Here is a 57,671-nt window from a genome sequence, read left to right as displayed (position 1 = left end):
GCCCTCGACCGTCATCAGCGGGGTCGCCTCGTTCGCCAGGCGGCGGCCGATCATCGACATCATCCCGCCCTGGCCGCCCTGGATGTTCGGTGTGAACGCCACCTCGCCCCGGTACGCCAGCATCGCCCCGCGCTGGCTGAACATCTTCTGGCCGGGGACCACCGTCGCCTCGACCATCTTCGAGTTGATCTCACGGAACGGCATCAGACGTTCCCCCCGATCGTGTTCCGCTCGCTGGGCTGCACGTAGACCAGTCCGTCGCCCTCGAACCGGATCTGGAAGGACTCGCCGGAGCCCTCGCCGATCAGCGTCCGGAAGTTCACCCCGGACTGGAAGTTCTGCTGGAGGTTGCCCTGGTGGGCGATGTACGCGCCCGGGTCCACGAACAGCGGGTACTGGGGGGAGACCCGCAGCACCACGGCCGTGCCGTCCGACATGATCGCCGCCTGCCCGGTCCCCTCCACGGTGGTGGTGAACAGGCCGTTGCCCGTCGCCCCGCCGCGCAGGCCGGTGAACGTGGTGCCGGTGCGCAGCCCCGCGTCGGTGCAGAGCAGATTGCTCGCCTCGACGTACAGCTTGTCGCCGTGCAGCGTGACGAGGTTGATCTCGCTCGCCCGGTCCGCGAAGTAGCAGGTGCCCTGCCCGGTCACCTGCATGACCGCCATCGACTCACCGGTCAGCCTGCGGGTCACCATCCCGCGCAGTCCCTCACCGCCGCCCGTCATCTTCTTGAACGTCATCTGGCCCTCGTACGCGACCATCGAGCCGTTCTTCGCCTTGACGGCATCGCCTGCCAGATCGACGGCGAGCGTCTTGTTTCCCTCAAGCCGGAACATTGCCACCCGGCGAAAATAGCCGCAGCCGCCACCGCCGGAACAGGGGCAGTCGGGCCATCGGGCCCCCGTGACCGCCTCTGATACGCATCCGGTACGGGACCAGGACACGACGAGGACGTACGCCCCGCGGAACACCGGGCGGGGACGGCGGGACCCGCCGCCGGAGGCCCCCGCCCGCGATGTCACAATGGATGCCGCTTGTGCGTGCGTTCACAAGCCGTCACGCCCCTCCCACCGAAGGTGCCCCCGTGGACATCAAGACCGCTACCGCCCTGCACCGGCTGCGCCTCATCTCGATTCCCGAGGCGCTGTCCTTCCCGGCGCTGATCATCTTCGGCTCGGTGCTGAGCCGGGTCTCCGACATCGACTTCCTGATGATGCCGCTGGGCATGCTGCACGGGGTGCTCTTCGTGATCTACGTCGTGCTGCTGCTCGACGTGTGGGCGAAGACCAAGTGGCCGCTGAAGCGCGTCGCGTTCTTCTTCCTGCTGTGCGTGCTGCCGTTCGGCGGTCTGTACGGGGACAAGGTGCTCAAGCGCTACGAGGCGGACAGCGTCATCGCCGCCCGGGCCCGCCGCGAAGGCACGGTCAGCGCATGATCGTCGCCTTCTCCGTCAGCCCGCTCGGGGTCGGCGAGGACGTCGGCGAGTACGTCGCCGACGCCGTCCGGGTCGTCCGCGAGTCGGGGCTGCCGAACCGCACCGACGCGATGTTCACGTCCGTCGAAGGGGAGTGGGACGAGGTCATGGACGTGGTGAAGCGCGCCGTGGCCGCCGTCGAGGCACGGGCGGGCCGGGTCTCCCTGGTCCTGAAGGCGGACATCCGCCCCGGCGTCACCGACGGCCTGACCTCCAAGGTCGAGACGGTCGAGCGCTACCTCGCGGAGTGACCCCGCGCCTCCGACGAGCCCCTGCCGGTCCCGGCGGGGGCTTCCGTCATTCCGGCACGGCGAGGGCGATCCCCAGCGGCGTCCGCTCGTACAGCACCTGGTGCCCGTAGCGCCGCGAGGTCAGCAGCCCCGCCGCCCGCAGCACCGACAGGTGCTCCGACACCGAGGACGGCGCCAGGCCCAGCCGGTGGGCGAGCGCGCTCGTCCCCGCGGGCTCGTCCAGCGCGCACAGCACGTCCGCCCGCGCCCGCCCGAGCAGCCGCGCCAGCGCCTCGGGGGTGCTCGCGCCCGGCTCCGTCCACAGGCCCCCGATGCCGCGCGCCGGATAGACGACGGCCGGGAGCCAGGGGTCCTCGAAGCCGCCGACCGTGGCCGGCCAGACGAACACGGACGGCATCAGCACCAGCCCCTGGCCGCCCAGCACCCGGGAGTGCCGGCTCTTCGTGTCGGTGATGGTCAGCGTCGAACCCGACCAGCTCAGCCGGGGGCTCAGCTCACCGAGCAGCCGCTCGAAGCCGACCGCCGCCAGCCGTCGCGAGTGGTACGCCACATCCGCCTCCAGGAGCGCGCGCAGCCGGGGCCAGTGCGGCGCGACCAGCACCTCCCAGGCCCGCTCCAGCAGGTCCGCCAGCTCCCGCAGGGTCCGCGCCGGATCGGCCAGCAACGCCTGCCCGGCGGGCGAGCCCAGCGCCCCCGGCCGGCCCCGGAGCGAGGCCGTGATGTCCTGGCGGACCAGCTCCGGAGCGACCGCCCGCACCGCCGCGATCTCCTCCTCGAAGGAGGCCAGTGGCCCCACGGGCGGCGGCGAGAAGAAGTCCGGACAGTGCCCGCCGTCCGGCATCAGCAGCCACAGCCGCCCGAGTTCGAGCCCGGCCGCCGCGTCCCGGATCCGGCGCAGCCACGGCAGGTGGTAGCCCTGCTGCTCCGGCCGCGCCAGCACCCGTACGGCGGCCTGCGTCTCCCAGAGCGGGGAGACGGCGAAACGGCAGCGCAGCAGGTCGCTCCCGTCGAAATGCAGCTGCGAGGACATCGGCGCACCCCGGGAAGATTCGGCTGGGGCCGAAAGTCTACGGCCCGGGTGCCCCGGTCCCGCAGGCTGCGCCCATGCCGAGAGACACCACCGATCCCCGGGCGGACCACCACACCCCCGACAGTCCGGACCCCGCCACCGCCGGACCGGCCCCTCTCCCGGCCCCGGCCCCGGAGCGCGCCGGCCCCCCTGACCCGAGCGGGCCGGCCGCGCCCCGGGGCTACCGCGCGGTCTTCGCCGTACGCGAGTTCCGGGCGGTCTTCGCCGCACATCTGCTCTCGCTCCTCGGCGTCATCGTCAGCGAGCTGGCGCTCACCGTCCTCGTCTACGACCTCACCTCCTCGCCCCTGCTCAGCGCCCTGACCTTCGCGCTCGGCATGCTGCCGTACCTCGTCGGCGGCACCCTGCTCGGCGGGATCGCCGACCGGTTCCCCGCCCGCCGGGTCCTGGTCACCTGCGACCTGGTCTGCGCGGTCTGCGTCGCCGTGATGGTGCTGCCGGGCACCCCGGTCGCCGGGCTGCTGGCGCTGCGCTGCCTGGTCGCCGCCGTCTCGCCGGTCTTCACCGGGGCGCGGATGGCCGCGCTCACCGACATCCTCGGCGAGGGCGAGCTGTTCGTGCTGGGGCGCTCGCTGCTGCGGATCGTCTCGCAGGGGTCGCTGCTCGCCGGATTCGGCGTCGGCGGGGTCCTGCTGACCGTGGTCTCGCCGCGCGGTGCGATCACGATCACCGTCGGCACCTTCCTCTGCTCGGCGGCGCTGCTGCGCCTCGGCACCCGTGACCGGCCCGCCCGCGCCCGCGAAGGAGGCGGCTCCGGTCTGCTGGGGGAGTCCCTGTCCGGCGCCCGGCTGATCCTCGGCCACCGCCGCCTCCGGGCGCTGCTGCTGCTGTTCTGGCTGCCCCCGCTGTTCGTCGTCGCCCCCGAGGCGGTCGCCGCGCCGTACGCGGACGAGATCGGCGTCGGCCCGGCCGCGCTCGGGCTGCTGATGTGCGCCATGCCCGTCGGCCACATCGCCTCCGAGCTGTACGCGGGCACCGCGCTGCGCCCGCGCACCCGGGAGCGGATCGTGCTGCCGCTGGCCGCCGCCGGACTGCTGCCCCTCGCGGTGTACGCGCTGACGCCGGGCGTCGCCGCGGCGGCCGTCGCGCTGGTGGTCACCGGGGCCTCGTCCGCGTACGTCATCGGACTCGACCAGTGGTTCGTCGCGGAAGTCCCCGAGGAGCTGCGCGGACGGGCCATGACGCTGCTCACCGCCGGACTCATGACGCTCCAGGGCGTCGGGATGGCGCTCACCGGGCTGGCCGCCGAGTTCTTCCCGGTCCACCTGGTGGTCGCCGGGGCGGCCGTCCTCGGCACGCTCTGCCTGCTCGCGCTCGTCGCCGAGGTCCGCAGAACCGCACCCGGGACCGAAGTGCGAGACGGGGAGGACCGGCAAGTTCCCCATGGGTAAGGTCGTGGCCGTGCCGAAGCCGCTCAGCCTTCCCTTCGATCCCATCGCCCGCGCCGACGAGCTCTGGCAGCAGCGCTGGGGCCCGGTCCCGTCCATGGGGGCGATCACCTCGATCATGCGGGCGCAGCAGATCCTGCTCGCCGAGGTCGACGCCGTCGTCAAGCCGTACGGACTGACCTTCGCGCGGTACGAGGCGCTGGTGCTGCTCACCTTCTCCAAGGCGGGCGAGCTGCCGATGTCCAAGATCGGCGAGCGGCTGATGGTCCACCCGACGTCCGTGACGAACACGGTGGACCGGCTGGTGCGCTCCGGCCTGGTCGACAAGCGCCCCAACCCGAACGACGGGCGGGGCACGCTGGCCTCCATCACGGACAAGGGCCGCGAGGTCGTGGAATCGGCCACCCGGGACCTGGTCGCGATGGAGTTCGGGCTCGGGGTGTACGACGCCGAGGAGTGCGCCGAGATCTTCGCGCTGCTGCGGCCCCTGCGCATCGCCGCGCAGGACTTCGAGGAGATCTGAGAGGCGCGGTTCCGGTGCCCGGCCCGCTGCAAGATCGCCCCGGACGTCCGGTTACGCTCGTTGGCATGAAACGCAGTGTGCTGACCCGATACCGGGTGATGGCTTACGTCACCGCCGTCATGTTGCTGATCCTCTGCGTGTGCATGATCTTCAAATACGGCTTCGACAAGGGTGAGGGCCTGACGCTCGTCGTCTCCCAGATCCACGGCGTGCTGTACATCATCTACCTGATCTTCGCCTTCGACCTGGGCTCCAAGGCGAAGTGGCCCATGGGCAAGCTGCTCTGGGTGCTCATCTCGGGCACGATCCCGACGGCTGCGTTCTTCGTGGAGCGCAAGGTCGTCCGCGAGGTCGAGCCGCTGGTCGCCGACGCGGCGCCCGCGGCACCCGCGGGCGTCTGACCTCGCCGAACCGCCCCGCGCGAAGCGCCGGGCGGTTTGTCATCGACATTTACTAGGACGTCCTAGTAAATTGATACGCATGGACGCTGACGCGATCGAGGAAGGCCGCCGCCGCTGGCAGGCCCGTTACGACAAGGCCCGCAAGCGTGACGCGGACTTCACCACGCTGTCCGGGGACCAGGTGGAGCCGGTGTACGGCCCCCGCCCCGGAGACGCGTACGAGGGCTTCGAGCGGATCGGCTGGCCCGGCGAGTACCCCTTCACCCGGGGGCTCCACCCGACCGGCTACCGGGGCCGCACCTGGACCATCCGCCAGTTCGCCGGCTTCGGCAACGCCGAGCAGACGAACGAGCGCTACAAGATGATCCTGGCCGCGGGCGGCGGCGGGCTCAGCGTGGCCTTCGACATGCCGACGCTGATGGGCCGCGACTCCGACGACCCCCGCGCGCTCGGCGAGGTCGGCCACTGCGGCGTCGCCATCGACTCCGCCGCGGACATGGAGGTCCTGTTCAAGGACATCCCGCTCGGTGACGTCACGACGTCGATGACGATCAGCGGTCCGGCCGTCCCGGTCTTCTGCATGTACCTGGTCGCCGCCGAACGCCAGGGCGTCGACCCGGCCGTCCTCAACGGCACGCTCCAGACCGACATCTTCAAGGAGTACATCGCGCAGAAGGAGTGGCTCTTCCAGCCCGAGCCCCATCTGCGCCTCATCGGCGACCTGATGGAGCACTGCGCGAGCTCCATCCCCGCGTACAAGCCGCTCTCCGTCTCCGGCTACCACATCCGCGAGGCCGGGGCGACGGCCGCGCAGGAGCTGGCGTACACCCTCGCCGACGGCTTCGGCTACGTGGAGCTCGGCCTCTCCCGCGGCCTCGACGTCGACACCTTCGCGCCCGGCCTGTCCTTCTTCTTCGACGCGCACCTCGACTTCTTCGAGGAGATCGCCAAGTTCCGCGCCGCCCGCCGCATCTGGGCCCGCTGGATGAAGGAGACGTACGGCGCGAAGACCGACAAGGCCCAGTGGCTCCGCTTCCACACCCAGACCGCCGGGGTCTCGCTCACCGCGCAGCAGCCCTACAACAACGTCGTACGCACGGCCGTCGAGGCCCTGTCCGCCGTCCTCGGCGGCACCAACTCGCTGCACACCAACGCCCTCGACGAGACCCTGGCGCTCCCCTCCGAGCAGGCCGCCGAGATCGCGCTGCGCACCCAGCAGGTACTGATGGAGGAGACCGGCGTCGCCAACGTGGCCGACCCGCTGGGCGGTTCCTGGTACGTGGAGCAGCTCACCGACCGCATCGAGGCCGACGCCGAGAAGATCTTCGAGCAGATCAAGGAGCGCGGCACCCGCGCCCACCCCGACGGGCAGCACCCGGTCGGCCCGATGACCTCCGGCATCCTGCGCGGCATCGAGGACGGCTGGTTCACCGGCGAGATCGCGGAGTCCGCGTTCCGCTACCAGCAGGCCCTGGAGAAGGGCGACAAGAAGGTCGTCGGCGTCAACACGGCGCACGGCTCGGTCACCGGGGACCTGGAGATCCTGCGCGTCAGCCACGAGGTGGAGCGCGAGCAGGTGCGCGTCCTGGCGGACCGCAAGCAGGGCCGCGACGACGCCCGGGTCAGGAGCGCCCTCGACGCGATGCTGGCCGCCGCCCGCGACGGCTCCAACATGATCGCGCCGATGCTCGACGCGGTCCGAGCGGAGGCGACCCTCGGCGAGATCTGCGGCGTCCTGCGCGACGAGTGGGGCGTCTACACGGAGCCCGCGGGCTTCTGACGCACCGGCTGACCGGCGGCGGCGCCCAGGCCCGCCAGCAGCAGCAGCGTGAAGCGCCGGGCCCAGTCGGCATCGACGGGCTCGGCGCTCACCAGGGTCCGGTGCACCACCGCACCGGCGATCACATCGAAGATCAGGTCCGCCGTCAGGTCCGCCGTGGCCTCGTCCGGCTCGACGGGCAGCTCGCCGCGCTCCTGCGCCCGCCGCCGCCCCTGGAGCACGAGCCGCTTCTGCCGGTTCACGATCGAGTCGCGGATGCGGGCCCGCAGCGCCTCGTCCCGCGTCGACTCGGCGACCACCGCCATCAGCGCGGTCCGGGTCTCCGGCCGGTCGAGCAGCGCCGCGAACTGGAGCACGACCGCCTCCACATCGGCGGCGAGGCTGCCCAGGTCCGGCATCTCCAGCTCGTCGAAGAGCACCGCGACCGCGTCCACGACCAGCTCGTTCTTGCCCGCCCAGCGCCGGTACAGGGTCGTCTTGGCGACCCCTGCGCGCGTCGCCACATCACCCATGGTCAGCTTCGACCAGCCGAGGTCCACGAGCGAGGCTCTGGTCGCCTCCAGGATCGCCTCGTCGGCCTCGGTGCTGCGCGGGCGTCCCGATCGTGCGGGTTTGGGGTGGGGGCGGCTGAGCATGCCGAGACCATACCCGCCAGTAGGTAAATCCGACCGACCCCGGAAGCCGTGAGACAGATCACCGGACACTCTTGTGCGTGAGGGGGCGTGGCCAGTTACGCTACGGGTCGTAGCGTAAGGCGACGGTCCGGACCGTCGCGCCCGCCACGAACGAACGACAGCCACAGGCGCCGGGTGGGGACCGGGCGCCGAACCGGGTCCTTCAGGGGCCCCCGGGCCGTGTCTGTCCGTCCACCCCGCACACCGGCGGGGGGCCGCGGACGGGCGCGGTTCACGTATCGCTTTCCGGAACGGCGCACCGAAGGGGGAGGATGTACGCATGCAGCCCAGAAACATGTCCATGAGCGGCGTCGTCGACCTCGCCGCGGTGAAGGCGGCCGGAGAGGCCAAGGCGAAGGCGGAGCAGGCGCGCGCCGAGTCCGCGCGTCAGGGCGGCCCCGCGGCCGTCCCCGCGTCCTCCCTCGTGATCGACGTCAACGAGGCGGGCTTCGAGAACGACGTCCTCCAGCGCTCCGCCGAAGTGCCCGTCGTCATCGACTTCTGGGCCGAGTGGTGCGAGCCGTGCAAGCAGCTGGGCCCGCTCCTGGAGCGCCTGGCCCATGAGTACAACGGCCGCTTCCTGCTGGCCAAGGTCGACGTCGACGCCAACCAGATGCTGATGCAGCAGTTCGGCATCCAGGGCATTCCGGCGGTCTTCGCGGTCGTCGCCGGACAGGCGCTGCCCCTCTTCCAGGGCGCGGCCCCCGAGGCCCAGATCCGGCAGACCCTCGACCAGCTGATCCAGGTCGGCGAGGAGCGCTTCGGCCTGACCGGCATCGCGGTCGACCCGTCGGAGGCCGGTGAGCCGCAGGCGGCCGCCCCGGCGCCGCCCGGCCCGTACGACTCCCTGCTCGAGGCGGCCGCCCGGGCGCTGGACGCCAATGACTTCGCGGGCGCCGTCCAGGCGTACAAGAACGTGCTGGCCGACGACCCGGCCAACACCGAGGCGAAGCTGGGCCTCGCCCAGGCCGAGCTGCTGGGCCGGGTCCAGGCGACGGATCCGCAGAAGGTGCGCACCGAGGCGGCGGAGAAGCCGGCCGACGCGGACGCGCAGATGGCGGCGGCCGACCTCGACCTCGTCGGCGGCCATGTCGAGGACGCCTTCGGGCGGCTCGTGGAGACCGTGCGCCGCACGTTCGGCGAGGACCGCGACCGGGTCCGGCTGCGGCTGCTCGACCTCTTCGAGGTGATCGGCCCGGAGGACCCGAGGGTCGGTGCGGCGCGGACCGCGCTCGCGCGCGTCCTGTTCTGATCCGGTCTGTCCGATCCGATTGTTCTGAACTGACAACACGGCCGCGGCGGCCCTCGGGCGCCGCGGCCGTTTTCGCGATCAGGCGATAAGAGTGGGCCCCGCTTTACCAAATCTTGATAAAAGCACGGCCTGTTACTCGCAGTAAATCGATCTTTGGGATCTGTCCCGTTTCGCTCACCCTTCCTCCTTTTCGTCCGTCGGCTCGGGACAACCCTGTGTGGCCGCTTGGTGCCAGCAGGTCGTGGCCCGGTTATGGGGGCGTTACCAGCGAGTAACGAACCCCCTTGTGTCCAGGCCGGGAATGGACCACGATCGGCCACGCTCGGTCCAATAACGCCAGTCCGGCTGCCAGCCGGGAGCGGCGGCTCCGTTGGGTCCCCACCGGGCGGGCCGGCGGCAGTGGCGCCGGCTCCGGACAGGGGGGTTCCTGCCGGTCGGCAGGGCCTGTCCGATCAGGTCGCGCACACGCGCGGCCAGTGGTTGTCGCTCGGGGGTGATCGCCGGTGAAGCGGACGCGGTACAGCCTCCGTTCGCGGGCGCTCTCCTTTCCGAGGACGTAGCACTTCTCCCATCCCAGGTCGGGCAGGATGCCTGACCGGAGATGTACGTCCGAGAAGGAGGAAAAGTATGAGTTCCCAGGTTCGCGGTGGCACGAGATGGAAGCGTTTCGCTGTCGTCATGGTGCCCAGCGTCATAGCCACCGCCGCCGTCGGCGTCGGTCTGGCCCAGGGCGCGCTCGCCGCGTCCTTCAGCGTGTCGGGCCAGGAGTTCAAGGTCACGGCGCAGGAGCTGAACGGCGAGGGCTTCGTCCAGTACGGCAGCATCGCGACCGAGGACGGCGCCGACCCGACGAAGGACAACGGCAAGGCGCACGCCGTGGCCGTCTCCGGGTTCCGTCACGCCACCATCACCAACATGTGCCAGTCGGTTGTCACGCCCAACCTGCCGTTCGGGCTGGGCAGCATCACGCTCAGGCTCAAGGCGGGCGACCCGAAGGACACCGACAAGAAGGTCGACGCCACCGGGCTCTACCTCGATGTCTCGGAGCTCAAGGGTGACGCCGAGTTCGGCAACATCGACATCGGTGTGCGCACGGGCGACCTGAAGAACCCGGGCGTCCAGCCCGACGCCGGGAAGTACGTCAACCCGAATGGGTTCGCGCAGCGGGCGGACACCGCCAAGCTGACGGGTGTCCAGCAGCGGGCGTGGGCCACCACGGCAGGAACGTTCAAGCTGCCGGGTCTGCACCTGTCGCTGTCCAAGGGCGTCAACGAGTGCTACTAGGGCACTCGCCCGGGCGGCCGGGGCTGTGCGTTTCCCCGGCCGCCCACCCTTCTCCTTCTCACAGCAGTACCGGTTCCCAGGGAGCTGTTTTCCATGAGCCCCGAATCCCAAGGGCAGAACGAGCACTACCTCTCCGTCGCCCGGCGAGGCTTCCGCACCTGGCGGGGTGACCGGCCGTTCTGGGCCGGACTGTTCACCATGCTGGGCGGCGTGCCCATCATGTACTTCCCGTACGCGAACATGCACCTCGGCAACGTGACGCTGGCGATGTCCACCACGGCCGGTGCCGGTTCGCTGATCATCGGTGTCCTGCTCGTCACGCTGGGCCTGACGATGTGGTTCCACAGCATCGTCCGCGTGTTCGCCGGTGTCGCGGCGATTCTGCTGGCCCTCATCTCCATACCCGTCGCCAACATCGGCGGCTTCCTCATCGGCTTCATCCTCGCCCTGCTCGGCGGCGCGCTCTCCGTGTCCTGGGCCCCGGGCGTACCCGCGGCGGAGGCGGAACCCGCTCCCGCCGAGGAGGCCCCGGAGACCGTCTCGTTCGCGAAGGACGAGCCGCTTCCCGAGGGCGCGCTGCACGGCGCGGGCATCCCCGAGCAGCAGGCCCCGTACGACACCACGGCCGAGACCGAGGGCGGGAGGCACCGTGCGGGGTGACGAGGAGCAGATGAACGGCGCGGACGAGAACGGGACCCGGGAACGCAGGGGCCCCCGCCACGCCGCCCCCAGGAAGTCGCTGCTGACGAAGCTCCACATGCCCGCGGGCAAGAAGGCGTTCGCGCTCGCCGCGATGCCGACGGCGGTCTTCGTCGGGATGGGCCTCACGCCCCGGCTCGCGATGGCCGACGACTCGACGGACATTCCCTTCGCGCCCGGCCCCTGCGTCACGCGCTCGGACGAGCCGAGCGAGTCGGCGGAGCCGACGCCCTCCGCGTCGAAGACACCGTCCCCCTCCACGAGCGAGAGCGCGAAGCCGACGCCGGGGACGACCGGCGAGACGACCCCGAAGCCCACGGCCACGGGCTCGGCGGACGACTCCGCGAAGAGCACCGACACCGCGCAGAAGAGCACCGACGCCGCACCGGCCGAGACCCCGGCCGCCACGCCGTCGCCCACGAAGACGACCAACCCGCTCGACCCGCTGGGCCTCGGCGACGCGCTCAAGGACCTCTTCGACGGCGACAAGGACAAGGAGACGGCGAGCCCGTCCCCGAGCCCCACCACGGCGTCCCCGAAGCCGTCCGCGTCCGCTTCCGAGGACACGAAGGACGAGACCCCGGCGAAGCAGACCACCGACGCGGCCAAGGACACGGTCGACAAGACCACCGAGGCCATCCGGGACGCGGCCGGCAAGGCTGGCCGGACGGTCGAGGAGCTGGACGAGGACGTCAAGGGCACCGACGCCAAGAAGGACGAGGACATCCCGGACGGCGCCAAGGAGCCGTTCCCGTGCCCGACCGCGGACCCGGAGGCCCTGGCCAACGCGAAGCTGGAGCCGGGCATCCCCAACCTGCCCACCGACCCGTGGATCCTGGAGAGCTCGCTGCTCACCCTGAACGGGCTCGACTACAAGGGCATCGTGGAGGTGCGCACGGGCGACGGCGCCACCAAGAAGGTGCTGAAGTTCACCGCGTCCTCGATCGACATCAAGGACCTGCACCAGCTGACGACCGGCCCGATACCGGGCACCACGGGCCACGTGCAGGCGCGGAAGGGATCCACCTCCACCATCCGCAACGGCACGGTGACGATGTACACGGAGGAGCTGAAGGGCAACCTCTTCGGCCTCATCCCGATCACCTTCAGCCCGGAGACCCCGCCTCCGCTGAACGTCCCGTTCGCCTTCTTCACCAAGGTGAAGGTCACCCAGGCCGGCCAGTTCGGCGGCACCCTGACCGTCCCGGGACTGCACAACTACTTCACCAAGGACGGCGCCTGACGCCGCTCGGTAGCATGGCGTCGGCCCGCCGCCCCACGGGGCGCGGGCCGTCGCCATGCTCGTCGACGTCTGCGGGGGACACGTGAGTTCGTTGTACGCGACACAGCCGGGGGAAGCCTGGACCGAGGCCGGGGGCGTCGGGGTCTACCGGCCCCGGTTCTTCGATCCGGGGGAGGATCACTTCGGGCGCATCCGCGCCGAGCACGCGTTCCAGTCGCTGACGGAGTCCACCAAGGCCGGTACGGCGCACCGCACCGGGATCTACCTCACGCCCGTCACCCGCGAGGGGGACGCGCTGCACTTCCGGCTGCTCCGGTGCTCCACGAACCTCTCGGGGCCGACCGAGAACTTCCGCGCGACCGACACGGAGATCGTCGACGCGCTGAACCGGGAGGCGGCCACGCTCTTCCGGGACCACGCGCCGCTGAACCATGTGCTGGCGCAGACGTACCACAACACCCGCGCCACCACGGAGCGGAAGCAGACCAAGGCCCGGATCTCGTCGCACGCCGACAAGACCAAGGACATGCCCCGCAACGGCATCATGGCCTTCTGCACCTTCTACGACGGGCTCGACGGGCTGAGCCCCATGGCCGACGACCCCTGTGACTACGGCGTGGGGCGCGCCAGCGCGCTGACCCGGCTGCGCTTCCGGCTCAAGGACCCGGCCGCCGAACGCGACGACCGGCCCGCGCAGTTCACGCTGACGCTCCATCCCGGGTCCGTCTTCTTCATGCCGCTGTCCACCAACCGCCTGTACACGCACGAGGTCCGGCCCTCCACGCTGAACGCCGAGCATCTGCCGACCCGGCTGGGATACGTGGTGCGCTGTTCGGGCACCGAGGCCGTGCACCGCGACGGGCGTACGTACCTCAAGGGCGCCGAGGGACCGGTGGAGCTGGAGCAGCCCACCGAGGCGGGCATGGCGGAGCTGCGCGGGCTGTACGCCGAGGAGAACCGGTCCACCTCGTTCATCGAGTACGGCGACCGGTTCCGCTTCAGCATGAACGCGGGGGACTACCGTGCTCCCCGGCTCTGAGGACATCGTCCGGTGCTCGCTGCCCGCGGAGGAGGGCCTCTTCGCGGAGCTCTGCGCGGCGACGCCCATGGAGGACGCCGGAAAGGGCCGGAAGGGCGCCGTGCTCACCAGGCCGGACGCGGCGGGCGGCGTGCCGCTCGTCCGGACGACCACGCGGTACGCGCGTCCCGCGCTGCGCTTCCGGGGCGTGCACGAACGGCTGGCCCGGGAGGTGCGCGAGCGCGCGGGGCTCCCGGCCGCCTTCGACAACGCGCTGGCCGAGCGCTACACGAGCGCGTACACGACGATGGGCCGCCACTGCGACCAGGCGCTCGACCTGGCCGACGACGCGTACATCGCGGTCTTCTCCTGCTACCGGGACCCGGAGGCGGACCCGCGACGGAAGCTGGTCTTCGAGTCGAAGGAGCGGCCGGACGCCGGGACGCTGGAGATCCCGCTCGTCCACAACGGCGTGGTCGCCTTCTCCGTGGCGGCCAACCGGCGCCTGAGGCACCGGATCCTCGCGGACCCGGCGGGCAGGTCCGGGGACAACGAGTGGCTGGGCCTCACGTTCCGGACGTCGAAGACCATCCTCCGCTTCCGCGAGGGGGTCCCGTACCTCCCGCAGGGCGTCCCGCTCACGCTCGCGGACGAGGAGCAGGCGCGGGCGTTCTACCGGCTGCGGCGCCGCGAGAACGACGAGACGGACTTCGCGTACCCCGCGCTGGGCCACACCGTCAGCGCGAGCGATCTGCTGCCGCCGGTCTGAGCCCGGATGCGGCGGTGCCCCCGGCCCCGGAGCGTTCCGGGACCGGGGGCACCGCCCACGACGGGCAGGTCAGCCCTGGCCGCCCACGTGGTGGACGCGGACCATGTTGGTGGTGCCGGGCACACCGGGGGGCGAGCCGGCCGTGATGACCATCGTGTCGCCCTCGTTGTAGCGGCCGAGCTTCAGCAGCTCCGAGTCGACCAGGTCCACCATCGCGTCCGTGTTGTCCACGTGCGGGACGACGTGCGCCTCGACGCCCCAGCTGAGGGCCAGCTGATTGCGGGTGGCCTCGTCCGTGGTGAAGGCCAGGATCGGCTGGGCGGCGCGGTAGCGGGACAGCCGGCGGGCGGTGTCACCGGACTTGGTGAAGGCGACCAGCGCCTCGCCGCCCAGGAAGTCCGCGATCTCGCAGGCCGCGCGGGCCACCGAACCGCCCTGGGTACGGGGCTTCTTGCCCGGCACCAGCGGCTGGAGGCCCTTGGAGAGCAGCTCCTCCTCGGCGGCGACCACGATCTTCGACATGGTCTTGACGGTCTCGATCGGGTAGGCGCCGACCGAGGACTCCGCGGAGAGCATGACCGCGTCCGCGCCGTCCAGGATCGCGTTGGCGACGTCGGACGCCTCGGCGCGGGTCGGGCGGGAGTTGGTGATCATCGACTCCATCATCTGGGTCGCCACGACCACCGGCTTGGCGTTGCGCCGGCACAGCTCCACCAGGCGCTTCTGCACCATCGGGACCTTCTCCAGCGGATATTCGACGGCGAGGTCGCCGCGGGCGACCATCACACCGTCGAACGCCATGACGATGCCCTCCATGTGCTCGACGGCCTGCGGCTTCTCCACCTTGGCGATGACGGGGACCCGGCGGCCCTCCTCGTCCATCACCTTGTGGACGTCCTTGATGTCGTTGGCGTCCCGGACGAAGGAGAGCGCGACCAGGTCGGCGCCCATGCGGAGCGCGAAGCGCAGGTCCTCGACGTCCTTCTCGGACAGGGCCGGGACGTTGACCGCGGCACCCGGCAGGTTGATCCCCTTGTGGTCGGAGATCACCCCGCCCTCGATGACGATGGTGTGGACCCGGGGGCCTTCCACGGAGACGACCTTGAGCTCGACGTTGCCGTCGTTGATCAGGATCGGGTCGCCCTTGGCGACGTCACCGGGCAGACCCTTGTAGGTCGTGCCGCAGATCGACTTGTCCCCGGGGACGTCCTCGGCGGTGATGACGAACTCGTCCCCGCGGACCAGCTCGACCGGACCCTCGGCGAACTTCGCCAGGCGGATCTTCGGGCCCTGGAGGTCGGCGAGCACGCCGACCGCCCGCCCGGTCTCGGCGGCGGCCTTGCGGACCCGGTCGTAACGACCCTGGTGTTCCGCGTGGGAGCCGTGACTGAAGTTGAAACGGGCCACGCTCATGCCGGCCTCGATCAGAGCGACGAGCTGCTCGTGGGAGTCGACGGCGGGGCCGAGGGTGCAGACGATTTTGGAACGGCGCATGAGGCGGATCCTATCGGTTTGTTTCGCTGCGGAATATTCCGGCTGGTGGAAGATACAAAAGGGCGGGGGCCCGCTCAGTTGTCGACCAGTGCGAAGGTCTGGGTGGCGATCTCCAGTTCCTCGTCGGTCGGCACCACGGCGACCGCCACCCGTGCGTAATCCGGCGAGATCAGCCGCGGCACGCCGGACCGTACGGCGTTGAGATCCGCGTCCACCGCGAGGCCCAGCTCCTCCAGACCGGCGATGGCAGCCTCCCGTACCGGGGCGGAGTTCTCGCCCACCCCCGCCGTGAAGACCACGGCGTCCACCCGGCCGAGGACCGCCGAATAGGCGCCGATGTACTTCTTCAGCCGGTGGACGTAGATGTCGAAGGCGAGCGCGGCACGCTCGTCGCCCTCGTCCACCCGGCGCCGGATCTCCCGCATGTCGTTGTCACCGCACAGCCCCACCAGGCCGCTCTTCTTGTTGAGCAGGACGTCGATCTCGTCCGCCGACATCCCCGCCACCCGCTTCAGATGGAAGGTGACGGCCGGATCGATGTCCCCGGACCGGGTACCCATCACCAGCCCCTCCAAGGGGGTCAGCCCCATCGACGTCTCCACGCACCGCCCGCCCGCGACCGCCGACGCGGACGCCCCGTTGCCCAGGTGCAGCACGATGACGTTGACGTCCGCCGGCTCCTTGCCCAGCAGCTCGGCCGCCTTGCGGGAGACGTACGCGTGCGAGGTGCCGTGGAAGCCGTAGCGGCGGATGCGGTGGGCGTCGGCCGTCTCCACGTCGATCGCGTACCGCGCCGCGTACTCCGGCATCGTCGTGTGGAACGCCGTGTCGAACACCGCCACCTGCGGCAGGTCCGGGCGCAGCGCCTGGGCGGTGCGGATGCCCGTGATGTTGGCCGGGTTGTGCAGCGGCGCCACGGGGACCAGGCGCTCGATCTCCTTCAGGACCTCGTCGGTGATCACGGTCGGCTCGGTGAACCGGAGCCCGCCGTGCACCACCCGGTGCCCGATCGCCGCCAGCTCGGGGGAGTCCAGGCCGAGCCCGTCGGCGGCCAGCTCCTCGGCCGCCGCCTTCAGCGCCTCGTCGTGGTCGGCGATCCGGCCCTCGCGCTCCCGGGGCCCGCCGCCCCCGGCCAGCGGGGTGTGGACGAGCCGGGAGGTCTCCTCGCCGATCCGCTCGACCAGACCGGACGCCAGCCGGGAGCGGTCGGCCATGTCGAGCAGCTGGTACTTCACGGACGACGAGCCGGAGTTGAGCACGAGCACCCGGCCCGGCTTCCGGCTCGCCGCCGCGTCTTCGGTGTTCGGGGTGGTCATGCGGGTCACTCCTCGCCCTGGGCCTGGATCGCCGTGATGGCCACGGTATTCACGATGTCCTGCACGAGCGCGCCCCGGGACAGGTCGTTGACCGGCTTGCGCAGCCCCTGGAGGACCGGGCCGACCGCCACCGCGCCCGCCGAGCGCTGCACGGCCTTGTAGGTGTTGTTGCCGGTGTTGAGGTCCGGGAAGATCAGGACCGTCGCGCGCCCGGCCACCTCCGACTCCGGCAGCTTGGTCGCGGCCACGCTCGGCTCGACCGCCGCGTCGTACTGGATGGGGCCCTCGATCCTCAGGTCCGGGCGGCTCCCGCGCACCCGGTCCGTCGCCTCGCGCACCTTGTCGACGTCGGCGCCGGTGCCCGAGGTCCCGGTCGAGTACGACAGCATCGCGATCCGGGGGTCGACGCCGAAGCGGGCGGCCGTGGCGGCGGACTGCACCGCGATGTCCGCGAGCTGCTCGGCGTCCGGGTCCGGGTTGACCGCGCAGTCGCCGTACACCAGCACCCTGTCGGCGAGGCACATGAAGAAGACCGAGGACACGATGGAGGCATCGGGCTTCGTCTTGATGATCTCGAAGGCGGGCCGGATCGTCGCCGCCGTGGAGTGCACCGCCCCGGAGACCATCCCGTCGGCCAGGCCCTCCTGCACCATCAGGGTGCCGAAGTAGTTGACGTCCGAGACCACGTCGTACGCCAGCTCGACCGTCACCCCGCGGTGCGCCCGCAGCTGTGCGTACCGCTCGGCGAACGACTGGCGCAGCTCCGAGGCCTGCGGGTCGATGAGCTGGGTCCCGGCCAGGTCGATGCCGAGGTCGGCGGCCTTCTTGCGGATGACGTCCGGGTCGCCGAGCAGCGTGAGGTCGCAGACGTCCCGGCGCATCAGCACATCGGCCGCGCGCAGCACGCGTTCCTCGGTGCCCTCCGGCAGCACCACCCGGCGCCGGTCCGCGCGCGCCTGCTCCAGCAGCTCGTGCTCGAACATCATCGGCGTGACCCGGCCGCTGCGGGCGACCGAGACCCGGTCGAGGAGGGCGGCGGTGTCGACATGGCGCTCGAAGAGGCCGAGCGCGGTCTCCGCCTTGCGCGGGGTCGCCGCGTTGAGCCTGCCCTCCAGGGCGAAGAGCTCCGCGGCGGTGGGGAAGGAGCCGCCGGCCACCGAGACGACCGGGGTGCCCGGTGCGAGCCGCGCGGCCAGCGTGAGTATCTCCTCGCCCGGCCGCTCGTCCAGGGTCAGCAGCACCCCGGCGATCGGCGGCGTCCCGGCGCTGTGCGCGGCGAGCGAGCCGACCACCAGGTCCGCGCGGTCCCCGGGCGTCACCACCATGCAGCCCGGGGTCAGCGCCTTCAGCAGATTCGGGAGCATCGCCCCGCCGAAGACGAAGTCCAGCGCGTCCCGGGCGAGCCCGGAGTCGTCGCCGAGCAGCACCGTGCCGTCCAGGGCCGCGGTGATCTGGGCGACCGTCGGCGCCGAGAGGGCCGGCTCGTCCGGCAGCACCGAGCAGGGGACCGGCAGGGTCGCGGTGAGGCGTTCCGCGACGACGTCCCGGTCGGCGGGGGCCACCCGGTTCACGATCATCGCGAGCACGTCGCAGCCCAGGCCCGAGTACGCCCGGTACGCGTTGCGGGTCTCGGCGCGCACCGACTCCGCGTTCTGGTCCTTGCCGCCGACCACCGCGATCACCGAGGCGCCGAACTCGTTGGCCAGCCGGGCGTTGAGCGCCAGCTCGTCCGGGAGCTGGGTCGCGGCGAAGTCGGTGCCGAGGACGAGGACCACCTCGTAGTCGACGGCCACCCGGTGGAAGCGCTCGACCAGCCGGGAGACGAGTTCGTCGGTGCCCTGTTCGGCCTGGATCGCCGACGCCTCGTGGTAGTCCATCCCGTAGACGGTGCCGGGGTCCTGGGAGAGCCGGTAGCGGGCCCGCAGCAACTCGAACAGCCGGTCGGGGTCGTCGTGCACCAGGGGGCGGAACACCCCGACCCGGTCCACCTGGCGGGTCAGCAGCTCCATGACGCCCAGGTCCACGACCTGGCGGCCGTCTCCCCGGTCGATCCCGGTCACGTACACGCTGCGCGTCACGCGTGCTCTCCCGTCGTCTCTGGTCCGGTATGGTGCCCGGTTCGAGTGGTAATCGCCCGTTTGACGATACCCGTGGGGGCGGAGGGGCCGCCCGCCGGACGACTGCCCCGCGAAGGCGTCCGCAGGCCGCCCCGGAGCAGCCGGGAGCGCGAGCCGCGCACCCGGCGTGGGACACTCGTCGTGACTCACGGTACGGGGGAGGCGGAACAAGCCCCCGTTCCGGATGCCAACGGACGGGCCCAGCGAGCAGGAGATACAGCAGGATGCGCATCGGAGTTCTCACCGCAGGCGGCGACTGCCCCGGCCTGAACGCAGTGATCCGTTCGGTCGTCCACCGCGCCGTCGTCGGCCACGGCGACGAGGTCATCGGCTTCGAGGACGGCTTCAAGGGCCTGCTCGACGGCCACTTCCGGCCCCTCGACCTGAACGCGGTCAGCGGCATCCTCGCCCGCGGCGGCACCATCCTCGGCTCGGCCCGCCTGGAGCGCGCCCGGCTGCGCGAGGCCGCCGAGAACTGCGCCGAGCTGAGCCGCCGCTACGGCATGGACGCGCTGATCCCGATCGGCGGCGAGGGCACGCTCACCGCCGCCCGGATGCTCGCGGACGCCGGGATGCCCGTCGTCGGCGTCCCGAAGACCATCGACAACGACATCTCCTCCACCGACCGCACGTTCGGCTTCGACACCGCCGTGGGCGTCGCGACGGAGGCCATAGACCGCCTGAAGACCACCGCCGAGTCCCACCAGCGCGTGATGGTGGTCGAGGTGATGGGCCGCCACGCGGGCTGGATCGCGCTGGAGTCCGGCATGGCCGGCGGCGCCCACGGCATCTGCCTTCCCGAGCGCAAGTTCGAGGTGGACGACCTGGTCAAGATGGTCGAGGAACGCTTCGCGCGCGGCAAGAAGTTCGCCGTCATCTGCGTCGCCGAGGGCGCGCACCCGGCCGAGGGCTCCATGCCGTACGCCAAGGGCGAGATCGACCAGTTCGGGCACGAGCGGTTCCAGGGCATCGGCAACCGGCTGGCCGTCGAGCTGGAGAAGCGGCTCGGCAAGGAGGCCCGCCCGGTCATCCTCGGCCACGTCCAGCGCGGCGGCACACCGACCGCCTACGACCGCGTCCTCGCCACCCGCTTCGGCTGGCACGCGGTGGAGGCCGCGCACCGGGGCGACTTCGGCCGGATGACCGCGCTGCGCGGCAACGACATCGTGATGGTCCCGCTCGCCGAGGCCGTCACCCAGCTCAAGACGGTCCCGCTGGACCGGATGCACGAGGCCGAGTCGGTCTTCTGAGCCCGTGACGGGTCACGCCGGAGGGCCGGCCGCCGCCCAGAAGCGGGGCACGATCCCGGCGAGGAAGGTCCGGCCCTCCTCGCCGGTGCTGCCCGGCCGGTCCGTGCCCGCGCTGCTCCAGCTCAGCGTGGAGACCATCAGCGCCTGGTAGTCGCCGTGCAGCCGCTCCAGGGCCTCCTGGACCCGGGGCCGGTCCAGCGGCGCCACCTTGGCCACCGGCCGGGTGTACGCCTGCCACCGCGTCGTCACCGCGCTGCGCAGCAGGTCCGCCAGCTCCTCCTCGCGCCCCGTCGCCGTCACGAAATCCGCAGGCGTCAGGCCCAGCGCCTCGCTCAGCGCGGCGGACTGGCGCTCATTGCCCCGCCAGCGCCCCGACTCCTCCATCCGCAGATACGCGGAGGCGGCCATCCCCACCCGGGCGGCCAGCTCGTCCGGCGACAGCTCCCGGGCGACCCGGTGCTCGCGCAGACTGCGCGCGGCCGTCAGCAGCTCGCCCGGGGCGCACCACAGCACCCCGGCCAGTGCGGTGAGTTCGTACTCCGTGGGGAGCGCGAGCCCGCGCTCCCAGGCGGCCACCGTCTCGGCGGTGATCCGTAGTCCGTACTGAGCGCCGAGGCCGTAGGCGACATGGCCGGGAACCATACCCAGGGCCTCGCGGAGTCTTCGCGCGGCGGGGGCGTTGAAAGGCGGAGAGGGGTGCACGAGGACACCGTAAGGAGCCGGGGGCCCCGCTGACTACGGTGTGTTCACCCGAGAACACACCTCATAGGAAGGTCCTAGGTACAAAAGCCGCACAGCGGGACCGGTCGCCCTGGATCAGCGTCCCTCCGGCCGCCACCGGTAGTGCAGCTCCGGCCGCCCCACCTGCCCGTACTGCGGACTGCGCACCGCCCGCCCCGCCGTCACCAGGTGCTCCAGGTAGCGGCGCGCCGTGATCCGCGAGATGCCCAGCTCCAGACCCGCCGCCGCGGCCGTCAGACCGTCCGGGGCCGCCCGCAGCGCCCCGGTCACCGACTCCAGGGTCGGGCCGCTCAGCCCCTTGGGGAGCCGGGCCGGCTCCGGGGTCCGCAGCGCGGCGAGCGCCCGGTCCACCTCGTCCTGCCCGCTCGCCTCACCGGCCGCCGCCCGGAACTCCGCGTACCGCACGAGCCGGTCCCGCAGCGTGGCGAAGGTGAACGGCTTCAGCACGTACTGCACGACGCCCAGCGAGACCCCCTCCCGGACCACGCCCAGGTCACGGGCCGAGGTCACCGCGATCACGTCCGCCGAGTGCCCCGCCGCCCGCAGCGAACGCAGCAGCTGGAGCCCGTGCCCGTCGGGCAGATAGAGGTCGAGGAGCAGCAGGTCGACCGGGGTGCGCTCCAGCGCGCGCACGGCCTCGGCGCGCGAGTGCGCCACGGCGGCCACGGCGAAGCCCGGCACCCTGCCCACGTACAGCTGATGCGCGTCCGCCGCCACGGGGTCGTCCTCCACGACCAGGACCCGGATCATGCGACGCCCTCCTTCGCCCCGACCGCCAGCGGCAGCCGTACGGTGAACTCCGCGCCCCCGTCGGGCCCCCGCTCCAGCGCCACCGTCCCGCCGCCCCGGTGCGCCGCCTGCCGGACCAGGGCCAGGCCGAGGCCGCGCCCCGCGCCGTGCGTCGACCAGCCGGCCCGGAAGACCGCGGCCGCGTCCGCCGGGTCGACCCCGGCCCCGTTGTCCGCGACCCGCAGCAGCAGTTCGCCCCCGTCGGCGAGCGCGGTGACCGTGACCCGGCCGCGCCGGCCGGGCACGGCCGCCTCCTGGGTCACCGCGTCCACCGCGTTGTCGATCAGGTTGCCGAGGACGGTCACCAGGTCGCGGGCGGCGAGCGACGCGGGCAGGGCGCCGTCGTCTATCAGACTGTCCTCCGCGAGCACCAGCTCCACGCCCCGCTCGTTCGCCTGGGCCGCCTTGCCCAGGAGCAGGGCCGCGAGCACCGGTTCGGCGACCGCGCCCACCACCCGGTCGGTGAGCGCCTGGGCGAGCTCGAGTTCGGCCGTGGCGAAGCCCACCGCCTCGTCCGCCCGGCCCAGCTCGATCAGCGAGACCACGGTGTGCAGCCGGTTCGCCGCCTCGTGCGCCTGGGAGCGCAGGGCCCGCGTGAAACCGCGTTCCGAGTCCAGCTCCCCGGACAGCGCCTGGAGCTCGGTGTGGTCGCGCAGGGTCACCACGGTCCCGCGCCGCTCGCCGCCGACCACCGGACGGGTGTTGACGACGATGACCCGGTCCGCCGTCAGGTGCACCTCGTCCACCCGTTCCTCGGAGGCGAGCAGCGCCCCGGTCAATGGGGCCGGCAGATCGAGGTCGGCGACCCGGCGGCCGACGGCGCCCGGGGCCAGGCCGAGCAGTTCCCGGCCCGCGTCGTTGACCAGGGCGATCCGGCGCTGCCCGTCCAGCATCAGCAGCCCCTCGCGCACCGCGTGCAGGGTCGCCTCGTGGTAGTCGTGCATCCGGCTCAGCTCCGCCGCGTTCATCCCGTGCGTGTGCCGCCGCAGCCTCGCGTTGATCACGTACGTGCCGAGCCCGCCGAGCACCAGGGCCGCGCCGGCCGCCAGCGCCAGGGCGCCCAGCTGCGCCCGCACCTGCGAGGAGACCCGGTCCACCGTGATGCCCGCGCTGACCAGGCCGGTGATCCGGTCGCCGTCGCGGACCGGGGTGACGACCCGGATCGAGGGCCCGAGCGTGCCGGTGTACGTCTCCGAGAAGGTCTCCCCGCGCAGCGCCCGCGCGGTGTGCCCGAGGAAGGTCTCCCCGATGCGGCCGGCGTCCGGGTGCGTCCAGCGGACCCGGTCCGGGCTCATGATCGTGACGAAGGCGATCCCGGTGTCCTTCCGCACCCGCTCCGCGTACGGCTGGAGCGCGGCGGACGGGTCGTCGCTGCGGATCGCCTCCCGGACGGACGGCGATCCGGCCACCGAGAGGGCCACCGCCCGCGCCTGCCGCGCCGCCGTCTCCTCGGCCTGGCCGCGCCCGGAGGCGTACGCGAAGAACGCGCACCCCGCCACCACGGCCGCCACCAGCACCACCTGCCACGCGAACAGCTGGCCGGCCAGGCTGCGCGGTCGGGTACGGGGGAAACGCATGCCCATCAGTGTGCCTGGCCGAAAACGTATGAACGAAATGACCGTAAGGGTGACCGCCGTCACAGCGGGCGGGATAGTCGCCGGGACCCCCGGCACGGGGGTGGGACGACGACGACCCGAGGAGACCCCCGTGGCAGTGAACGCCGCCGAAGCGGAACGCAGCAAGCCGGACCGTACGAAGTATCTGTATCTCGCCGTGATCGTGGCCGTGGGCCTCGGCATCCTCGTGGGCTTCGTCGCCCCCGACGCCGCCGTCGAGCTCAAGCCCATCGGCACCGGGTTCGTGAACCTCATCAAGATGATGATCTCGCCGATCATCTTCTGCACGATCGTCCTGGGCGTCGGCTCGGTCCGCAAGGCCGCCAAGGTCGGCGCCGTCGGCGGCCTCGCCCTCGGCTACTTCCTGGTCATGTCCACGGTCGCCCTGGCCATCGGCCTGATCGTCGGCAACATCCTGGAACCCGGCTCCGGGCTCCACATCACCGAAGCGGTCCGGGCCGCCGGTGAGAAGCAGGCCGAGGGGGCCGGCGAGTCCACCACGGACTTCCTGCTCGGCATCATCCCGACGACGCTGGTCTCCGCCTTCACCGAGGGCGAGGTCCTCCAGACCCTGCTGATCGCCCTGCTCGCGGGCTTCGCCCTCCAGGCCCTGGGCTCGGCCGGGGAGCCGGTGCTGCGCGGCATCGGACACATCCAGCGCCTCGTCTTCCGCATCCTCGCCATGATCATGTGGGCGGCGCCCGTCGGCGCGTTCGGCGCGATGGCCGCGGTGGTCGGCGAGACCGGAGTGGACGCCCTGAAGTCCCTCGCGGTCATCATGATCGGCTTCTACGTCACCTGCGCGCTCTTCGTCTTCGTGGTGCTCGGCGCGATCCTGCGCCTGGTCGCGGGTCTCAACATCTTCAAGCTGCTGGGGTACCTCAGCCGCGAGTTCCTGCTGATCCTGTCCACCTCCTCCTCGGAGTCGGCGCTGCCCCGGCTGATCGCGAAGATGGAGCACCTGGGCGTCAGCAAGCCCGTCGTCGGCATCACCGTCCCGACCGGCTACTCCTTCAACCTGGACGGCACCGCGATCTACCTCACGATGGCCTCGCTGTTCATCGCCAACGCGACGGGCGACCCGCTGAGCATCGGCGAGCAGATCTCCCTGCTGGTCTTCATGGTCATCGCCTCCAAGGGCGCGGCGGGCGTCACCGGCGCCGGCCTCGCCACCCTCGCCGGCGGCCTCCAGTCGCACCGCCCCGAGCTGGTCGACGGCGTCGGCCTGATCGTCGGCATCGACCGCTTCATGAGCGAGGCCCGCGCCCTGACCAACTTCGCGGGCAACGCGGTCGCCACCGTCCTCGTCGGCACCTGGACCAAGGAGATCGACCGCGAGCGGGTCGGCCAGGTCCTCTCCGGCGCGATCCCCTTCGACGAGAAGATGCTCAGCGACGAGGGCCCGGCCGAGCCGTACGTCCCCGAGGCCCGCGACGGCGGCGAGGACCGGCCCTCGCTCAGCAAGGTCTGACGCCCTTGCCTTGACGTCGGCGTCAAGGATTACGGTCGCGGTATGCGAATCGGGGAGCTGGCCGAACGGGCCGGGACGACGACGCGGACGCTGCGCTACTACGAGTCGCGCGGGCTGCTGCCCGCGCGGCGCGCGGGGAACGGCTACCGCACGTACGACGAGAGCGACCTCAGGCTGATCCGGCAGATCCGGACCCTCCAGGACTTCGGGTTCGACCTGGAGGAGACCCGGCCCTTCGTGGAGTGCCTGCGCGCCGGGCACCCCGCCGGGGACGCCTGCCCCGCCTCGCTCGCCGTCTACCGGCGCAAGCTCGGCGAGCTCGACCGGCTCATCGAGCAGCTGCAGGCCGTCCGCACGGAGGTGGGCACCCAGCTGGCCCGCGCCGAGCTGGAGGCGTCCGCCGAACTGCCCGGCGGCCCCGAACCACGCTGCGAACTGGGAGGATGACAGATGATCCACGTAACGGGCGTCGACGAGCTCACCGACGAGACCTTCGACGCCGAGGTGCTGGGGGAGACCCGGCCCGTCCTGGTGGAGTTCACCGCCGACTGGTGCGGCCCCTGCCGCCAGCTCGCCCCGGTCCTGGGCGCCATCGCCGAGGAGGAGCGCGAACGGCTCCGCGTCGTCCAGATCGACGTCGACCGCAACCCGGGGACCAGCACCCGGTACGGCGTCCTCTCGATGCCCACCCTGATGGTGTTCCGGAACGGCGAACCGGTGAAGTCCATGGTCGGCGCCCGCCCCAAGCGGCGGCTCCTCCAGGAGCTGGAGGACGTGCTCTGAACCGCCCGAGGGGGGGCGGGGCCACCGCGGCCCCGCCCCCCTCGCCGCGTCACCGCGTCACGCCGGCTTGAACCACACCGTCGCCAGCGGCGGCAGCGTCAGCGACACGCTCGACGGCCTGCCGTGCGACGGCACGTCCTCCGGCTTCAGCGGCTCCTCGTTGACCACCCCGCCGCCCCCGTACCGGGCCGCGTCCGTGTTCAGGACCTCCGCCCACAGCCGGGGGCCCTCCGGCACCCCGAGCCGGTAGTCGTGCCGGACCACCGGCGAGAAGTTGGAGACCGCCAGCAGCGGCGCGCCCTTCGCGTCGTGGCGCAGGAAGGCGAACACGTTGTCCTCCGCGGCGCCCCCGTCCACCCAGGCGAAGCCCTCCGGACGGGTGTCGCGCTGCCAGAGCGCGGGCGTCGCCCCGTACACCCGGTTGAGGTCGCCCACCAGGTCCCGCACCCCGCGGTGGTCGCCGGCCGCCTCGTACGACGGGTCCAGCAGCCACCAGTCCGGGCCGTGGCCTTCCGACCACTCCGCGCCCTGCGCGAACTCCTGGCCCATGAACAGCAGTTGCTTGCCCGGATGGGCCCACATGAAGCCCAGGTAGGCGCGGTGGTTGGCGCGCTGCTGCCACCAGTCGCCGGGCATCTTGGAGACCAGCGCCTGCTTGCCGTGCACCACCTCGTCGTGCGAGATCGGCAGCACGTAGTTCTCGCTGTACGCGTATACCATCGAGAACGTCATCTCGTTGTGGTGGTACTTGCGGTGCACCGGCTCCTTGGAGACGTACACCAGCGAGTCGTGCATCCAGCCCATGTTCCACTTCAGCCCGAAGCCGAGCCCGCCGTGGTCGGTGGCCCGGGTCACGCCGTCCCAGGCCGTCGACTCCTCGGCGATGGTGACCACGCCCGGATTGCGCCGGTAGACCGTGGCGTTCATCTCCTGGAGGAAGGCGACCGCGTCCAGGTTCTCCCGCCCGCCGAACTCGTTGGGCGACCACTGGCCGTCCTCGCGCGAGTAGTCGAGGTAGAGCATCGAGGCGACCGCGTCCACCCGCAGCCCGTCGATGTGGAACTGCTCGCACCAGTACGTGGCGTTGGCGACCAGGAAGTTGCGGACCTCGGTGCGCCCGTAGTCGAACTCCAGCGTCCCCCAGTCCGGGTGCGCGGCCCGCCTCGGGTCCTCGTGCTCGTACAGCGGCCGGCCGTCGAACTCCGCGAGGGCCCAGTCGTCGCGCGGGAAGTGCGCCGGCACCCAGTCCATGATCACGCCGATCCCGGCCCGGTGCAGCGCGTCCACCAGGAAGCGGAAGTCGTCCGGCGAGCCCATCCGGGAGGTCGGCGCGTAGAACCCGGTGACCTGGTAGCCCCAGGAGCCGCCGAAGGGGTGCTCCGACACCGGCATCAGCTCGACGTGCGTGAAGCCCAGCTCCTTGACGTACGCGGGCAGCTGCTCCGCCAGCTGCCGGTACGAGAGACCGGGCCGCCAGGACGGCAGGTGCACCTCGTACACCGAGAACGGCGCCTCGTGCACCGGCACGTTCCCGCGGTTCGCCATCCACTCCTGGTCCTGCCACTCGTGGTGCGCGGCCGTCACCACCGAGGCGGTGGCGGGCGGCACCTCGGTGTGCCGGGCCATCGGGTCCGAGCGCATCGTGTGCGAACCGTCGGGGCGGCAGATGTCGAACTTGTACAGCGCCCCCTCCCCGGTCCCCGGCAGGAACAGCTCCCACACCCCGGACGAGCCCAGCGACCGCATCGGGTGGCCCGTGCCGTCCCAGTAGTTGAAGTCACCGCACACCCGCACGCCCCGGGCGTTCGGCGCCCACACCGTGAACCGCGTCCCGGCGACCCCCTGGTGCTCCATCGGCCGCGCCCCGAGCGCGGTCCACAGCTCCTCGTGCCGCCCCTCCCGGATCAGGTGCAGATCCAGCTCCCCGAGCGCGGGCAGGAAGCGGTACGGGTCGTGGACCTCGATCTCGTTGTCCTCGTACGCCACCAGCAGCCGGTACTCCGGCACCGAGGGCAGCGGCAGCACCCCGGAGAACAGCCCGTCCCCGTCGCTGTGCAGGGGCGCCCGCAGCCCCTTCGCGAGCACGGTGACGGACTGGGCGAACGGGCGCAGCACCCGGATCTCCACCCCGTCGTCCACCTGGTGCGCACCGAGCAGGTCGTGCGGGGCGTGGTGCTCGCCGGCCAGCAGCCGGCCCCGGTCGGCGTCGTGCAGCGGGGCGGCCGGGCGCAGTTCCTGACTTCCGGCGCTGCGGGGGCGCGGCGGGGCCGCGGGCTTCTTCGCGCGCTTGGCCGGGGCGGCGGCCCCCGTCGCGGGGGTCTTCTTCGGGGCCCGCTTCTTCGCGGGCGGCGTGGCCTGCGGTGAGGAGAGGGTGGCGGCGATGGGTTCCTCGGCGAGCGGGAGCTCGGCGGCGGGCGCGGCGGAGACGGCGGGCGCGGACTTGCGGGACGGCTTGCGGGCGGTCACAGGGACAGCCTCCTCGGAGGTGTTGGCGGGACGGTACGGACGGGGCGGTACGGGGGAGGGGGCATCCTCAGCCGGCGGAGACCGAGGCCAGGCGGTGGATCGCGGCCATCGGGACCGGAAGCCAGTCGGGCCGGTGCCGGGCCTCGTACAGCACCTCGTACACCGCCTTGTCGGTCTCGTGGGCGCGCAGCAGCTCCGGCTCGGCGCGCGGGTCGGTGCCCGCCGCCTCGGCGTAGCCGTCGCAGTAGGCGTCCCGGCAGCGGGCGGCCCACTCGGGCTTCCAGGGCCGGTGCGAGCGGGCCGCGTAGTCGAAGGAGCGCAGCATCCCGGCCACATCGCGCACCGGGGGCTGCGGGCTGCGGCGCTCCGGGAGCGGCCGGGCCGGCTCCCCCTCGAAGTCGATCAGCGACCAGAAACCGTCGGCGCGGCGCAGCGTCTGGCCGAGGTGGAGGTCGCCGTGCACTCGCTGGGCGGCCCAGCTGCGCCCCCGGTGCCCGAGTGCGGCGACCGCGTCGAACGCGGTGCGCAGCCCGGGGACGTACGGGACCAGCTCCGGGACCGCGTGGGCGGCGGCCTCCAGGCGCTCGACCATGGCGGCGGCCAGTTCGTCGGTCTGGGAGCGGCGGAGCACCGGGGTGGGCAGGGCGGCGGCGAGGGCGGTGTGCACCTCGGCGGTGGCCCGGCCCAGCGCCCTCGCCTCGGCCAGGAAGTCGTGCCCGGTGGCGAGGGCGCGCAGGGCGAGTTGCCAGCCGTCCTGGGCGCCGCGCAGGAAGGGCTGGAGCACCCCGAGCGTCAGCCGTTCCGGCGTCGCCGCCTCGAACCAGGCGACCGGGGCCGGCACCCGCCCGCACCCCTCGCGGGCGAGCGCGAGCGGCAGTTCCAGGTCGGGGTTGGTGCCCGGGAAGACCCGGCGGAAGATCTTCAGGATGTACGCGTTGCCGTACACCAGCGAGGAGTTGGACTGCTCGGTGTCGAGGACCCGGGGCGGCAGGTCCTCCGGGATCGGCTCCGCGCCCCGGTCGAAGCGGACCGCGCCGAGCCGGCCGGGGGTGCGCAATCGTTCCAGCAGCAGCGAGGCGAGGCGCGCGTCGTGCAGCCCGTCGTAGACCGCGAGCCCGGCCAGCGGACCGTCGGGCACCCGGCCGATGGCGGCGGGGGCGAGGTGCTGGGGCAGCGCGGAGCGGACGCCGAGGAGCAACTGGTAGCAGTCCACGGGCGGCTGGGCGGGCATCGTGGGCTGGTGGACCCGCACCAGCAGGTGCAGGAGCCCGGGGGTGGCTCCGTCGCCGCCGTCCACCGGCAGTATTTCGGTGGCCGAGACGAGCGAGAAGGCGGTGATGGGCCGTCCCTTGCCCGCGAACCACCGCTGCCGGGGCAGCCATTCGTGGAGCAGCGGTCCGAGAGACGGGATCAGGGCTGTGCTGTTCGCCAGGGTGACCTGAGCGGATGCAGCCTCCGACATGGCATCGCGTCCTTTCCCCGGGCACACCACAGGATGCGAAGAGTGTCCCGGATTGCGGCATTGGCTGTCCGGCTGTGCGGGACGTGTCGGGTCAGGATGATCCGTACGGACTCGACATGAGGGGATAGAAACGCCAGGAGGATCCAGGAAGCTTCCTGAACCACCCGGTATGGGTGCGGGTGCCCCGTGCGAGGCGGCGGTAACCGCCCCGCACGCGGCCTTCGCGCGTCAGCTCGGCGGCGCGTCCTTGCGCAGCCGGAACCAGTAGAAGCCGTGTCCCGCGAGAGTCAGCAGGTAGGGCCACTGACCGATGGCGGGGAAGCGCACCCCGCCGATCAGCTCCACCGGATGACGCCCGTTGAAGGACCTGAGGTCGAGCTCCGTCGGCTGTGCGAACCGGGAGAAGTTGTGGACGCACAGCACGAGGTCGTCCCCGTGCTCACGGGTGAAGGCGAGCACGGCCGGGTTCGAGGACGGCAGTTCGTTGTAGGTGCCGAGGCCGAACGCGGGGTTCTGCTTGCGGATCTCGATCATCCGCCGGGTCCAGTGCAGCAGCGAGGACGGGGAGGCCATCGACGCCTCGACGTTGGTGACCTGGTAGCCGTAGACCGGGTCCATGATCGTGGGGAGGTAGAGCCGCCCCGGATCGCTGGAGGAGAACCCGGCGTTGCGGTCCGGCGTCCACTGCATCGGGGTGCGTACGGCGTCCCGGTCGCCCAGCCAGATGTTGTCGCCCATCCCGATCTCGTCCCCGTAGTAGAGGATCGGGGAGCCCGGCAGCGAGAGCAGCAGGGCGGTGAACAGCTCGATCTGGTTGCGGTCGTTGTCCAGCAGCGGCGCCAGCCGGCGGCGGATGCCGATGTTGGCCCGCATCCGCGGGTCCTTGGCGTACTCCGCGTACATGTAGTCGCGCTCTTCGTCCGTCACCATTTCGAGCGTCAGTTCGTCGTGGTTGCGCAGGAAGATGCCCCACTGGCAGTTGTCCGGGATCGCCGGGGTCTTCGCCAGGATTTCGGAGACCGGGTAGCGGCTCTCGCGCCGTACGGCCATGAAGATGCGCGGCATCACGGGGAAGTGGAACGCCATGTGGCACTCGTCCCCGCCGGACCCGTAGTCCCCGAAGTAGTCCACGACGTCCTCGGGCCACTGGTTGGCCTCGGCGAGCAGGACGGTGTCCGGGTAGTTGGCGTCGATCTCCTTGCGGACCCGCTTGAGGAAGTTGTGGGTCTCCGGCAGGTTCTCGCAGTTGGTGCCCTCGCGCTGGTAGAGGTAGGGCACCGCGTCGACCCGGAAGCCGTCGATGCCCAGGTCCAGCCAGAAGCGGAGTGCGGAGATGATCTCCTCCTGCACCGCCGGGTTCTCGTAGTTGAGATCGGGCTGGTGCGAGAAGAACCGGTGCCAGTAGTACTGCTTGCGCACCGGGTCGAAGGTCCAGTTGGACGACTCCGTGTCCACGAAGATGATCCGGGCGTCCTGGAACTGCTTGTCGTCGTCGGCCCAGACGTAGTAGTCGCCGTACGGCCCGTCGGGGTCGGTCCGGGACTGCTGGAACCACTCGTGCTGGTCGCTCGTGTGGTTCATGACGAAGTCGATGATCACGCGCATGCCGCGCTGGTGCGCGGCGTCCACGAACTCCACGAAGTCGGCGAGGTCGCCGAACTCCGGCAGCACGGCCGTGTAGTCGGAGACGTCGTAACCGCCGTCGCGCAGCGGTGACTTGAAGAAGGGCGGCAGCCAGAGGCAGTCGACCCCCAGCCACTGGAGGTAGTCGAGCTTGGCGGTGAGCCCCTTCAGGTCTCCGATGCCGTCGCCGTTGGAGTCCTGGAAGGACCGGACGAGCACCTCGTAGAAGACGGCACGCTTGAACCAGTCGGGATCGCGGTCCCTGGCCGGGGTGTCCTCGAACGTGTCGTGGACGGGCTCATTGACGATCATGGTGTGGGTGACCCTCCGGTCGGCGGGGACGGTCGCAGGACGGCGATGTGCGCGGGCGTCACGCCCGGCTCAAGGCGCACATAGAACGTCCTGCCCCAGTGATAGGAAGTGCCGGTGAGCTCGTCGCGCACCGGCACGCTCTCGTGCCGGTCGAGGCCGAGTTGCGGCATGTCCAACGAGACGGTCGCCTCCTGGGTGTGGTGCGGGTCGAGGTTGACGACCACCAGAAGGATGTTCGAACCGGAACGCTTGCTGTACGCGATCACCGCGTCGTTGTCCGACGCGTGGAAGTGCACGTCACGCAGTTGCTGCAGGGCCGGGTGGCGGCGCCTGATCCGGTTGAGCGAGGTGATGAGCGGGGCGAGCGAACGGCCCTCACGCTCTGCGGCTTCCCAGTCCCTGGGCCGGATCTCGTATTTCTCCGAGTCGAGGTACTCCTCACTGCCGTGATGGACCGGGGTGTTCTCGCACAGCTCGTACCCCGCGTACACCCCCCAGGAGGGGGAAAGGGTCGCCGCGAGCACCGCCCTGGCCTCGAAGGCGGGCCTGCCGCCCTCCTGAAGGTATCCCGGAAGGATGTCGGGGGTGTTCACGAAGAAATTCGGCCGCATGAACGCGGCGGTCTCACCGGCCAGTTCGGTCACGTAGTCGGTGATTTCCTGACGGGTGTTCCGCCAGGTGAAATACGTGTACGACTGCTGGAACCCGATGGCGCCGAGGGTGCGCATCATCGCCGGCCGGGTGAATGCCTCGGCCAGGAAGATCACATCGGGATCGGTGCGGTTGATCTCCGCGATGACCTTCTCCCAGAAGATCACCGGCTTGGTGTGCGGATTGTCGACGCGGAAGATCCGTACACCCCGGTCCATCCAGAACCGCAGGATGCGCACGCTCTCCGCGACGATGCCCGGAAGATCCTTGTCGAAGGCGATCGGGTAGATGTCCTGGTATTTCTTCGGCGGATTCTCCGCGTACGCGATCGAACCGTCGGCCCGGTGCTGGAACCACTCGGGGTGCTTCTCCACCCATGGATGGTCCGGCGAGCACTGAAGGGCGAAATCCAGGGCCACTTCGAGACGCAGGTTGCGGGCCGTCTCCACGAAATGGCCGAAGTCCTCCAGCGTGCCCAGGTCCGGATGGACCGCGTCGTGCCCGCCCTCCGCCGAACCGATCGCCCAGGGCACACCCACGTCGTGCGGGGCGGGGGCCAGCGAGTTGTTCGGGCCCTTGCGGTGCGTCGTGCCGATGGGGTGGATGGGCGGCAGGTAGACCACGTCGAAGCCCATCGCGGCGATCGCCGGAAGCCGCTCGGCCGCCGTCCGGAAGGTGCCGCTGACGAGCCGGGCCGGCTGCGGCTCGGCGGCCTTGGCGCCCCGGCCCTTGCGCGGCTTCGGGGTCTCGTACCTGGCGCCCTCGGAGCGCGGGAACATCTCGTACCAGGAGCCGTACAGCGCGCGCCGCCGCTCGACCACCAGCGGGTGCGGGCGGGAGGCGGTGACCAGCTCGCGCAGCGGGTGGCGGTCCAGCGCAGCCCGGGCCTCCGGCGCCAGGGCCGCCGCGAGGCGCGCCTCGGCCGGCCGGGACTCGTCGCGCAGCGCGTCCACCGCCGCGAGCACCGCCTCCCGGCCGTCGCGCTTCGGGACGCCCTCGGCGGCGCGCTCGTACAGCTCGGCGCCCTCGGCGAGGACCAGTGCGGTGTCGATGCCCGCCGGGATCTTGATCCCCGCGGCGTGGCGCCAGGTGGCGACCGGGTCGCTCCACGCCTCGACCGTGTACGTCCAGCGGCCCTCGGAGTCCGGGGCGACCTCGGCGCCCCAGCGGTCGGTGCCCGGCGCCAGCTCGCGCATCGGCGTCCAGGGGCCCGGGCGCCCGCTCGGGCTGCGCAGCACCACATTGGCGGCCACCGCGTCATGGCCCTCGCGGAAGACGGTCGCGGTGACCTGGAAGGTCTCACCGGCAACGGCCTTGGCGGGCCTTCTGCCGCAGTCGACGAGCGGATGGACGTCGAGAACGGGAATGCGACCGATCATGGAATCACCTGGGGGCTGGAGCTGGGACTCGGCAATGTGGGCAGCGTGCGCCGAAGGCTGAACGCGCGCGCCGCGAAGGTGGGGATGCGTCCTTTCTAGCCGCTCAACGGATGACTGGTGGGGTGTGGGCATGGCCGCTCCTGTGCGCGTTCACTCGAATGGCAGTCCAAACAGGTCGTATACGAACCGGGGAACCGATCGCCGAGGGCCGGGCAATGAATCACCTGCGTGCCGGAGAAGCCTTTCCCCGCCACGTGGTGGGCCAATCCGGTGATATGTCATCTGCTCGGGCGTACGGGGATGCGGGAATGGGCGCCACCCGGCAGCTTTCCCTGTGCCGGGAAGGCCCACAAGACCGAATGAGGAGAAGGAATCGGCCATAACGCCTGTGGCGCGCGGGCCAGGTGAAGCCTTCCGGGACGGGGGAGGAGCGCGGGAAATCCACGCGCCGTGTCCGGCGCGCCGGGGACACGGCTACCGTCGAGGGTGACGGAGCGGCGCACATGGAGGTGCGTCCCGCTCGGATTCGTACGTCCCCTGTAAAGGTGGAATGCGTGAAGGCCATTCGTCGATTCACCGTGCGTCCCGTCCTTCCGGACTCCCTCCAACCCCTCAGCGACCTGGCGCGGAACCTGCGCTGGTCCTGGCACACCGAGACCCGCGAGCTCTTCCGGGCCGTCGACCCTGCGGCCGGCTCCGGCGCGGAGTGCGACCCCGTGCGCCTGCTCGGCTCCGTGTCCGCGGGGCGGCTCACCGAGCTCGCCCGGGACGAAGCGTTCCTGCGCCGGCTCGCCGAGGCCTCCGCCGGCCTCCGCGCCTACCTCCAGGACCCCCGCTGGTACCAGGAGCAGCGCGAGCAGGACGACGCGCTCCCCGCCGCCATCGCCTACTTCTCACCCGAATTCGGGGTGACCGCCGCCCTGCCCCAGTACTCCGGCGGGCTCGGCATCCTCGCCGGGGACCACCTCAAGGCCGCCAGCGACCTGGGCGTGCCCCTCATCGGCGTCGGGCTGCTCTACCGCCACGGCTACTTCCGGCAGAGCCTGTCCCGGGACGGCTGGCAGCAGGAGCACTACCCCGTCCTCGACCCGAACGAGCTGCCGCTCACCCTGATCCGCGAGGCCGACGGCACCCCCAGCCAGGTCGTCCTGGACCTGCCCGGCGGCCGGACCCTGCACGCCCAGATCTGGCAGGCCCACGTCGGCCGGGTCCCCCTGCTCATGCTCGACTCCGACGTCGAGGAGAACGCCCCCGGCGAACGCGAGGTCACCGACCGGCTCTACGGCGGAGGCAGCGAGCACCGGCTGCTCCAGGAGATGCTGCTGGGCATCGGCGGCGTCCGCGCCGTGCGCGCGTACTGCCGGCTCACCGGCCACGCGGCCCCCGAGGTCTTCCACACCAACGAGGGCCACGCCGGTTTCCTCGGCCTGGAGCGCATCCGCGAACTGGTGGCGACGGGGCTGGACTTCGACGCCTCGGTGGAGTCCGCCCGGGCCGGCACCGTCTTCACCACCCACACCCCGGTCCCGGCCGGAATCGACCGGTTCGACCGCGAACTCGTCGCCCGCCACTTCGGCGAGGACGGCGAACTCCCCGGCGTCCCCGCCGAACGCGTCCTGGACCTCGGCGCCGAGACCTACCCCGGCGGCGACCCGGGCGTCTTCAACATGGCGGTCATGGGGCTGCGGCTCGCCCAGCGCGCCAACGGCGTCTCCACGCTGCACGGCGCGGTCAGCCGGGGGATGTTCGCCGGGCTCTGGCCGGGCTTCGACGCGCCGGAGGTCCCGATCACCTCCGTCACCAACGGCGTCCACGCACCGACCTGGGTCGCCCCCGAGGTCTACCGGCTGCGCGCCGATTCGGGGGGCACCCCGGGCCGCTGGGACTCCGTCGCGGACATCCCGGCCCGCCGGCTCTGGGACCTGCGCCGCACCCTGCGCGAACAGCTGGTGGCCGAGGTCCGGCAGCGGCTGCGCGCCTCCTGGCGCCACCGGGGCGCCCAGCCCGCCGAGCTCGGCTGGATCGACGGCGTGCTCGACCCGGACGTCCTCACCATCGGCTTCGCCCGCCGCGTCCCCTCGTACAAGCGGCTGACGCTGATGCTGCGCGACCGGGACCGGCTGCGGGCGCTGCTGCTGCATCCGGAGCGGCCGGTCCAGATCGTCGTCGCGGGGAAGGCGCACCCGGCCGACGACGGTGGGAAGCGGCTGATCCAGGAGCTTGTCAGGTTCGCCGACGACGCCCGGGTCCGGCACCGGATCGCCTACCTGCCCGACTACGGGATGGCGATGGCCCAGAAGCTCTACCCGGGCTGCGACGTCTGGCTGAACAACCCGCTGCGCCCGCTGGAGGCGTGCGGCACGAGCGGGATGAAGGCCGCGCTCAACGGCTGCCTCAACCTGTCCGTGCTCGACGGCTGGTGGGACGAGTGGTTCGAGCCGGACTTCGGCTGGGCGATCCCGACGGCCGAGGGTGCCGCGCTGGACGAGGACCGGCGCGACGACCTGGAGGCGAACGCCCTGTACGAGCTGATCGAGGACCGGGTCGCCCCGCACTTCTACGAGCACGGGGACGAGGGGCTGCCCGGCCGCTGGATCGAGATGGTCCGCCGCACGATGGGCACCCTGGGGCCCAAGGTGCTGGCCGACCGCATGGTCGCGGAGTACGTGGAGCGGCTGTACGCCCCCGCCGCGCTCGCCCAGCGCTCGCTGGACGTGCCCCGGGCGCGGGAGCTGGCGGGCTGGAAGGCGAAGGTCCGGGCCGCCTGGCCGAGGGTGGCCGTCGACCACGTGGAGGCGGTGACCCCGACCGCCTCCGGTACGACGGCCGAGCTGGGGTCCACGCTGGCGCTGCGGGTCCGGGTCTCGCTGGGCGCGCTGGCGCCGGACGACGTGGAGGTGCAGGCGGTGGCCGGCCGGGTCGACTCGGCCGACGCGATCTCGGACGCCCAGGTCTTCCCGCTGAAGCCGGCGGGCGGCCAGGACCTGGAGGGCCACTGGCTGTACGAGGGCCCGCTCGCCCTGGACCGCACGGGGCCGTACGGCTACACCGTGCGTGTGCTGCCCGCCCACCGGCTGCTGGCGAGCGGCGCGGAACTCGGCCTGGTCGCACAGCCGACCGGGGCCACGGGTGACGGCGGCGGCGTGCTGCTGCGCTGAGTTGCGTCCGGCATGCCGGAACCGCCCGGGGGGACTGTCTCCTCCCGGGCGGTTCCGTGTCATCGACGGGTCATGCGGTGACCCGCGCGGTGGGGGGTGGCGCGGTGGGGGTTCAGAAGGTCAGCTTGAAGCTGTTGATCTTCCCGGTGTCCCCGCTGTAGACGTCCTGGACCTTGAGCTTCCAGGTGCCGTTGGCCGTCTCCGACGAGGCGTTGACCGTGTAGGTCGTCTGGACGTTGTCCGCCGAGTCGCTGGAGGACGAGTTCTTCAGACGGTACGTGCTGCCGTCCGGCGCGACGAGGTCGATGACCAGGTCACCGCGGTAGGTGTGCGTGATGTCCACGCCGACCTTGAGCGTGCTGGGCGCGTTGCCGGTGCGGCCGGTGACGGTGACCGAGCTGGTGACGGCCGAGCCGTAGTCGGGGATGGCCACGACGGAGTTGTTCTCGAAGACGGTGCCGGTGCCGGGGTCGGTGCCGCCGGAGCGCGTACCGACGTTGATTCCGGCCCAGGCGTCCTGCACGGCCTTGTACTCGGCGCTGGTCGTGCCGTACAGCTCACCGGCCGCCGCGAGGGTGCCGGTCCGGGCGCCCGCGTAGTTGGTGGTGGAGGTGAACTTGGTGGTGAGCGCCTTGAACCAGATCTGCTCCGCCTTCGCCCGGCCGATGCCGGTCACCGGCAGGCCGTCCGAGGTGGGGGAGTTGTAGCTGACGCCGTTGATGGTCTTCGCGCCGCTGCCCTCGGACAGCAGGTAGAAGAAGTGGTTGGCCGGGCCCGACGAGTAGTGCACGTCGATGTTGCCGATGCCCGAGTACCACGAGTCCTTGGAGGCGCCGTCCTTGCTCGGCTTGTCCTGGTAGCGCAGCGGCGTGCCGTCGCCGTTGATGTCGATCTTCTCGCCGATGAGGTAGTCACCCGGGTCGGCGGCGGTGTTGGAGTAGAACTCGACGGCGGTGGCGAAGATGTCGCTGGTCGCCTCGTTCAGGCCGCCGGACTCCCCGCTGTAGTTGAGGCCGGCCGTGTTCGAGGTGACGCCGTGGCTCATCTCGTGGGCGGCCACGTCCAGCGCGGTCAGCGGGTTGGCGTTGCCGCTGCCGTCGCCGTACGTCATGCAGAAGCAGCTGTCGTCCCAGAACGCGTTCACGTAGTTGTTGCCGTAGTGGACGCGGGAGTACGCGCCGACGCCGTCGCCCTTGATGCCGGTGCGGCCGTGGACGTTCTTGTAGTAGTCCCAGGTCTCGGCCGCGCCGTAGTGGGCGTCCGCCGCCGCGGTCTCCGCGTTCGAGGCGCTGCCGTTGCCCCAGACGTCGTCGGAGCCGGAGAAGAGGGTGCCCTTGCCGGACGTGCCGTGGTTCAGGTTGTACGTCTTGTGGCTGCCGCGCGCGGTGTCGGTCAGGTTGTACGAGCCGGAGGACCCGGAGGTCCCCAGGGTGACCTGGCCGCTGTACTCGGTGTTGCCGACGCCGTTCTCGATGGCCTGCCACTCGTAGAGCTTCGCTCCGGTGGAGGCGTCCGTGATGACGTGCAGCGCGTTCGGGGTGCCGTCCTCCTGGAGGCCGCCGACCACGGTCTCGTACGCCAGCTGCGGGGTGCCGGAGGCCATCCAGACGACCTTGCGGGGCGCCTTGTCGGCCTCGGCCTTGTCCGAACCGGCCGCCTTGGCCGCGCCGAGCGCCTGCTTGGCGGCCGCCGCCGGGGCGATGTCCGCGACCGTGCTGACGGCCTTCAGCTGGGCGGTGGTGGCGCGGGACGCCTTGACGACGCTCTTTGTCGCGCCGGCCTTGGTCTCCTGGACGACCAGGTCGCCGCCGAGGACCGGGAGGCCGTCGAAGGTGCGCTCGTAACGGGTGTGCGTGGTGCCGTCGTTGTCCTGGATGACGTCGCGGACGACGAGCTTCTCCTGGGACCCGAGGCCGAGTTCCTTCGCCGTGGCCGCCCGGCTCGCGTTGGCCTCGCGGATCAGCTCGGCGCGCTGCGAGGGCGAGAGCTGCTTGGGCAGGGCGCCGGGGTTCGCCTTGGCGGCGGTGGCGGTCCTGGTGGTGCCGTTGTCCGGGGCGGCGGAGGCCGATCCGGTCTGGGCGCCTACGGCGAGAAGGGCGGTTGCGGCTATGAGAGCGCCGGTCGCGGTGGCACGACGGCTGTGCGTGGATCTCACGCGGACTCCTTCTGCGAGGGGGGTACCGGCGGCTGGGTGAGCCGTCCGGGCAGAGCAAGCAGAGCGCGGAACGGGGTGAAGAGTGTCAGGAGTCGGCCATCTCTGTCAGGACCGCGTCAACAACTTGGCCGGAATTCGTTCGTTGCCGGAAGATGCGTGTTCGTTAAGCGGACGTTTCGCGGATGGTCGTGCCGGGATGCCGAGGGGTGGTCCGCAGGCTCGTGCCGCCCGAAAGCCCAGGGCTCGTCGGGGTTGCGGGCCGAAGAGCGGAGTGCGACGCGAATGTGAACAAGCGGAAAGTTCCCACCTGACGAGACGGTAACGAGGCGTGGCGCGATCTGGCTGTCCGCCTCCCTGACAAAAGGGGCGGACAGCCGGACCGTCAGGCCAGGCTCTCCCGCCAGGCACGGTGCAGACCGGCGAAGCGGCCCGTGCCCGCGATGAGCTCGGCCGGCGTACCGTCCTCCACGATCCGCCCGCGCTCCATCACGAGCACCCGGTCCGCGACCTCCACGGTCGAGAGCCGGTGCGCGATGACCACCGCGGTGCGGCCGTGCAGCACCGTGTCCATGGCCTGCTGGACCGCGCGCTCACCGGGGATGTCCAGCGAACTGGTCGCCTCGTCCAGGATCAGCACCGCCGGGTCGGCTAGCAGGGCCCGGGCGAAGGCCACCAACTGCCGCTGCCCCGCGGAGATCCGGCCGCCCCGCTTGCGCACATCGGTGTCGTAGCCGTCGGGCAGGCCGGTGATGAAGTCGTGCGCGCCGATCGCCTTCGCGGCCCGCTCGATCTCCTCGCGGCTCGCCGCCGGGCGGCCGATCGCGATGTTCTCCGCGACCGTCCCGGAGAACAGGAACGCCTCCTGGGTCACCATCACGACCCCGCGCCGCAGTTCGGGCGTGGCCAGGTCGCGCAGGTCGGTGCCGTCCAGCAGGACCCGGCCCGCGCTCGGGTCGTAGAACCGGGCCAGCAGTTTGGCGAGCGTCGACTTGCCGGCCCCCGTGGAGCCGACCACGGCCACCGTCTGCCCGGCCGGGATCGTCAGGTCGAACCGGGGCAGCACCTCGCCGCCCGTCCGGTATCCGAAGCTCACCCCGTCGAAGACCACCTCGCGGCCGGGCTGGTCCCCGGCCCCGGCCGGCAGCTCACGGGGCTCCAGCGCCTCCGGGACCGTCGGCGCCTGGGCCAGCAGCCCGGCGATCTTCGCCAGCGAGGCCGCCGCGGACTCGAAGGAGTTGAGGAACATGCTGAGCCGGTCGATCGGGTCGTACAGCCGCCGCAGATAGAGCACCACCGCGGCCAGCACCCCCAGCGCGAGACCGCCGTCCGCCACGCGGTAGGCGCCCCACAGCACGATTCCGGCCACCGCGGTGTTGGCCACGAGCCGCGAGCCGACGACGTACCGCGCGTTCTCCAGCATCGCGTCGCCGTTGGCGGTCCGGTGACGCGTGTTCAGCTCCAGGAAGGCCGCGTCGTTCACCGGCTCGCGGCGGAACGCCTGGACGGGCCGGATGCCGTTCATGGTCTCCGCGAACTTCACGACGACCGAGGCGATCGCCGTCGAACGGGCCGCGAAGATCACCGAGGAGCGCTTCCGGTAGAGCCGCACCAGCAGATACAGCGGCAGGAAGGACGCCACCGCCGCCGCGCCCGTCGCCAGGTCCAGCCAGAGCAGCACCACGGCGATGGAGGCGAACGACAGGACGATGTGGATCAGCTCCTGGAGTCCTTCCTCCAGCAGTTCCCGCAGCGACTCCAGGTCGGTCGTGGACCGCGAGATCAGCCGGCCCGAGGTGTACCGCTCGTGGAAGTCCACGCTCAGCGCCTGCGCGTGGCGGAAGATCCGGCCGCGCAGGTCGAGCAGGACGTCCTGGCTGACCCGCGCGGACAGCTGGATGAACGCGTACTGCAGGGCGCCCGAGACCACCGAGCAGAGCGCGTAGCCCAGCGCCACGGCGATCAGCGGCCCGTAGTCGTCGTCCCGGAAGGCGGGCACCCCGCTGTCGATGGCGTACGCCACCAGCAGCGGCCCGGCCTGCACCGCGGCCTGCTGCAACAGGATGGCCAGCGCGGACGCGGCCACCCGCCCGCGCATCGGCCGCAGCAGCGAGGCGAGCAGCTGCCGGGTGGCCCCCCGCGGGGTCGGCAGGTCGTCGCGGTCGAAGGGGTCCCCGGGTGCCGCCCGCTGGTCCTCCGGGCTGCCGGGTTCGGCGGGCTCGGCGGGCCGTCCGGTCGTGGTGCTGGTCATCGGGTGCTGCCCTCCTCGGCAGGGGCCTTCGCGCCCAGGGGTTCGGTGGGGTGGGTGCCGGGGACGGGCTGCTCCGGTACGGGCTCCGCCCCCGCGTCGTCCGACGCGCCCGCGCCCGACATCAGCCAGGCGTACTCCGCGTTGGTGCGCAGGAGTTCCTGATGGGTGCCGACCGCGCTGATGCGGCCCCCGGACAGCAGCGCCACCCGGTCCGCGAGCATCACGGTCGACGGCCGGTGCGCGACCACCACCGCCGTGGTCTCCGCCAGGACCTGCCGGAGCGCCGCCTCCACCAGGGCCTCCGTGTGCACGTCGAGCGCGGAGAGCGGGTCGTCGAGGACCAGGAAGCGCGGCCGGCCCACCACCGCCCGGGCCAGGGCGAGGCGCTGGCGCTGGCCGCCGGACAGGCTCAGGCCCTGCTCGCCGACCTCCGTGTCCACACCGTGCGGCAGCTCCCGCACGAAACCGGCCTGGGCGACCGACAGCGCCCGCTGGAGCGCCTCCTCGCCGGCCCCCTCGGCGCCCATCAGCACGTTCTCCCCGACGCTCGCCGAGAAGAGGGTCGGCTCCTCGAACGCCACCGACACCAGCTCCCGCAGCCGGGCGCGCGGCATGGCGGTGATGTCCTCGCCGTCCAGGGTGATCCGACCGGCCGTCGCCTCGTACAGCCGGGGCACCAGCGAGGTGAGCGTGGTCTTGCCCGACCCCGTCGCGCCGACCAGGGCCATGGTCTCGCCCGGCCGGATGTGCAGATCGATCCCGGCCAGCACGGGAGCCGAGCCCTCCTCCGCGTCGGGATAGCGGAATTCGACGCCCTCGAAGACCATGCCGGCCGTCCCGGGGTCCCCGGGCGCGGCCGACCGCCCGGTGCCGTCCTCCTCCTCGGCGTCCATCACCTCGAAGTACCGCTCGGTCGCCGTCGCCGCCTCCTGGCTCATCGCCAGCAGGAAGCCGATCGACTCGACGGGCCAGCGCAGCGCGAGCGCCGTGGAGAGGAAGGCGACCAGGGTGCCCGCCGACAGACCGCCGTCGGCGACCTCGATCGTGCCGAACACCAGGGCGGCCCCGATGGCGAGTTCCGGGAGCGTGGTGATGAGGGTCCAGATCCGGGCGAGCAGCCGGGCCTTGACCAGCTCCGTGGAGCGCAGCTTCCCGGCCAGCGCCCGGAAGGCGTCGGACTGGCTGCGGTGGCGTCCGAAGCCCTTGATGATGCGGATGCCGAGCACGCTCTCCTCGACCACGGTGGTCAGGTCGCCGACCTGGTCCTGGGCGCGGCGCGCGACCGCGGCGTACTTCGCCTCGAAGGCCGAGCAGACGATCACGAGCGGGACGACCGGGGCGAGCAGCACCAGGCCGAGCGTCCACTCCTGGAACAGCAGGACCACGAAACCGACGAGGATCGTGGTCGCGTTGACCAGCAGGAAGGTCAGCGGGAAGGCCAGGAACATCCGGACCATCATCAGGTCGGTCGTCCCGCGCGAGAGCAGCTGCCCCGAGGGCCACCGGTCGTGGAAGGCCACGGGCAGCCGCTGGAGGTGCCGGTAGAGGTCCGCCCGCATCGACGCCTCGACCCCTGCCAGCGGACGCGCCACCATCCACCGCCGCACCCCGAACAGCACCGCCTCGGTGATGCCCAGGAGCAGCAGGTACAGCGCGCCGAGCCAGACCCCGCCCGGGTCCGCGTCCGCGACCGGTCCGTCCACGATCCACTTCAGGACGAGCGGGATCACCAGGCCCAGGCAGGAGGCGACGATCGCCACCAGGGCGGCCCCGAAGAGCCGTGCCCGTACCGGCTTCACGTACGGCCACAACCGCAGCAGGGAGCGTACGGCCGAACGGTCCTTGGGTTCTACATGTTCCTGGTGCATCAGGGAGGAGCCTACGGTCCGTCCGGATATCGGTCCTGCGGTTTTATCCCGCCGGCGGGCGCACCCGGGCGGACCCCTAGGGGTCGTACGGGACATCAACCGATCGGCCGATGTCGGTTCGAGCGCGATGGCCGATACCGGGGCGGGCCCGGCGGACGGATGCTCGGTGCCATGGCAATCATCGAAGCGAACGGGGTGCGCAAGTCCTACGCCGGCCGCCCCGTGGTCGACGGCGTCACTTTCGCTGTCGAAGAGGGGGAGATCTTCGGGATTCTCGGCCCCAACGGCGCGGGCAAGACCACCACCGTCGAGTGCGTCGCGGGTCTGCGGGTTCCCGACGCGGGCACCGTCCGGGTCGCCGGGCTCGACCCGGTCGCCGACCGCGACCGGGTGACCGGACTGCTCGGCACCCAGCTCCAGGAGAGCGAGCTCCAGACCAAGATCACCGTACGCGAGGCCCTGGACCTGTACAGCGCCTTCTACCCCCGGCCCGCCGACTGGCGCCCGCTCGCCGAACGGCTGGGCCTGGGCGCCAAGCTGGACACCCGCTTCCACCGCCTCTCCGGCGGCCAGAAGCAGCGGCTGTCCATCGCGCTCGCCCTCGTCGGCCGGCCCCGTGTGGTCATCCTGGACGAGCTGACGACCGGCCTGGACCCGCGTGCCCGGCGCGACACCTGGCAGCTGATCGAGGACATCCGGGACGGCGGCGTCACCGTCGTGCTCGTCACCCACTTCATGGAGGAGGCCCAGCGCCTCTGCGACCGCATCGCGGTCATCGACCGGGGGCGCGTCGTCGCGCTCGACACCCCGTCCGGTCTCGTCGCAGGCGCCGACGGCTCCACCGTCATCTCCTTCACGCCCTCCGCACCGCTGCCCGAGGCCGAACTCGCGGGCCTGCCCGGCGCGGTGTCGTGCCGGACCGAGGGCGGCCGGGTCGTCATCAACGGCACCGACGAGACCGTCAACGCCGTGATCTCGCTGCTGGCCCGGCTCCGCGTCACCGCTCACCGCCTGCGCGTCTCCGAGGCCACCCTGGACGACGCCTTCCTCGACCTCACCGGCCCCGCCGACGGGCCCGGCCGCACAGAACGGGCAGCCTGAGATGGCCACAGCGCACCCCGCACCCACCGCCCCCGCGCCCCGCGCCGCCGTGCCCGGCGCGACGCTCGCCGTGCTCAAGGCGGAGACCCGGCTCTTCCTGCGCGAACCCGGCAGCCTCTTCTGGATCGTGGTCTTCCCGACCGCGCTCCTGGTGATCCTCGGCCTCGTCCCGTCCTTCCGGGAGCACGACGACGGCCTCGGCGGCCGGCGCGTCATCGATCTGTACGTGCCCGTCGCGGTGCTCCTCGCCATGATCATGTCCGGGCTCCAGGCGATGCCGCCCGTCCTCACCGGCTACCGCGAACGCGGCATCCTGCGCCGCATGTCCACCACACCGGTGCGGCCCTCCGCGCTGCTCGGTGCGCAGATCGCGCTGCACGGCGCGGCCGCGCTCGTCTCCGCCCTGCTGGTCGTCACCGTCGGGCGGACCGCCTACGGGGTGCGGCTGCCCGGACAGCCGTTCGGCTATCTGCTGGCGCTGCTGCTCGCGGTCGCCTGCGTCCTCGCCATCGGTTCGCTGATCTGCGCGCTGTCGCGTACGACGAAGATCGCCGCCGCCGCGGGCTCGCTCGTCTACTTCTCCATGATGTTCACGGCGGGCGTCTGGGTCCCCGTCCAGGCCATGCCCGACGCCCTGCGCCGCGTCGTCCAGGCCACCCCCTTCGGCGCCGCGTCCCAGGCCCTGGACCAGGCCGCCCGGGGCTCCTGGCCGAGCTGGGCCTACCTCGGAGCGGTCGCCGCCTGGGCCCTCGCGGCCGGGTGGACCGCGATCCGCACGTTCCGGTGGCAGTAGAGGGGGGACCGGGGCGCCTGGGAGACTGGCGGCCATGAGCGCACAGGTGCCGACGGCCGAACAGTGGTGGGGGCGGTTCTTCCGGTACGGCCCGTACGGGCTGCTCGGCCTGGCCACCGTCGTCTCGGCCGTCTCCCGGAACCTCGTCATGTCCCCGGCCGACGAGCGCGCCGCCATGGTGCTCCTCCCGGCGGCGCTCGTCCTCCAGCTGTGGTGGTCCCGCGCCGCCCCCGCCGCCGGGCCGAGGGCCGGGGTCCTCTACTTCACCGCCCGCACCCTGCTGGCCCTCGGGCTCACCTGGTGCAACCCCTTCTTCTCCATCTACGCGGTGCTCGGCTACTTCGACGCCGGCCGGGTCCTCCCGCAGCGAGCCATGCGGCCCGGCCTGCTCGCCGTCGCCGTCATCATGGCGGGGGCCCAGAGCGGCAGCACCCTGCCGCCCGCCACCCTGATGAACTGGGTCGTCTTCGGGGTCGTGCTCGCCGTGCACGTGACCCTCACCATGATCTTCGCCCAGATCGGGGCGCGGGAGGCCGATCAGGAGCGGGCCAGGACCGCCACCATCACCGCCCTGGAGACCGCCAACGCCCGCCTGGAACAGGCCCTCGCGGAGAACGCCGGGCTGCACGCCCAGCTCCTCGTCCAGGCCCGCGAGGCCGGGGTGGCCGACGAGCGGAGCCGGCTGGCCGCCGAGATCCACGACACCATCGCCCAGGGTCTCACCGGCATCATCGCCCAGCTCCAGGCCGCGACCTCCACCGCCGACACCGACCCGGACGTCGCCCGCGAACACCTCGTCCGGGCCGCCGCCCTCGCCCGGCACAGCCTCGGCGAGGCGCGCCGCTCGGTGCACAACCTGCTCCCCGCGGCGCTCGAACACGACGACCTGCCCGGCGCGCTCCAGAAGACCGTCGCCACCTGGTCCCGACGCAGTGGAGTGCGCGCCGAGTTCACCGTCACCGGCACCGTCGCCCCCCTGCACGACGAGGTCGGCGCCACCCTGCTCCGCATAGCCGAGGAGGCCCTGGCCAACGCGGGCCGGCACGCGGGGGCGTCCCGGGCCGGGGTCACCCTGTCGTACATGGGCGACGAGATCACGCTCGACGTCCGCGACGACGGCCGCGGCTTCGACCCGGCCGCGCTGCCCCCGTACCGGGGCGCGGGAGGATTCGGCCTCGGGGGCATGCGCTCGCGCGCCGAGCGCATCGCGGGCACCGTCGAGGTGGAGACCGGGCCCGGCCTCGGCACGGCGGTCAGCGCCCGGGTCCCCCTGGTGCCGCACGGCTGACCCCGTACCGTTGTCCTCATGGACCGGGAGCCCGCGCGCGTCATCACCCTGATCGTCGTCGACGACCACCCCGTCGTACGGGACGGGCTGCGCGGGATGTTCGCCGCCGCACCGGAGTTCCGGGTGCTCGGCGAGGCGGCCGACGGGGTCGAGGGCGTCGAGATGGCCTTCCGGCTCGACCCCGACGTGGTGCTGATGGACCTGCGCATGCCCGGCGGCGGCGGGGTCGCCGCGATCACCGAGCTGACCCGGCGCGGCGCCCGCTCCAAGGTCCTCGTCCTCACCACGTACGACACCGACTCCGACACCCTCCCCGCGATCGAGGCGGGCGCGACCGGCTACCTCCTCAAGGACGCGCCCCGCGAGGAGCTGTTCACCGCCGTCCGGGCCGCCGCCGAGGGCCGGACCGTCCTCTCACCGGCCGTCGCGTCGCGCCTCGTCTCGGCGATGCGCGCCCCGGCCGCCCCCGGCAACGAGACGCTGTCCGCCCGGGAGCGCGAGGTGCTGGCGCTCGTCGCCCGGGGGACCTCCAACCGGGAGATCGCCGCCGAGCTGTTCATCAGCGAGGCCACCGTGAAGACCCACCTCACGCACCTCTTCGCCAAGCTGGGCGTCAAGGACCGCGCCGCCGCCGTGGCGACGGGCTACGACCGCGGCATCCTCGGCTAGGGGGTGTCTTGCCGGTCAGGGCCGGGGCCGCGGTGTCTGGCACGGCACCTCGCGGCGTTGTCGTCAGTCAACAACGCTCCGCGTTGCCTCCATCCTCCGCCTTGCGATGCACCGCACCAGACACCGCGGCCTGATCCGGCCCTGACCGGCAAGGCACCCCCGCCCGGCCCCTCACTCCCGTACGCGCAGCAGCAGCACCGACCGCTCCGGCACCGTCAGCCGCTCGCCGCCCCGGTGCACCGTGCCCGGGGGGTCCGCCTGGTCCTCGCGCGAGGTGTCCAGGACCAGTTCGTACGCCCGCGCCCACGGCGGGCCCGGCAGCAGGAAGTCCGCCGGTTCGTGGCCCGCGTGCAGGACGGCCAGGAAGCTGTCGTCGGTCACCTGCTCGCCGCGCGCGTCCCGCCCGGGGATGTCGCGGCCGGAGAGGTAGAGGCCGACCGTCGCGGCCGGGGCGTACCAGTCGGACTCCGTCATCTCCGCGCCCGCGCCGGTGAACCACGCCAGGTCCCGCAGCCCGTCCGGGGCCTGCGGGCGCCCGGAGAAGAACGCCCGGCGGCGGAGCACCGGATGGCGGTGGCGCAGCGCGAGCACCCGCGCTGTCAGCGCCGCCAGCTCCCGCCACTCGGGCCGCTCCAGCAGCGACCAGTCCACCCAGCCGGTCTCGTTGTCCTGGCAGTACGCGTTGTTGTTGCCGCTCTGCGTACGCCCCATCTCGTCGCCCGCGACCAGCATCGGAACACCGGTCGACAGGAGCAGCGTGGTGAGCAGGTTGCGCAGCTGGCGGCGGCGCAGCGCGTTGACGTCCGCGTCGTCCGTCTCGCCCTCGGCGCCGCAGTTCCACGCCCGGTTGTCCGAGGTGCCGTCCCGGTTGTCCTCGCCGTTGGCCTCGTTGTGCTTCTCCTGGTAGCTCACCAGGTCGCGCAGGGTGAACCCGTCGTGCGCGGTGACGAAGTTGACCGAGGCGTACGGGCGCCGCCCGCCCCACGCGTACAGGTCGCTCGACCCGGTCAGCCGGTAGCCGAGGTCCCGCACGTCGGGGAGCGCGCCGCGCCAGAAGTCCCGTACGGCGTCCCGGTAGTGGTCGTTCCACTCCGTCCACAGCGTCGGGAATGCCCCCACCTGGTAGCCGCCGTTGCCCACGTCCCAGGGCTCGGCGATGAGCTTGACCCGGCGCAGCACCGGGTCCTGGGCGATCACCGCGAGGAACGGGGAGAGCATGTCCACGTCGTGCATGGAGCGGGCGAGCGCCGCCGCCAGGTCGAAGCGGAAGCCGTCGACGCCCATCTCGGTCACCCAGTACCGCAGCGAGTCCGTGATGAGCCGCAGCGCGTTCGGCTGGACGACGTGCAGGGTGTTGCCGCAGCCGGTGTAGTCCGCGTACCGGCGGGCGTCGGCCTGGAGGCGGTAGTAGCCCCTGTTGTCGATGCCGCGCAGCGACAGCGTGGGGCCCAGTTCGCCCGCCTCCGCGGTGTGGTTGTAGACGACGTCGAGGATGACCTCGATCCCCGCGTCGTGCAGCGCGCGCACCATCCGCTTGAACTCGCCGACCTGGCCGCCCGCCGTGCCGCTCGCCGAGTAGCCGGCGTGCGGGGCGAAGTAGCCGATGGAGTTGTAGCCCCAGTAGTTGCGCAGCCCGCGCCGCAGCAGGTGGTCCTCGTGCGCGAACTGGTGCACCGGCAGCAGCTCCACCGCCGTCACTCCGAGGTCCTTCAGATACCCGGTCGCCGCCGGGTGGGCGAGCCCGGCGTAGGTGCCGCGCAGCTCCTCGGGGATGCCGGGGTGCCGCTGGGTGAAGCCCTTCACGTGCAGCTCGTAGATGACGGAGTCCGCCCACGGCGTCTTCGGCCGGCGGTCGTCGGCCCAGTCGTCGTCATCGTGGACGACGACCCCCTTCGGCACGTACGGGGCGGAGTCCCGTTCGTCGCGGACGGTGTCCGCGAACCGCTGGTCGGGCCAGTCCCTCACATGGCCGTACACCTCGGCCGGAAGGGTGAATTCGCCGTCCACGGCCCGGGCGTACGGATCGAGCAGCAGCTTCGCCGGGTTCCACCGGGCGCCCGTCCACGGGTCCCACCGGCCGTGCACCCGGTATCCGTACCGCCGGCCCGGCCGCACCCCGGGCACGAAGCCGTGCCAGACCTCGTGGGTGAGCTCGGTCAGGGGGAGCCGGGTCTCCGTGCCGTCCTCCGCGAAGAGGCACAGCTCGACGGCCTCCGCGCCGCCCGCCCAGAGTGCGAAGTTGGTGCCCGCCACCCCGTCGGGGCCGGTCCTGAAGCGGGCGCCGAGCGGCATCGGCGCCCCCGGCCACACCGCGGGCGGGCGCGGTCCGGGCGTCGCGGCGGCGACCGCCTCCGAGACCGCCCCGGTCGCCCCCGCCACCGTCCCGGAGCCCGTCCTCGGTGCTGCTTCCTGCTCGGCTGCGCTCGACACCTGCTCGCCTCCCGCGGCTCGTGTGACCGGCACCGGAAGGGGTGTGCGGCGTCCCGGCCGCGGCTCCCCGAGTGCGGCCGTCCCCTCTGTTCTGCCCACCGGGCGGCCCGCACTCACGTTTCCCCCGGCCCGCCCCCGTCGTTGGGGGGACATGACTGACGTAGCGAAGAAGGCAGGGACGCCCCCGTTCGCCGCATCGCACGGGCGGTGCCTGCTCGCCGTACTGGCGCTGCTGGCCGTGCTGACGGGCTGTTCGGGCGCCGGTTCGTTCATCGGCGGGAAGGGGAAGCCGCAGGAGGCCATCCGGGTCACGCCCGCCGACCGGGCCGAGGACGTCCGGGCGGACACCCGGGTCGGGGTGGAGGTGTCCGACGGCCGGCTGGAGAGCGTCCGGGTGCGGCGGATCGAGGACGCGCGGGAGCAGGAGGTGCCCGGCCGGATCGCCGAGGACGGCCGCTCCTGGGCACCGGCGAAGGGGGCGCGGCTCGGCCTCGCAGCCAAGTACAGCGTCGACGCGGTCGCGGTGGACGGCGGCGGCCACCGCGCGGCCCGGCACACCACCTTCACCACCGCCGTCCCCAAGGACCGCTTCATCGGCTACTTCAAGCCGGAGAACCGCTCGACCGTGGGCACCGGCATGATCGTCTCCTTCGAGTTCAACCGCCCCGTCACCCGGCGGGCGGCGGTGGAGCGGGCGATCCGGGTGACCGCCGATCCGCCGGTGACCGTGGCGGGGCACTGGTTCGGGAAGAGCCGCCTGGACTTCCGCCCCGAGGAGTACTGGCAGCCCGGCACCGAGGTCACCGTGGACATCGGGCTGGCCGACGTGGAGGGTGCGCCGGGGGTGTACGGCAGCCAGCGCAAGACCGTGCGCTTCACGGTGGGCCGGGAGCAGATCTCCCGGGTGGACTCCGCCGCGCACACGATGGAGGTGCGCCGGGACGGGCAGCTGGTCTCCACGGTCCCGGTCACCGCGGGTTCGCCGACGACCACCACGTACAACGGGAAGATGGTGGTGAGCGAGATGCACGAAGTGACGCGGATGGACGGGCGGACCGTCGGCTTCGGCGGCGAGTACGACATCAAGGACGTGCCGCACGCCATCCGGCTGACCAAGTCCGGCACCTTCCTGCACGGCAACTACTGGTCCGACGACAGCGTCTTCGGCTCCACCAACGTCAGCCACGGCTGCATCGGGCTGCGGGACGTCCAGGGCGGCAGCGGCTCGACCCCGGCCGGCTGGTTCTTCGACCGCACCCTCATCGGCGACGTGGTCGAGGTGGTCAACTCCCCGGACAAGACGGTCGCACCGGACAACGGACTCAGCGGCTGGAACCTGGACTGGGCCAAGTGGCGGGCGGGTTCCGCACTCCGGTAGCGGGTCGGCGGAGGCCCGGCGCCACTTGGGACGGAACGGTGACAATTCCGAGAGGATCTGCCCGCAGTCGGTGTGATTATCTCTTTGCTGAGCGCGCGTGTGCAGCGCGCGGGGGCGGGAACCCACGGGTTCCCCGGGCCTTGGCGGGGCCAGGCCGTGTGAGGGGAGACGACCACATTGAACGGGCAGCCGATATCGGGGACATCGGCCGGGACGGGCGGCAGGCGGCGGCTGCGGGGAGCCACCGGTCTGCCGGCCCTGGCGGTGGGTGCGCTGTTGCTTCTGGTGACGGCGTGCGGCGGGGGCGACGCCGACGGGGGCAGCGCGGACGGCAAGGCGGGCGGGGTCAAGGACCAGGACACCAGTGCCTCGCAGGCGGTGGTGACCGTCGCGCCCAAGGACGGGACCGACGATGTCGCGACGAGCGGCGCGCTGAAGATCAGCGCCGCGCAGGGGAAGCTGACGGTCGTCAAGGTCTCGGACCCCAAGGGTGGCGAGGTCGAGGGGAAGATCGCGGCGGACGGCGCGAGCTGGGTGCCCGACCAGCACCTGGCATCGGCGACCAAGTACAAGGTCCACGCGGTGGCCAAGGACGCCAAGGGCCGTGAGTCCGCGAAGGACACCTCCTTCACCACACTCGTCCCCAAGAACACCTTCATCGGGCAGTACACCCCGGAGGACGGCTCGACGGTCGGCGTCGGCATGCCGGTCTCCATCCACTTCACCCGGGGCATCACGGACCCGGAGGCCGTCGAGAAGGCCATCAAGGTCACCGCCGAGCCCGCCGTCCCCGTCGAGGGCCACTGGTTCGGCAACGACCGCCTGGACTTCCGCCCCGAGCAGTACTGGGCCGCGGGCACCAAGGTGACCGTGAAGCTCAACCTCGACGGCGTCGAGGGCCGGCCCGGGGTCTACGGCAAGCAGGCCAAGACCGTCTCCTTCACCGTCGGCCGCAGCCAGGTCAGCACCGTGGACGCGAAGTCGCACCGGATGAAGGTCGTCCGGGACGGCAAGCAGATCAAGGACATCCCGATCTCGGCGGGCGCCCCGGCCACCACCACGTACAACGGCCAGATGGTCATCAGCGAGAAGCTGCGGGTGACCCGGATGAACGGCGACACCGTCGGCTTCGGCGGCGAGTACGACATCAAGGACGTGCCGCACGCGATGCGCCTGTCCACCTCGGGCACCTTCATCCACGGCAACTACTGGGGCGGCCCGGGCGTGTTCGGCAACGCCAACACCAGCCACGGCTGCGTCGGCCTCCAGGACGTGCGAGGCGGCGGAAGCTCCTCCATGCCGGCGGCCTGGTTCTTCAACAACTCGCTCATCGGCGACGTCGTCGTCGTGAAGAACTCGCACGACAAGACCATCAGCCCGGACAACGGCCTCAACGGCTGGAACATGAGCTGGTCGGAGTGGACCAAGTAGGTCCGCGCACCTCACACCCCGGCGGGCCCGGCACCGAGATCCACGGTGCCGGGCCCGCCCGCGTCCGCCGTGACGCACGGCACCGCCCCCGGCCCGTGCCGCCCGCTGTTAGCGTTGGTTAACCTGCACCTCATGACCGTAACCCTCGAAGTAAGCGACGGCGTCGGCACCATCCGCCTGGACCGCCCGCCGATGAACGCCCTGGACGTCGCGACCCAGGACCGGCTGCGCGGGCTCGCCGACGAGGCGTCCCGGCGCGACGACGTGCGCGCCGTGGTGCTCTACGGCGGCGAGAAGGTGTTCGCGGCGGGCGCGGACATCAAGGAGATGCAGGCGATGGACCACGCGGCCATGGTGCTGCGCTCCAAGGCCCTCCAGGACTCGTTCACCGCCGTCGCCCGCATCCCCAAGCCCGTCGTCGCGGCCGTCACCGGCTACGCGCTCGGCGGCGGCTGCGAGCTGGCCCTCTGCGCGGACTTCCGCATCGCCGGGGACAACGCCAAGCTCGGCCAGCCGGAGATCCTGCTCGGCCTGATCCCGGGCGCGGGCGGCACCCAGCGGCTCGCCCGTCTGGTCGGCCCCGCCAAGGCCAAGGACCTCATCTTCACCGGCCGCCACGTCCGGGCGGACGAGGCCCTGACGATGGGGCTCGTGGACCGCGTGGTGCCCGCCGCCGAGGTGTACGAGCAGGCGCACGCCTGGGCGGCCAAGCTGGCGAAGGGCCCGGCGCTGGCACTGCGCGCGGCCAAGGAGGCCGTCGACGCCGGTCTGGAGACGGACATCGACACCGGCCTCACGATCGAACGGACCTGGTTCGCCGGTCTGTTCGCCACGGAGGACCGGGAGCGGGGCATGCGCAGCTTCGTGGAGGAGGGCCCGGGCAAGGCGAAATTCCTCTGACCGACAGGTGGTTGAAGGGCCGCCCGAACGCCGGTGGAGAACGCGAACAGGCGCGTTCATCCGTGCGGGCGGATTAGCGGAACCTTAAGAGAACCTTAAGGATGCCCGCTCCCGGAGCGCCGCCGAACCCGACCGGAGGTGCTGTTTTCGCAGGTCAGAGGGGCTGTTTTCGAGTGCTCAGTGCCAGTGGCATATGCCGGAAGCCCCTCGGGGACCGACTGATTACGGGTCGTGTATTCCCCCGGAACGGCCCCGGAAGGCCCGTCGTGCGGCCATGATGGTGTGCATGGCGGGCCTGGAGGGTGTGGAGCAGCCGCGACCGCGCAGCAGCGCGACAGCGGCACGGAGATTGCCGGCCGTTGAGGACGAACAGGCGTTCAAAGCGCTGGAGTTGTTCGGAAACCCGACGGAGGAAGAAGTCCGGCTGCCCTCCCGCCCGGAGTCCGCGGCGACCGCCCGCCGGCTCACCGCGTGTGTCGTCCTGCACCAGTGGGCGCTCTCCCCGCAGGCCGCCGAACACGCCGTCCTGCTCGTCTCCGAGCTCGTCGGGAACGCCGTGCGGCACACCGGCGCCCGGGTCTTCGGGCTGCGCATGCTGCGCCGCCGCGGCTGGATCAGGATCGAGGTGCGCGACCCCTCGCGCGGGCTGCCGTGCCTCATGCCGGTCCGCGAGATGGACATCAGCGGTCGCGGCCTCATGCTCGTGGACAAGCTCTCCGACCGCTGGGGCGTGGACCTCTTACCCCGGGGCAAGACCACCTGGTTCGAGATGCGCATCTCCGACCGCTGACCCCGCCCTCCGCGGGGCGGCCCGGGGCAGACAGAAGCCCCCGTGTCGGCCGTGGTGCGGCGCCTCGGGGGCTTCTGTGGGGGACCGTGAAATGGGGGGTGTGTTCACGGCCGCTCGTGACGACCTGGCCCGGGTCAATGGGGGTCGTGACATCGACTATGACAGACGGAAGACTCCGCAGCCAAAGCTGCATTCTTCGCATCCTGCGTCATATATGGACATTTCACTGAAGAAACGCAGGTGTGGTGGGTCACGTGCCTGGAAATCGATGAATATTCATGAGTTCATGCGCATGATCCATTGATCATCCACGATGTGGACGGCGCGTGCCCGGTTCGCATCCCCTCCCACGCACCGGCCCGCCCGGGGCGCCCGATAATCTGAGCCCCGTCAGACAGTCATACGAAGGGGCGGAACAGTGGCGGACATCGAGTCGGCGCGCAAGGCGTTCGAGCGGTACGACCTGAACGGCGACGGGCTGATCTCGGCCGCCGAGTACAAGAGCGTCATGGCGCAGCTGGGTGACCCGTACGTCACCGAGCCGGTCGCGCAGGCCGTGATCAACTCCCACGACGCGAACGGCGACGGGCTCCTCACGTTCGACGAGTTCTGGGCCGCGCAGAACAAGGGCTGAGCCGACACAGGGGCCCAGCCGGCACAAGGGCTGAGCCGACACAGGGGCCCAGCCGGCACAAGGGCTGATCCGGGACAGGTGCCGGGGCCACCGGTTCCGGCCACCGGCGGCCTCCCCGGCCCCGGCCGGGGAGCGCGGGGGCGGCGCGGCGAGAAATGTCCGGAAATCGCTGACGCGGCCCCGCGCGCCGGTCCCGGTCACCACCCCGCCCGCCCCCGCGCGGTCCTGTCAGGCCGCGAAATTACGGGACATCGAGCTGTCCTCCTCGATCTCCGTCAGCTCCGGGCGGGTGTAGCGCTCGGCCCGCGCGTGGTAGTCGAAGTCCCCCCGTACGAGCCCCCGGTAGTCCCGGACGCAGCGCTCCAGGGCGATGCGCGTCGGGCCCTCGATTCCCGCCGCCTCGATCTCCTGCACGAGTTCCTTCTCGGCCCGCTGTACCCGGTCGGCGATTCGGCCGAGCAGAATTCCGGCTTCCTCCACCGCCTCCTGGAGCGTGCAGCCCCGGTCGCGCTGGAGCAGCCGGACGGTGTTGTGCTCGTATCCGAGCACCGCCTCCTTCTCGAACGAGCAGATGTCGTTGCAGAGCCCGGAATGGTCGGCCACCGCATTTCGCAGCGCGATATAGGCGGGCAGGCTCCGGGCGGATTCCGGGAGGTCGATTCCGGCGGTGATCTCGTGCAGATCCAGGAACGGCTGCATCGCCACGGAATCGCGGCGGTGCTTCACGAAGTCGGCGGTGCTCGGCACATGGCCCGCCGCCCGGTCCACGGCCTCCGCGTAGTACGTCCACAGCCAGGCCGCGGTGTCCCGCCGGAACTGCCGCACCCAGTGCGCCGGACGGTCCACACAGGTCCGGGCGAGCAGTTCGTCCAGCGCGTGTTCCATGCGGCCGACGGGGGCCCGCACCCCGTCCAGGACGTCCACCAGACGCCCGATCGCACTCTCGCACAGCCGGGGGTCGCGCCCTGCCGGGCCGTCGTCGAATTCGTCGTCCACCAGGAAGGCCCAGAACAGCCACTGGCAGAACAGGTCCAGATGCTTCTGCGAGGCCCGGGGGAATATCAGCGAAATCCAGAGTTCCGGGCGGGTCCGGATCATTTTCTTCACGGCCACGGGTGACAGGACGAGTTCACTGGCCTCCGCCCATTCCCAGGCGGCCTTCTTCGTCTTCTCAACTCCCGGATGACATCCCGCACTTTCGAACGGCATGTGGAATTCGGGAAGCGCGATCTTGCTCATGGTGCACCTCGTCGTGACGATAAGAACAGGGCAGGGGGGTGCGCGAGACGGATACGCGCACGCGGAACGCGCGACGACGAGTGGCGGACCACCGCGCGGCCGTGCGGCAGCGGCCCGCGCCGGTAGGGCGGGAGCGCGGTGGGAGCGCGGGCGGGCCGTGACGGAGCCCGCCGCACCGGCGGTGCGGGACGGGTGCGGCGGGCGGTCACCGGCGGGCCCCCGGCCGCCCCTCCGGACGGCCGTACGCGGTCCGTACGGCCGGATCACGCCGTGGGCGTGCCGGGGCAGGGGCGGCTGGCATGGCTGTCCTCTTTCCTCCGCGCGGACCGGGCGGCCGGAGCCGGTCCCGGGGCAGCGCGCCGCCTGACGTGCGCGGCGGTCGCGTCACCACTCGTCACGTCCAGTGAACTCCCCGCGAGCGAGAGAGGGAAGGAGCAGGTGACCGAAAATGTGTGATCGACATGAACTCCTGCTCGGTTGTGAGCAGTTGGTCTACTCCTGGGGTTTCCCCGGGCGGGTCAGTTGTAGCCGAAGCCCGCCGGGAGCGGCGACGGCTCGAAGAGCCGGGCCGGGACGGCTTCGGCGAGAGCCCGGTAGCCGGCCGGGTTCAGGTGCAGGTGGTCGCCGACGTCCAGGGAGGAGCGGAGCGCGGCGGGCCGGTGCGGATCGCGGACCGCCCGGTCGAAGTCCAGCACCGCGTCGAACCGGCCACTGGTGCGTATCCAGGCGTTGACCGTCCGCCGGGCGTCCTCGCGGTACCCGTCCGGATCGTCGTAGCCCGTGTTGCCGCCGAAGGGCGTCAGCGTGGCCCCGTACACCCGGATGCCCTGGGCGTGGGCGCGGGTGATGATCTGGTCGTACGCGGTGATGACGGCTTCGGCCGTGCGCTTCTGGGCCGCCGGGGTGGCGTCCGCCGTGCCGATGTCGTTGACGCCCTCGAAGACGATCAGCCGGTCCGTGCCGCTCTGCGCCAGGACGTCGCGGTCGAGCCTGGCCAGCCCGTTGGGGCCCAGGCCGTCGGCGAGCAGCCGGTTGCCGCCGGCCGCCTGGTTGACCACGGACGTGCGGTCCGTCAGCCGCTGCTGGAGCACGTCCGGCCAGCGGTCGTTGCCGTTGGTCGTCGAGCCCCGCCCGTCCGTCAGGGAGTCCCCGAGCACGGCCGTCGCCGACGTGGTGGACCGGGCCCAGACCTCGACGCCGCTCAGGAGGTACCAGTGGTCGGTGGTCGTCGCGCCGGGCAGATCCGCGTCCCGTACGTGGTCGCCGCGCAGCAGGTGCGAGGTCGTGCGGGAGCCCGGGTGCGAGGTGAGGGCGGTGGACGCCTGCCCGGTCGCCAGGTAGACCGTCGCCGTGAGGTTGGACCCGGGGGCGACCCGGAAGTCCAGTGGGTCGGAGACGGCCTGCGCCCCGGCCGGTACGTCGATGGACGCCGAGCCCCGGAAGGTCACCTTGTGCGAGGTCCCCGGACGGATCGCCCCGGTCCCCGCCTTCCCGTCCAGCGGGAGCGCTACGGAGACCTCGGTGATCGGCAGCACCGCGCCGCCGAACGCGTTGGAGAACCGCAGGCGGATGTGGTCACCGCCCGCCGAGACGTGGACGGTCTGTCGCAGCGTCGTGTCCGTCAGCACGGAGTCGTCGCCGGTGAAGGGGGCCGGGGGCATGTTCGACGGCTCGGTCAGCTGGGGCATGGACGTCCAGGTGCTGACCCAGTGCGCGCCGCGCTCCCGGGGGCCGGGCGCGCCGCCGGAGTGCGCGTCACCGGCGCCGAGGGCCGGGGAGACGGCGGCGAGGGTGGCGCAGAGCGCTCCCGCGGTGATCAGGCTGAGGAGCGACGTTCTTCGGTTCATGGCGGTGTTCCCTCTGCGTGGTGGGGTTTCTCCATGCACACGTGCGTGCCCCGGCCGGGCACGCGGCAGATTAGCCGCACCGGAACTTTCGGTCAACGGTCCGAAATATTTCGACGCTCTGGGGGTGAGGGGTCCCGGAACGCGAAGTCGCCCGGCCGGAAGGACCCGGCCGGGCGACGACGTACGACTAGGAGGGGACTACTGGGCGCCGAAGCGCTCCCGCCACGTCTCCAGGTCCTCGTCGGTGATCTTGGCGAAGAGCACCGGCGGCACCGTGAAGGCGGTCCCGGCCGGCACGGACGCCAGGGCGCGGGCCTCGTCGGCGCTCACCCAGGTCGCCGAGTCGTCCGCCAGGGCGAACGCCTCGCGCATGGCCCGCGCGGAGGACGGGATGAACGGCTCCGATACGACCGCGTACAGGTGGAT

At 71.8% G+C, this 57,671-nt stretch carries 45 protein-coding genes and 1 pseudogene (2 of these 46 running past the window's edge); 26 read left to right on the top strand and 20 right to left on the bottom strand.

Annotation, left to right across the window (positions count from 1 at the left end; translation table 11 throughout):
* Positions 1-204: the start of an AIM24 family protein gene (locus tag ACZ6C6_RS10440; RefSeq protein WP_469201181.1), read on the bottom strand. Its footprint begins 447 nt before the window's first position; only the first 204 of its 651 coding nucleotides appear in the window; the start codon lies at positions 202-204; the stop codon falls past the left edge of the window.
* Positions 204-836 carry an AIM24 family protein gene (locus tag ACZ6C6_RS10435; RefSeq protein WP_450822289.1) on the bottom strand — a complete coding sequence of 211 codons (633 nt, stop codon included), beginning with the start codon at positions 834-836 and terminating at the stop codon, positions 204-206. The genes ACZ6C6_RS10440 and ACZ6C6_RS10435 overlap by 1 nt, the downstream gene beginning before the upstream one ends.
* Before the next feature lie 248 nt (positions 837-1,084).
* On the opposite strand from ACZ6C6_RS10435, the gene ACZ6C6_RS10430 reads away from it, so the two are divergent.
* A complete protein-coding gene (locus tag ACZ6C6_RS10430; RefSeq protein WP_469201179.1) occupies positions 1,085-1,435 on the top strand; it encodes a DUF3817 domain-containing protein in 351 nt (116 codons plus the stop codon).
* On the top strand, positions 1,432-1,725 hold the full coding sequence (locus ACZ6C6_RS10425) for an MTH1187 family thiamine-binding protein (RefSeq protein ID WP_143619700.1): 294 nt from the start codon (positions 1,432-1,434) through the stop codon (positions 1,723-1,725). Before ACZ6C6_RS10430 ends, ACZ6C6_RS10425 begins: the two co-directional genes overlap by 4 nt.
* A 46-nt stretch (positions 1,726-1,771) precedes the next feature.
* Here the strand turns inward: ACZ6C6_RS10425 and ACZ6C6_RS10420 are convergent, their stop codons facing one another.
* Positions 1,772-2,755 carry an ArsR/SmtB family transcription factor gene (locus ACZ6C6_RS10420; protein WP_469201177.1) on the bottom strand — a complete coding sequence of 328 codons (984 nt, stop codon included), beginning with the start codon at positions 2,753-2,755 and terminating at the stop codon, positions 1,772-1,774.
* A 74-nt stretch (positions 2,756-2,829) separates the two neighbouring features.
* Here ACZ6C6_RS10420 and ACZ6C6_RS10415 point away from each other — a divergent pair, with 74 nt between their 5' ends.
* From ACZ6C6_RS10415 to ACZ6C6_RS10400, 4 genes are all read left to right on the top strand, one after another.
* The gene (locus tag ACZ6C6_RS10415; protein WP_469201175.1) at positions 2,830-4,206 is read left to right on the top strand and encodes an MFS transporter; all 1,377 of its coding nucleotides are present in this window, start codon (positions 2,830-2,832) and stop codon (positions 4,204-4,206) included.
* Positions 4,207-4,216: 10 nt separating this feature from the next.
* Positions 4,217-4,726 carry a MarR family winged helix-turn-helix transcriptional regulator gene (locus ACZ6C6_RS10410; RefSeq protein ID WP_026171455.1) on the top strand — a complete coding sequence of 170 codons (510 nt, stop codon included), beginning with the start codon at positions 4,217-4,219 and terminating at the stop codon, positions 4,724-4,726.
* 65 nt (positions 4,727-4,791) lie between these two features.
* Complete coding sequence (locus tag ACZ6C6_RS10405; RefSeq protein ID WP_469201173.1) at positions 4,792-5,127, top strand: DUF3817 domain-containing protein; 336 nt, start codon at positions 4,792-4,794, stop codon at positions 5,125-5,127.
* A gap of 79 nt (positions 5,128-5,206) precedes the next feature.
* Positions 5,207-6,907 carry an acyl-CoA mutase large subunit family protein gene (locus tag ACZ6C6_RS10400; RefSeq protein ID WP_469201171.1) on the top strand — a complete coding sequence of 567 codons (1,701 nt, stop codon included), beginning with the start codon at positions 5,207-5,209 and terminating at the stop codon, positions 6,905-6,907.
* Here the strand turns inward: ACZ6C6_RS10400 and ACZ6C6_RS10395 are convergent.
* A complete protein-coding gene (locus ACZ6C6_RS10395) occupies positions 6,883-7,542 on the bottom strand; it encodes a TetR/AcrR family transcriptional regulator (RefSeq protein ID WP_073963883.1) in 660 nt (219 codons plus the stop codon). The genes ACZ6C6_RS10400 and ACZ6C6_RS10395 overlap by 25 nt on opposite strands.
* 319 nt (positions 7,543-7,861) lie before the next feature.
* On the opposite strand from ACZ6C6_RS10395, the gene ACZ6C6_RS10390 reads away from it, so the two are divergent.
* From ACZ6C6_RS10390 to ACZ6C6_RS10365, 6 genes are all read left to right on the top strand, one after another.
* Positions 7,862-8,833 (top strand): tetratricopeptide repeat protein, encoded by a 972-nt coding sequence (locus ACZ6C6_RS10390; RefSeq protein WP_469201169.1) that lies wholly within the window; start codon positions 7,862-7,864, stop codon positions 8,831-8,833.
* Between the two features lie 678 nt (positions 8,834-9,511).
* Positions 9,512-10,117, top strand: coding sequence for a DUF6230 family protein (locus ACZ6C6_RS10385; protein ID WP_469201835.1), 606 nt, complete (start codon positions 9,512-9,514; stop codon positions 10,115-10,117).
* Positions 10,118-10,210: 93 nt separating this feature from the next.
* Positions 10,211-10,777, top strand: coding sequence for a DUF6114 domain-containing protein (locus ACZ6C6_RS10380; protein WP_469201167.1), 567 nt, complete (start codon positions 10,211-10,213; stop codon positions 10,775-10,777).
* Complete coding sequence (locus ACZ6C6_RS10375; RefSeq protein WP_469201165.1) at positions 10,767-12,059, top strand: hypothetical protein; 1,293 nt, start codon at positions 10,767-10,769, stop codon at positions 12,057-12,059. Before ACZ6C6_RS10380 ends, ACZ6C6_RS10375 begins: the two co-directional genes overlap by 11 nt.
* A gap of 91 nt (positions 12,060-12,150) precedes the next feature.
* On the top strand, positions 12,151-13,098 hold the full coding sequence (locus tag ACZ6C6_RS10370; protein WP_469201833.1) for a hypothetical protein: 948 nt from the start codon (positions 12,151-12,153) through the stop codon (positions 13,096-13,098).
* Positions 13,082-13,846 carry a hypothetical protein gene (locus tag ACZ6C6_RS10365; protein WP_469201163.1) on the top strand — a complete coding sequence of 255 codons (765 nt, stop codon included), beginning with the start codon at positions 13,082-13,084 and terminating at the stop codon, positions 13,844-13,846. Before ACZ6C6_RS10370 ends, ACZ6C6_RS10365 begins: the two co-directional genes overlap by 17 nt.
* Before the next feature lie 69 nt (positions 13,847-13,915).
* Here the strand turns inward: ACZ6C6_RS10365 and pyk are convergent, their stop codons facing one another.
* From pyk to pta, 3 genes are all read right to left on the bottom strand, one after another.
* Complete coding sequence (pyk, locus tag ACZ6C6_RS10360; protein WP_469201161.1) at positions 13,916-15,340, bottom strand: pyruvate kinase; 1,425 nt, start codon at positions 15,338-15,340, stop codon at positions 13,916-13,918.
* A gap of 74 nt (positions 15,341-15,414) precedes the next feature.
* Positions 15,415-16,656 (bottom strand): acetate kinase, encoded by a 1,242-nt coding sequence (locus tag ACZ6C6_RS10355; protein ID WP_469201160.1) that lies wholly within the window; start codon positions 16,654-16,656, stop codon positions 15,415-15,417.
* Positions 16,657-16,661: 5 nt separating this feature from the next.
* Positions 16,662-18,734 carry a phosphate acetyltransferase gene (gene pta, locus ACZ6C6_RS10350; RefSeq protein WP_469201159.1) on the bottom strand — a complete coding sequence of 691 codons (2,073 nt, stop codon included), beginning with the start codon at positions 18,732-18,734 and terminating at the stop codon, positions 16,662-16,664.
* Between the two features lie 263 nt (positions 18,735-18,997).
* Between pta and ACZ6C6_RS10345 the strand changes: the two genes are divergently transcribed.
* Positions 18,998-20,023 (top strand): ATP-dependent 6-phosphofructokinase, encoded by a 1,026-nt coding sequence (locus tag ACZ6C6_RS10345; RefSeq protein WP_265541004.1) that lies wholly within the window; start codon positions 18,998-19,000, stop codon positions 20,021-20,023.
* Between the two features lie 12 nt (positions 20,024-20,035).
* On the opposite strand, the gene ACZ6C6_RS10340 is transcribed toward ACZ6C6_RS10345, so the two are convergent.
* The 3 genes from ACZ6C6_RS10340 to ACZ6C6_RS10330 form a co-directional block, all read right to left on the bottom strand.
* Positions 20,036-20,665 carry a helix-turn-helix domain-containing protein gene (locus ACZ6C6_RS10340; protein WP_469201157.1) on the bottom strand — a complete coding sequence of 210 codons (630 nt, stop codon included), beginning with the start codon at positions 20,663-20,665 and terminating at the stop codon, positions 20,036-20,038.
* 174 nt (positions 20,666-20,839) lie between these two features.
* Complete coding sequence (locus tag ACZ6C6_RS10335) at positions 20,840-21,514, bottom strand: response regulator (protein WP_469201155.1); 675 nt, start codon at positions 21,512-21,514, stop codon at positions 20,840-20,842.
* Positions 21,511-23,130 (bottom strand): sensor histidine kinase, encoded by a 1,620-nt coding sequence (locus tag ACZ6C6_RS10330; RefSeq protein ID WP_469201153.1) that lies wholly within the window; start codon positions 23,128-23,130, stop codon positions 21,511-21,513. Before ACZ6C6_RS10330 ends, ACZ6C6_RS10335 begins: the two co-directional genes overlap by 4 nt.
* 136 nt (positions 23,131-23,266) lie before the next feature.
* On the opposite strand from ACZ6C6_RS10330, the gene ACZ6C6_RS10325 reads away from it, so the two are divergent.
* The 3 genes from ACZ6C6_RS10325 to trxA are packed head-to-tail and all read left to right on the top strand — an operon-like array spanning position 23,267 to position 25,423.
* On the top strand, positions 23,267-24,640 hold the full coding sequence (locus ACZ6C6_RS10325) for a cation:dicarboxylate symporter family transporter (protein WP_469201831.1): 1,374 nt from the start codon (positions 23,267-23,269) through the stop codon (positions 24,638-24,640).
* A 42-nt stretch (positions 24,641-24,682) separates the two neighbouring features.
* Positions 24,683-25,087 (top strand): MerR family transcriptional regulator, encoded by a 405-nt coding sequence (locus tag ACZ6C6_RS10320; protein WP_469201151.1) that lies wholly within the window; start codon positions 24,683-24,685, stop codon positions 25,085-25,087.
* Between the two features lie 3 nt (positions 25,088-25,090).
* Positions 25,091-25,423: a thioredoxin gene (trxA, locus tag ACZ6C6_RS10315; RefSeq protein WP_469201148.1), complete on the top strand. Its 333-nt coding sequence runs from the start codon at positions 25,091-25,093 to the stop codon at positions 25,421-25,423.
* Positions 25,424-25,480: 57 nt separating this feature from the next.
* On the opposite strand, the gene glgB is transcribed toward trxA, so the two are convergent.
* From glgB to ACZ6C6_RS10295, 4 genes are all read right to left on the bottom strand, one after another.
* Positions 25,481-27,889 (bottom strand): 1,4-alpha-glucan branching enzyme, encoded by a 2,409-nt coding sequence (gene glgB, locus ACZ6C6_RS10310; protein ID WP_469201146.1) that lies wholly within the window; start codon positions 27,887-27,889, stop codon positions 25,481-25,483.
* Positions 27,890-27,956: 67 nt separating this feature from the next.
* On the bottom strand, positions 27,957-29,351 hold the full coding sequence (locus ACZ6C6_RS10305; RefSeq protein WP_469201144.1) for a maltokinase N-terminal cap-like domain-containing protein: 1,395 nt from the start codon (positions 29,349-29,351) through the stop codon (positions 27,957-27,959).
* 228 nt (positions 29,352-29,579) lie between these two features.
* On the bottom strand, positions 29,580-31,286 hold the full coding sequence (gene treS / locus ACZ6C6_RS10300) for a maltose alpha-D-glucosyltransferase (RefSeq protein ID WP_469201142.1): 1,707 nt from the start codon (positions 31,284-31,286) through the stop codon (positions 29,580-29,582).
* Positions 31,283-33,316 (bottom strand): alpha-1,4-glucan--maltose-1-phosphate maltosyltransferase, encoded by a 2,034-nt coding sequence (locus ACZ6C6_RS10295; RefSeq protein WP_469201140.1) that lies wholly within the window; start codon positions 33,314-33,316, stop codon positions 31,283-31,285. Before ACZ6C6_RS10295 ends, treS begins: the two co-directional genes overlap by 4 nt.
* A gap of 554 nt (positions 33,317-33,870) precedes the next feature.
* On the opposite strand from ACZ6C6_RS10295, the gene glgP reads away from it, so the two are divergent.
* Positions 33,871-36,474, top strand: a complete 2,604-nt coding sequence (gene glgP / locus ACZ6C6_RS10290) for an alpha-glucan family phosphorylase (protein ID WP_469201138.1) — start codon at positions 33,871-33,873, stop codon at positions 36,472-36,474.
* A gap of 112 nt (positions 36,475-36,586) precedes the next feature.
* Here the strand turns inward: glgP and ACZ6C6_RS10285 are convergent, their stop codons facing one another.
* Both ACZ6C6_RS10285 and ACZ6C6_RS10280 read right to left on the bottom strand, forming a co-directional pair.
* Positions 36,587-38,629, bottom strand: coding sequence for a M4 family metallopeptidase (locus tag ACZ6C6_RS10285; RefSeq protein ID WP_469201136.1), 2,043 nt, complete (start codon positions 38,627-38,629; stop codon positions 36,587-36,589).
* Between the two features lie 385 nt (positions 38,630-39,014).
* Positions 39,015-42,745: pseudogene (locus ACZ6C6_RS10280) on the bottom strand (ABC transporter transmembrane domain-containing protein); the annotation flags it as partial.
* A gap of 171 nt (positions 42,746-42,916) precedes the next feature.
* Between ACZ6C6_RS10280 and ACZ6C6_RS10275 the strand changes: the two are divergent.
* From ACZ6C6_RS10275 to ACZ6C6_RS10260, 4 genes are read left to right on the top strand one after another with little or no spacing between them, the layout of a single operon-like run.
* The gene (locus tag ACZ6C6_RS10275) at positions 42,917-43,846 is read left to right on the top strand and encodes an ABC transporter ATP-binding protein (RefSeq protein ID WP_469201133.1); all 930 of its coding nucleotides are present in this window, start codon (positions 42,917-42,919) and stop codon (positions 43,844-43,846) included.
* 1 nt (position 43,847) lies between these two features.
* The gene (locus tag ACZ6C6_RS10270; protein ID WP_469201130.1) at positions 43,848-44,639 is read left to right on the top strand and encodes an ABC transporter permease; all 792 of its coding nucleotides are present in this window, start codon (positions 43,848-43,850) and stop codon (positions 44,637-44,639) included.
* Positions 44,640-44,673: 34 nt separating this feature from the next.
* Positions 44,674-45,927 (top strand): sensor histidine kinase, encoded by a 1,254-nt coding sequence (locus ACZ6C6_RS10265; RefSeq protein WP_469201127.1) that lies wholly within the window; start codon positions 44,674-44,676, stop codon positions 45,925-45,927.
* Positions 45,928-45,945: 18 nt separating this feature from the next.
* A complete protein-coding gene (locus ACZ6C6_RS10260) occupies positions 45,946-46,596 on the top strand; it encodes a response regulator (protein ID WP_469201125.1) in 651 nt (216 codons plus the stop codon).
* A gap of 171 nt (positions 46,597-46,767) precedes the next feature.
* Here ACZ6C6_RS10260 and glgX read toward each other — a convergent pair whose 3' ends face one another.
* Entirely contained in the window at positions 46,768-49,026 is a 2,259-nt protein-coding gene (glgX, locus tag ACZ6C6_RS10255) for a glycogen debranching protein GlgX (RefSeq protein WP_469201123.1), read from the bottom strand.
* Positions 49,027-49,177: 151 nt separating this feature from the next.
* Between glgX and ACZ6C6_RS10250 the strand changes: the two genes are divergently transcribed.
* The 5 genes from ACZ6C6_RS10250 (at position 49,178) to ACZ6C6_RS10230 (ending at position 54,159) form a co-directional block, all read left to right on the top strand.
* The gene (locus ACZ6C6_RS10250; RefSeq protein ID WP_469201122.1) at positions 49,178-50,404 is read left to right on the top strand and encodes a L,D-transpeptidase; all 1,227 of its coding nucleotides are present in this window, start codon (positions 49,178-49,180) and stop codon (positions 50,402-50,404) included.
* Between the two features lie 177 nt (positions 50,405-50,581).
* Complete coding sequence (locus ACZ6C6_RS10245) at positions 50,582-51,835, top strand: L,D-transpeptidase (RefSeq protein ID WP_469201120.1); 1,254 nt, start codon at positions 50,582-50,584, stop codon at positions 51,833-51,835.
* 132 nt (positions 51,836-51,967) lie between these two features.
* Positions 51,968-52,735 carry an enoyl-CoA hydratase/isomerase family protein gene (locus ACZ6C6_RS10240; RefSeq protein ID WP_469201118.1) on the top strand — a complete coding sequence of 256 codons (768 nt, stop codon included), beginning with the start codon at positions 51,968-51,970 and terminating at the stop codon, positions 52,733-52,735.
* 274 nt (positions 52,736-53,009) lie between these two features.
* A complete protein-coding gene (locus ACZ6C6_RS10235) occupies positions 53,010-53,525 on the top strand; it encodes an ATP-binding protein (RefSeq protein WP_469201115.1) in 516 nt (171 codons plus the stop codon).
* 418 nt (positions 53,526-53,943) lie between these two features.
* Positions 53,944-54,159: an EF-hand domain-containing protein gene (locus tag ACZ6C6_RS10230; protein WP_018102550.1), complete on the top strand. Its 216-nt coding sequence runs from the start codon at positions 53,944-53,946 to the stop codon at positions 54,157-54,159.
* Positions 54,160-54,387: 228 nt separating this feature from the next.
* Here the strand turns inward: ACZ6C6_RS10230 and ACZ6C6_RS10225 are convergent, their stop codons facing one another.
* The 3 genes from ACZ6C6_RS10225 to metG form a co-directional block, all read right to left on the bottom strand.
* Positions 54,388-55,398: a terpene synthase family protein gene (locus ACZ6C6_RS10225; protein WP_469201113.1), complete on the bottom strand. Its 1,011-nt coding sequence runs from the start codon at positions 55,396-55,398 to the stop codon at positions 54,388-54,390.
* Between the two features lie 518 nt (positions 55,399-55,916).
* The gene (locus ACZ6C6_RS10220; RefSeq protein ID WP_469201111.1) at positions 55,917-57,245 is read right to left on the bottom strand and encodes an SGNH/GDSL hydrolase family protein; all 1,329 of its coding nucleotides are present in this window, start codon (positions 57,243-57,245) and stop codon (positions 55,917-55,919) included.
* A gap of 198 nt (positions 57,246-57,443) precedes the next feature.
* Positions 57,444-57,671, bottom strand: partial view of a methionine--tRNA ligase gene (gene metG / locus ACZ6C6_RS10215; RefSeq protein ID WP_469201109.1) — the 3' portion only. It continues 1,479 nt past the right edge of the window; the window shows 228 of its 1,707 coding nt (coding positions 1,480-1,707); its start codon lies beyond the right edge, outside the window; its stop codon occupies positions 57,444-57,446.

It is taken from the genome of Streptomyces sp. NPDC041814 (assembly GCF_055590565.1).
This window is presented reverse-complemented; position numbering and strand designations above follow the sequence as displayed.

Coding starts and splice junctions, on each gene's coding strand:
- ACZ6C6_RS10435 (WP_450822289.1), bottom strand. CDS start 836: ATGTTCCGGCTTGAGGGAAACAAGACGCTCGCCGTCGATCTGGCAGGC.
- ACZ6C6_RS10425 (WP_143619700.1), top strand. CDS start 1,432: ATGATCGTCGCCTTCTCCGTCAGCCCGCTCGGGGTCGGCGAGGACGTC.
- ACZ6C6_RS10420 (WP_469201177.1), bottom strand. CDS start 2,755: ATGTCCTCGCAGCTGCATTTCGACGGGAGCGACCTGCTGCGCTGCCGT.
- ACZ6C6_RS10415 (WP_469201175.1), top strand. CDS start 2,830: ATGCCGAGAGACACCACCGATCCCCGGGCGGACCACCACACCCCCGAC.
- ACZ6C6_RS10405 (WP_469201173.1), top strand. CDS start 4,792: ATGAAACGCAGTGTGCTGACCCGATACCGGGTGATGGCTTACGTCACC.
- ACZ6C6_RS10400 (WP_469201171.1), top strand. CDS start 5,207: ATGGACGCTGACGCGATCGAGGAAGGCCGCCGCCGCTGGCAGGCCCGT.
- ACZ6C6_RS10395 (WP_073963883.1), bottom strand. CDS start 7,542: ATGCTCAGCCGCCCCCACCCCAAACCCGCACGATCGGGACGCCCGCGC.
- ACZ6C6_RS10390 (WP_469201169.1), top strand. CDS start 7,862: ATGCAGCCCAGAAACATGTCCATGAGCGGCGTCGTCGACCTCGCCGCG.
- ACZ6C6_RS10385 (WP_469201835.1), top strand. CDS start 9,512: ATGGTGCCCAGCGTCATAGCCACCGCCGCCGTCGGCGTCGGTCTGGCC.
- ACZ6C6_RS10380 (WP_469201167.1), top strand. CDS start 10,211: ATGAGCCCCGAATCCCAAGGGCAGAACGAGCACTACCTCTCCGTCGCC.
- pyk (WP_469201161.1), bottom strand. CDS start 15,340: ATGCGCCGTTCCAAAATCGTCTGCACCCTCGGCCCCGCCGTCGACTCC.
- ACZ6C6_RS10355 (WP_469201160.1), bottom strand. CDS start 16,656: ATGACCACCCCGAACACCGAAGACGCGGCGGCGAGCCGGAAGCCGGGC.
- ACZ6C6_RS10345 (WP_265541004.1), top strand. CDS start 18,998: ATGCGCATCGGAGTTCTCACCGCAGGCGGCGACTGCCCCGGCCTGAAC.
- ACZ6C6_RS10340 (WP_469201157.1), bottom strand. CDS start 20,665: ATGGTTCCCGGCCATGTCGCCTACGGCCTCGGCGCTCAGTACGGACTA.
- ACZ6C6_RS10335 (WP_469201155.1), bottom strand. CDS start 21,514: ATGATCCGGGTCCTGGTCGTGGAGGACGACCCCGTGGCGGCGGACGCG.
- ACZ6C6_RS10330 (WP_469201153.1), bottom strand. CDS start 23,130: ATGCGTTTCCCCCGTACCCGACCGCGCAGCCTGGCCGGCCAGCTGTTC.
- ACZ6C6_RS10320 (WP_469201151.1), top strand. CDS start 24,683: ATGCGAATCGGGGAGCTGGCCGAACGGGCCGGGACGACGACGCGGACG.
- trxA (WP_469201148.1), top strand. CDS start 25,091: ATGATCCACGTAACGGGCGTCGACGAGCTCACCGACGAGACCTTCGAC.
- ACZ6C6_RS10305 (WP_469201144.1), bottom strand. CDS start 29,351: ATGTCGGAGGCTGCATCCGCTCAGGTCACCCTGGCGAACAGCACAGCC.
- treS (WP_469201142.1), bottom strand. CDS start 31,286: ATGATCGTCAATGAGCCCGTCCACGACACGTTCGAGGACACCCCGGCC.
- ACZ6C6_RS10295 (WP_469201140.1), bottom strand. CDS start 33,316: ATGATCGGTCGCATTCCCGTTCTCGACGTCCATCCGCTCGTCGACTGC.
- ACZ6C6_RS10275 (WP_469201133.1), top strand. CDS start 42,917: ATGGCAATCATCGAAGCGAACGGGGTGCGCAAGTCCTACGCCGGCCGC.
- ACZ6C6_RS10270 (WP_469201130.1), top strand. CDS start 43,848: ATGGCCACAGCGCACCCCGCACCCACCGCCCCCGCGCCCCGCGCCGCC.
- ACZ6C6_RS10265 (WP_469201127.1), top strand. CDS start 44,674: ATGAGCGCACAGGTGCCGACGGCCGAACAGTGGTGGGGGCGGTTCTTC.
- ACZ6C6_RS10260 (WP_469201125.1), top strand. CDS start 45,946: ATGGACCGGGAGCCCGCGCGCGTCATCACCCTGATCGTCGTCGACGAC.
- ACZ6C6_RS10250 (WP_469201122.1), top strand. CDS start 49,178: ATGACTGACGTAGCGAAGAAGGCAGGGACGCCCCCGTTCGCCGCATCG.
- ACZ6C6_RS10240 (WP_469201118.1), top strand. CDS start 51,968: ATGACCGTAACCCTCGAAGTAAGCGACGGCGTCGGCACCATCCGCCTG.
- ACZ6C6_RS10235 (WP_469201115.1), top strand. CDS start 53,010: ATGATGGTGTGCATGGCGGGCCTGGAGGGTGTGGAGCAGCCGCGACCG.
- ACZ6C6_RS10225 (WP_469201113.1), bottom strand. CDS start 55,398: ATGAGCAAGATCGCGCTTCCCGAATTCCACATGCCGTTCGAAAGTGCG.
- ACZ6C6_RS10220 (WP_469201111.1), bottom strand. CDS start 57,245: ATGAACCGAAGAACGTCGCTCCTCAGCCTGATCACCGCGGGAGCGCTC.